At 70.1% G+C, this 57,553-nt stretch carries 50 protein-coding genes and 2 pseudogenes (1 of these 52 running past the window's edge); 37 read left to right on the top strand and 15 right to left on the bottom strand.

The window, feature by feature from the left end:
- Positions 1-140: 140 nt before the first annotated feature.
- From ACZ7L6_RS10545 to ACZ7L6_RS10420, 26 genes are all read left to right on the top strand, one after another.
- Entirely contained in the window at positions 141-659 is a 519-nt protein-coding gene (locus ACZ7L6_RS10545; protein ID WP_471923357.1) for a response regulator, read from the top strand.
- Between the two features lie 538 nt (positions 660-1,197).
- A complete protein-coding gene (gene nrtL, locus ACZ7L6_RS10540) occupies positions 1,198-2,271 on the top strand; it encodes an ArgS-related anticodon-binding protein NrtL (RefSeq protein ID WP_471922017.1) in 1,074 nt (357 codons plus the stop codon).
- A 20-nt stretch (positions 2,272-2,291) separates the two neighbouring features.
- The gene (lysA, locus tag ACZ7L6_RS10535) at positions 2,292-3,683 is read left to right on the top strand and encodes a diaminopimelate decarboxylase (protein ID WP_471922014.1); all 1,392 of its coding nucleotides are present in this window, start codon (positions 2,292-2,294) and stop codon (positions 3,681-3,683) included.
- Positions 3,684-3,834: 151 nt separating this feature from the next.
- Positions 3,835-5,124, top strand: coding sequence for a homoserine dehydrogenase (locus tag ACZ7L6_RS10530; RefSeq protein ID WP_471923355.1), 1,290 nt, complete (start codon positions 3,835-3,837; stop codon positions 5,122-5,124).
- A 6-nt stretch (positions 5,125-5,130) separates the two neighbouring features.
- Positions 5,131-6,189, top strand: a complete 1,059-nt coding sequence (gene thrC, locus ACZ7L6_RS10525; RefSeq protein ID WP_433047728.1) for a threonine synthase — start codon at positions 5,131-5,133, stop codon at positions 6,187-6,189.
- A 360-nt stretch (positions 6,190-6,549) separates the two neighbouring features.
- Positions 6,550-7,479, top strand: coding sequence for a homoserine kinase (thrB, locus tag ACZ7L6_RS10520; protein WP_471922009.1), 930 nt, complete (start codon positions 6,550-6,552; stop codon positions 7,477-7,479).
- A gap of 410 nt (positions 7,480-7,889) precedes the next feature.
- A complete protein-coding gene (gene rho / locus ACZ7L6_RS10515) occupies positions 7,890-9,905 on the top strand; it encodes a transcription termination factor Rho (RefSeq protein WP_471922006.1) in 2,016 nt (671 codons plus the stop codon).
- A 252-nt stretch (positions 9,906-10,157) separates the two neighbouring features.
- Positions 10,158-11,954 carry a trypsin-like serine protease gene (locus ACZ7L6_RS10510; protein ID WP_471923353.1) on the top strand — a complete coding sequence of 599 codons (1,797 nt, stop codon included), beginning with the start codon at positions 10,158-10,160 and terminating at the stop codon, positions 11,952-11,954.
- A gap of 208 nt (positions 11,955-12,162) precedes the next feature.
- The gene (locus ACZ7L6_RS10505; RefSeq protein WP_471922002.1) at positions 12,163-13,299 is read left to right on the top strand and encodes an LCP family protein; all 1,137 of its coding nucleotides are present in this window, start codon (positions 12,163-12,165) and stop codon (positions 13,297-13,299) included.
- A gap of 251 nt (positions 13,300-13,550) precedes the next feature.
- On the top strand, positions 13,551-13,775 hold the full coding sequence (gene rpmE, locus ACZ7L6_RS10500; RefSeq protein WP_062155333.1) for a 50S ribosomal protein L31: 225 nt from the start codon (positions 13,551-13,553) through the stop codon (positions 13,773-13,775).
- Between the two features lie 103 nt (positions 13,776-13,878).
- Positions 13,879-14,955, top strand: a complete 1,077-nt coding sequence (prfA, locus tag ACZ7L6_RS10495; RefSeq protein ID WP_471922000.1) for a peptide chain release factor 1 — start codon at positions 13,879-13,881, stop codon at positions 14,953-14,955.
- 89 nt (positions 14,956-15,044) lie between these two features.
- The gene (prmC, locus tag ACZ7L6_RS10490; RefSeq protein WP_471921997.1) at positions 15,045-15,884 is read left to right on the top strand and encodes a peptide chain release factor N(5)-glutamine methyltransferase; all 840 of its coding nucleotides are present in this window, start codon (positions 15,045-15,047) and stop codon (positions 15,882-15,884) included.
- A 50-nt stretch (positions 15,885-15,934) separates the two neighbouring features.
- Positions 15,935-16,582 carry an L-threonylcarbamoyladenylate synthase gene (locus ACZ7L6_RS10485; protein ID WP_471921994.1) on the top strand — a complete coding sequence of 216 codons (648 nt, stop codon included), beginning with the start codon at positions 15,935-15,937 and terminating at the stop codon, positions 16,580-16,582.
- Positions 16,579-17,259 (top strand): arsenate reductase/protein-tyrosine-phosphatase family protein, encoded by a 681-nt coding sequence (locus ACZ7L6_RS10480; RefSeq protein ID WP_471921992.1) that lies wholly within the window; start codon positions 16,579-16,581, stop codon positions 17,257-17,259. The genes ACZ7L6_RS10485 and ACZ7L6_RS10480 overlap by 4 nt, the downstream gene beginning before the upstream one ends.
- Positions 17,260-17,331: 72 nt before the next feature.
- On the top strand, positions 17,332-18,570 hold the full coding sequence (locus ACZ7L6_RS10475; protein WP_471921990.1) for a serine hydroxymethyltransferase: 1,239 nt from the start codon (positions 17,332-17,334) through the stop codon (positions 18,568-18,570).
- A gap of 140 nt (positions 18,571-18,710) precedes the next feature.
- Positions 18,711-20,063 (top strand): MraY family glycosyltransferase, encoded by a 1,353-nt coding sequence (locus ACZ7L6_RS10470; RefSeq protein ID WP_471921988.1) that lies wholly within the window; start codon positions 18,711-18,713, stop codon positions 20,061-20,063.
- Between the two features lie 298 nt (positions 20,064-20,361).
- Complete coding sequence (locus ACZ7L6_RS10465) at positions 20,362-20,799, top strand: hypothetical protein (RefSeq protein ID WP_471921986.1); 438 nt, start codon at positions 20,362-20,364, stop codon at positions 20,797-20,799.
- A gap of 210 nt (positions 20,800-21,009) precedes the next feature.
- The gene (gene atpB / locus ACZ7L6_RS10460; RefSeq protein ID WP_471923351.1) at positions 21,010-21,846 is read left to right on the top strand and encodes a F0F1 ATP synthase subunit A; all 837 of its coding nucleotides are present in this window, start codon (positions 21,010-21,012) and stop codon (positions 21,844-21,846) included.
- Between the two features lie 77 nt (positions 21,847-21,923).
- Positions 21,924-22,163 (top strand): ATP synthase subunit c family protein, encoded by a 240-nt coding sequence (locus ACZ7L6_RS10455; protein WP_383783703.1) that lies wholly within the window; start codon positions 21,924-21,926, stop codon positions 22,161-22,163.
- Positions 22,164-22,207: 44 nt separating this feature from the next.
- Positions 22,208-22,756 carry a F0F1 ATP synthase subunit B gene (locus ACZ7L6_RS10450; RefSeq protein WP_471921984.1) on the top strand — a complete coding sequence of 183 codons (549 nt, stop codon included), beginning with the start codon at positions 22,208-22,210 and terminating at the stop codon, positions 22,754-22,756.
- The gene (locus ACZ7L6_RS10445) at positions 22,753-23,568 is read left to right on the top strand and encodes a F0F1 ATP synthase subunit delta (RefSeq protein ID WP_471921982.1); all 816 of its coding nucleotides are present in this window, start codon (positions 22,753-22,755) and stop codon (positions 23,566-23,568) included. Before ACZ7L6_RS10450 ends, ACZ7L6_RS10445 begins: the two co-directional genes overlap by 4 nt.
- Before the next feature lie 124 nt (positions 23,569-23,692).
- Complete coding sequence (atpA, locus tag ACZ7L6_RS10440) at positions 23,693-25,294, top strand: F0F1 ATP synthase subunit alpha (protein WP_471921980.1); 1,602 nt, start codon at positions 23,693-23,695, stop codon at positions 25,292-25,294.
- A 21-nt stretch (positions 25,295-25,315) separates the two neighbouring features.
- A complete protein-coding gene (locus ACZ7L6_RS10435) occupies positions 25,316-26,233 on the top strand; it encodes a F0F1 ATP synthase subunit gamma (protein ID WP_471921978.1) in 918 nt (305 codons plus the stop codon).
- The gene (gene atpD, locus ACZ7L6_RS10430) at positions 26,234-27,670 is read left to right on the top strand and encodes a F0F1 ATP synthase subunit beta (protein ID WP_394726319.1); all 1,437 of its coding nucleotides are present in this window, start codon (positions 26,234-26,236) and stop codon (positions 27,668-27,670) included.
- A gap of 130 nt (positions 27,671-27,800) precedes the next feature.
- Positions 27,801-28,175: a F0F1 ATP synthase subunit epsilon gene (locus ACZ7L6_RS10425; RefSeq protein ID WP_433047777.1), complete on the top strand. Its 375-nt coding sequence runs from the start codon at positions 27,801-27,803 to the stop codon at positions 28,173-28,175.
- Positions 28,176-28,337: 162 nt separating this feature from the next.
- A complete protein-coding gene (locus ACZ7L6_RS10420; RefSeq protein ID WP_398815302.1) occupies positions 28,338-28,784 on the top strand; it encodes a DUF2550 domain-containing protein in 447 nt (148 codons plus the stop codon).
- Between the two features lie 28 nt (positions 28,785-28,812).
- Here ACZ7L6_RS10420 and ACZ7L6_RS10415 read toward each other — a convergent pair whose 3' ends face one another.
- From ACZ7L6_RS10415 to ACZ7L6_RS10405, 3 genes are all read right to left on the bottom strand, one after another.
- Positions 28,813-30,636, bottom strand: coding sequence for a glycosyl hydrolase family 18 protein (locus ACZ7L6_RS10415; protein ID WP_471921975.1), 1,824 nt, complete (start codon positions 30,634-30,636; stop codon positions 28,813-28,815).
- Positions 30,637-30,768: 132 nt separating this feature from the next.
- Entirely contained in the window at positions 30,769-31,419 is a 651-nt protein-coding gene (locus ACZ7L6_RS10410; RefSeq protein WP_471921973.1) for a response regulator, read from the bottom strand.
- Entirely contained in the window at positions 31,416-32,594 is a 1,179-nt protein-coding gene (locus tag ACZ7L6_RS10405) for a sensor histidine kinase (protein ID WP_471923349.1), read from the bottom strand. Before ACZ7L6_RS10405 ends, ACZ7L6_RS10410 begins: the two co-directional genes overlap by 4 nt.
- Positions 32,595-32,746: 152 nt before the next feature.
- Between ACZ7L6_RS10405 and ACZ7L6_RS10400 the strand changes: the two genes are divergently transcribed.
- Entirely contained in the window at positions 32,747-33,292 is a 546-nt protein-coding gene (locus tag ACZ7L6_RS10400) for a hypothetical protein (RefSeq protein WP_471921971.1), read from the top strand.
- On the opposite strand, the gene ACZ7L6_RS10395 is transcribed toward ACZ7L6_RS10400, so the two are convergent.
- Positions 33,289-33,861, bottom strand: a complete 573-nt coding sequence (locus ACZ7L6_RS10395) for a cob(I)yrinic acid a,c-diamide adenosyltransferase (RefSeq protein WP_471921969.1) — start codon at positions 33,859-33,861, stop codon at positions 33,289-33,291. The genes ACZ7L6_RS10400 and ACZ7L6_RS10395 overlap by 4 nt on opposite strands.
- 13 nt (positions 33,862-33,874) lie before the next feature.
- Positions 33,875-34,381: pseudogene (locus tag ACZ7L6_RS10390) on the bottom strand (ABC transporter permease); the annotation flags it as partial.
- 4 nt (positions 34,382-34,385) lie between these two features.
- Between ACZ7L6_RS10390 and ACZ7L6_RS10385 the strand changes: the two are divergent.
- The 4 genes and pseudogenes from ACZ7L6_RS10385 to ACZ7L6_RS10370 form a co-directional block, all read left to right on the top strand.
- Positions 34,386-34,820 (top strand): annotated as a pseudogene (locus ACZ7L6_RS10385) (TetR/AcrR family transcriptional regulator); the annotation flags it as partial.
- Positions 34,821-34,957: 137 nt separating this feature from the next.
- Positions 34,958-35,806 carry a 3-hydroxyacyl-CoA dehydrogenase family protein gene (locus tag ACZ7L6_RS10380; protein WP_471921967.1) on the top strand — a complete coding sequence of 283 codons (849 nt, stop codon included), beginning with the start codon at positions 34,958-34,960 and terminating at the stop codon, positions 35,804-35,806.
- Positions 35,807-35,999: 193 nt separating this feature from the next.
- Positions 36,000-36,323 (top strand): STAS domain-containing protein, encoded by a 324-nt coding sequence (locus ACZ7L6_RS10375; protein WP_030046661.1) that lies wholly within the window; start codon positions 36,000-36,002, stop codon positions 36,321-36,323.
- Between the two features lie 281 nt (positions 36,324-36,604).
- Positions 36,605-39,151 (top strand): ATP-binding protein, encoded by a 2,547-nt coding sequence (locus tag ACZ7L6_RS10370; protein WP_471921965.1) that lies wholly within the window; start codon positions 36,605-36,607, stop codon positions 39,149-39,151.
- Between the two features lie 111 nt (positions 39,152-39,262).
- On the opposite strand, the gene nucS is transcribed toward ACZ7L6_RS10370, so the two are convergent.
- Positions 39,263-39,934 carry an endonuclease NucS gene (gene nucS / locus ACZ7L6_RS10365; protein WP_055625192.1) on the bottom strand — a complete coding sequence of 224 codons (672 nt, stop codon included), beginning with the start codon at positions 39,932-39,934 and terminating at the stop codon, positions 39,263-39,265.
- Between the two features lie 264 nt (positions 39,935-40,198).
- Between nucS and ACZ7L6_RS10360 the strand changes: the two genes are divergently transcribed.
- On the top strand, positions 40,199-40,591 hold the full coding sequence (locus tag ACZ7L6_RS10360; RefSeq protein WP_020942287.1) for an SCO5389 family protein: 393 nt from the start codon (positions 40,199-40,201) through the stop codon (positions 40,589-40,591).
- A 113-nt stretch (positions 40,592-40,704) separates the two neighbouring features.
- Here ACZ7L6_RS10360 and ACZ7L6_RS10355 read toward each other — a convergent pair whose 3' ends face one another.
- Entirely contained in the window at positions 40,705-41,733 is a 1,029-nt protein-coding gene (locus ACZ7L6_RS10355) for an LLM class flavin-dependent oxidoreductase (RefSeq protein ID WP_471921962.1), read from the bottom strand.
- Positions 41,734-41,956: 223 nt separating this feature from the next.
- On the opposite strand from ACZ7L6_RS10355, the gene ACZ7L6_RS10350 reads away from it, so the two are divergent.
- Complete coding sequence (locus ACZ7L6_RS10350; RefSeq protein WP_471921961.1) at positions 41,957-42,298, top strand: ATP/GTP-binding protein; 342 nt, start codon at positions 41,957-41,959, stop codon at positions 42,296-42,298.
- A gap of 22 nt (positions 42,299-42,320) precedes the next feature.
- On the opposite strand, the gene ACZ7L6_RS10345 is transcribed toward ACZ7L6_RS10350, so the two are convergent.
- The 7 genes from ACZ7L6_RS10345 to mce all read right to left on the bottom strand — a co-directional run bounded on the left by ACZ7L6_RS10345 (position 42,321) and on the right by mce (position 52,344).
- Complete coding sequence (locus ACZ7L6_RS10345; protein WP_471921959.1) at positions 42,321-43,199, bottom strand: ABC transporter permease; 879 nt, start codon at positions 43,197-43,199, stop codon at positions 42,321-42,323.
- Complete coding sequence (locus ACZ7L6_RS10340) at positions 43,196-44,509, bottom strand: ABC transporter ATP-binding protein (protein ID WP_471921957.1); 1,314 nt, start codon at positions 44,507-44,509, stop codon at positions 43,196-43,198. Before ACZ7L6_RS10340 ends, ACZ7L6_RS10345 begins: the two co-directional genes overlap by 4 nt.
- Positions 44,510-44,654: 145 nt before the next feature.
- Positions 44,655-45,425: an ABC transporter permease gene (locus tag ACZ7L6_RS10335; protein ID WP_471921955.1), complete on the bottom strand. Its 771-nt coding sequence runs from the start codon at positions 45,423-45,425 to the stop codon at positions 44,655-44,657.
- Positions 45,426-45,427: 2 nt separating this feature from the next.
- The gene (locus ACZ7L6_RS10330; protein WP_471921953.1) at positions 45,428-46,387 is read right to left on the bottom strand and encodes an ABC transporter ATP-binding protein; all 960 of its coding nucleotides are present in this window, start codon (positions 46,385-46,387) and stop codon (positions 45,428-45,430) included.
- 164 nt (positions 46,388-46,551) lie between these two features.
- Positions 46,552-47,487, bottom strand: a complete 936-nt coding sequence (locus tag ACZ7L6_RS10325; protein ID WP_003997840.1) for a coiled-coil domain-containing protein — start codon at positions 47,485-47,487, stop codon at positions 46,552-46,554.
- Between the two features lie 183 nt (positions 47,488-47,670).
- Positions 47,671-51,519 (bottom strand): polarized growth protein Scy, encoded by a 3,849-nt coding sequence (gene scy, locus ACZ7L6_RS10320; protein WP_471921951.1) that lies wholly within the window; start codon positions 51,517-51,519, stop codon positions 47,671-47,673.
- 384 nt (positions 51,520-51,903) lie between these two features.
- Entirely contained in the window at positions 51,904-52,344 is a 441-nt protein-coding gene (gene mce / locus ACZ7L6_RS10315; protein ID WP_030950042.1) for a methylmalonyl-CoA epimerase, read from the bottom strand.
- A gap of 149 nt (positions 52,345-52,493) precedes the next feature.
- Between mce and ACZ7L6_RS10310 the strand changes: the two genes are divergently transcribed.
- Positions 52,494-53,696 carry an acetyl-CoA C-acetyltransferase gene (locus ACZ7L6_RS10310; RefSeq protein ID WP_471921949.1) on the top strand — a complete coding sequence of 401 codons (1,203 nt, stop codon included), beginning with the start codon at positions 52,494-52,496 and terminating at the stop codon, positions 53,694-53,696.
- 54 nt (positions 53,697-53,750) lie between these two features.
- Positions 53,751-54,707: a methylmalonyl Co-A mutase-associated GTPase MeaB gene (gene meaB / locus ACZ7L6_RS10305; RefSeq protein ID WP_471923347.1), complete on the top strand. Its 957-nt coding sequence runs from the start codon at positions 53,751-53,753 to the stop codon at positions 54,705-54,707.
- A gap of 351 nt (positions 54,708-55,058) precedes the next feature.
- Here meaB and ACZ7L6_RS10300 read toward each other — a convergent pair whose 3' ends face one another.
- The gene (locus ACZ7L6_RS10300; protein ID WP_471921947.1) at positions 55,059-55,667 is read right to left on the bottom strand and encodes a PepSY domain-containing protein; all 609 of its coding nucleotides are present in this window, start codon (positions 55,665-55,667) and stop codon (positions 55,059-55,061) included.
- 116 nt (positions 55,668-55,783) lie between these two features.
- Here ACZ7L6_RS10300 and ACZ7L6_RS10295 point away from each other — a divergent pair, with 116 nt between their 5' ends.
- Together ACZ7L6_RS10295 and ACZ7L6_RS10290 are read left to right on the top strand one after the other, a co-directional pair.
- Positions 55,784-56,461: a response regulator transcription factor gene (locus tag ACZ7L6_RS10295; protein ID WP_471921945.1), complete on the top strand. Its 678-nt coding sequence runs from the start codon at positions 55,784-55,786 to the stop codon at positions 56,459-56,461.
- Positions 56,458-57,553 carry the 5' portion of a sensor histidine kinase gene (locus ACZ7L6_RS10290; RefSeq protein WP_471921943.1) on the top strand. It continues 365 nt past the right edge of the window, so 1,096 of the gene's 1,461 nt are visible here — the first part of the coding sequence; the start codon lies at positions 56,458-56,460; its stop codon lies off the right edge, out of view. Before ACZ7L6_RS10295 ends, ACZ7L6_RS10290 begins: the two co-directional genes overlap by 4 nt.

Genomic DNA, 57,553 nt, shown 5'->3' with positions numbered 1-57,553 from the left:
GTGTTCATGAACGGGTTTCCGGGTGGTGGCACCGGGTGCTACCTGGGGTGGCTCGCCCGCAGGGGGTGGAAGTGGGGAAAACCCGGACGCGGTGGCCGGTCCGGACCTACTCTCGAGTTGTGCCAGGCGCGTCGGGCCGGGTGCTTGTTGTGGACGACAACAAGGTCATCCGGCAGCTGATCAGGGTCAATCTCGAGCTCGAGGGGCTTGAGGTCGTGACCGCAGCCGATGGTGCCGAGTGTCTGGATGTCGTTCATCAGGTGCGGCCCGATGTGATCACCCTGGATGTGGTCATGCCCCGGCTGGACGGGCTCCGCACTGCCGCCCGGCTGCGCTCCGACCCCCGTACCCGCGATCTTCCCCTCGCCATCGTCAGCGCCTGCACCCAGTACGAGATCGACAGCGGCCTCGACGTCGGCGTCGACGCCTTCCTCGCCAAGCCCTTCGAACCCGCCGAACTCGTCGGCCTCGTACGGCGGTTGCTCGAGGGGAAGAGGAGTGGCGAGAGGGCGAGCGAAAGGGCCCTGGCGCGGAGTGGGGAACTGGGCAGAGACCGCGACCGGGAGGGTGACAGCCGGGGCGATGGTCGGGGCGACGGCCAGGCCGTTCTCGGGAGCGTCGTCGGGGCCGAAGAGGCCGCCGGGCGCACCGGCGGCTGACACGACCGTGGCTTCCATGGCCGGCACCCAGACGTGCCGACGGCAGACACCCCGGTGACTTACGCGGCCGGCACCCAGGCTCGCCAGCGACTGACACCTCGGTGATTCCCGCAGTCGGCACCCAGGCTCGCCAGCGACTGACACCTCGGTGATTCCTGCAGTCGGCACCCAGGCTCGCCAGCGACTGACACCTCGGTGATTCCCGCGGCCGGCGCCCATGCCTGCCAACGACCGACACCTTGGTGACTCCCGCGGCCGGCACTGAGGCGGACCCTCCGCTGACGCCCAGCCAAGGTCCCGGCAACGCCCAACCAAACACCCCGGTCGCACTCAGAGGACAACGAGCGAAAGCCAGGCAGCACCCAGCCTCAATCCGGACGCCCCCGGTGACACCCCGCCCACCCCCCAGCTCCGCAACCCACCCCTCCGCCGCACTCGACACCACCCCCGCGACCGTCAACCGCCCACGCCGTCCACATCGCGGGACCCCGCCAAACCCGTTCGCATACCCACCCCCCTCCTCCCATACGCTTGTCCCGTGACCCCCGTCGAGCTCTCCCGTACCGTGCTGCGCGCGGTGCGTCGTGCTGTCGACGAGGGGGAGCTGTGCGTCGCCGTGCCGGAGCGTGTCGTCGTCAGCGCTCCCGGGCCCGGTGGCTGTGGGGACTACGCCACCAACGTCGCCCTCCAGCTCGCCCGCCCGGCCGGACGGCCGTCGCGCGACGTCGCCGGGATTCTCCAGGCCCACCTGCTCGGCACCGACGGCGTCGCCGATGTCGTCATCACGGGGCCCGGCTTCCTCAACATCAGCCTCGGTGACACCGCCACCGCCGCCCTCGTCGAGGAGATCCTGCGGCGCGGCCCCCGGTACGGGCACGCCCGGGGTCCCTCCGGGGACCTCGTGCCGCTGGCCTGTCCAGCGGAGGTACGGGCCGTCGTCGTGATGGACGCCCTCGCGCGGATCCTGCGGTCACAGGGGGCCTACGTCCACACCCGCTGTGAGGCCCCGCCGGCGCCGGAGTGGGTCGACATCCTGGGCCTGCGTGTCGAGGCGCAGCCCACGCAGTCCAAGGGGAAGCGGCCCGCCCTGCCCCACTACACCGTGCGTCCGGTCCCCGCCCCCGTCGACCCCCTCCCTCTCGGCCGCGACGCCGCCCGCTGGGCCCTTCTCCACCCCGCCGCCCACGACCGGCCCCGTATCACCGACGAGCACCTCGTCCAGCGCGAGAGCAACCCTCTCTTCCGCGTCCGTTACGCGCACGCCCGCACCCGGGCCCTCAGCCGTAACGCCGCCGACCTGGGCTTCGCCGCGGAAGCCGGGGACGTACGACACGACGTTCGACACGACGTGCGACACGAAGTCACCGCCCTGCTCGCCGACCACCCGCGAGTCCTCGCGCAGGCCGCAGCCGACCGCGCCCCCGACCGTCTCGCCCGGCACCTCGTCAGCGTCGCCGATGCCGTCCTGCCCCTCCTGCCCGCCGTTCTCCCACGCGGTGCGGAGAAACCCTCGGCCGCCCACCGTGCCCGGCTCGCCCTTGCCGAAGCCGCCGGGACGGTGCTGGCCGGTGGCCTGTCCCTGCTCGGCATCGACGCACCCGACCACCTCTGAGAGAGCCGAAGAGAAGACCGATGAGCCGTTCCGCACACCCCGCCGGGCCCCGTCACGCCGACGTCCTCCCCGAGGGCCACTACTCGGCCCCGCCCGCCGACCTCAACGACCTCGACCCCAAGGTGTGGGCCCAGACCGTCGGCCGGAACACCGACGGTGTCGTCACCGTCGGCGGTATCGATGTGAAGACGCTCGCCGAGCAGCACGGCACCCCCGCCTACATCCTCGACGAGACCGACTTCCGCGCCCGGGCCCGCGCCTGGCGCAGCGCGTTCGGGACCGACGCCGACGTCTTCTACGCCGGCAAGGCGTTCCTGTCCCGCGCCGTCGTGCGGTGGCTGCACGAAGAGGGGCTCAATCTCGACGTGTGCTCCGGTGGCGAGCTCGCCACCGCCCTCTCCGCCGGTATGCCCGCCGACCGCATCGCCTTCCACGGCAACAACAAGTCCGTCGACGAGATCACCCGGGCCGTCGACGCCGGCGTCGGGCGGATCGTCCTCGACTCCTTCCAGGAGATCGTGCGCGTAGCTCACATTGCGCAGTCCCTGGGCAGGCGGCAGCGCGTGCAGATCCGTATCACCGTTGGCGTGGAAGCCCACACGCACGAGTTCATCGCCACCGCCCACGAGGACCAGAAGTTCGGTATCCCGCTTGCCGGCGGGCAGGCCGCCGAGGCCGTACGGCGTGCGCTGAAGCTCGACGGGCTGGAGCTCATCGGGATCCACTCCCACATCGGGTCGCAGATCTTCGACATGTCCGGGTTCGAGGTCGCCGCCCACCGGGTGGTGGGGCTGCTCAAGGACATCCGTGACGAGCACGGCGTCGAGCTGCCCGAGATCGACCTCGGGGGTGGGCTCGGCATCGCGTACACCAGTGACGACGATCCCCGTGAGCCGCACGAGATCGCCAAGGCGCTGACCGAGATCGTCACGCGTGAGTGCGAGGCCGCCAAGCTGCGGACTCCGCGGATCTCCGTCGAGCCCGGGCGGGCCATCGTCGGGCCGACCGCCTTCACGCTCTACGAGGTCGGCACCATCAAGCCGCTCGACGGGCTGCGGACGTACGTCTCCGTCGACGGCGGCATGTCCGACAACATCCGTACGGCGCTCTACGACGCGGAGTACAGCGTCGCCCTCGTGTCCCGGACGAGCGACGCCGCGCCCATGCTCGCGCGCGTCGTCGGCAAGCACTGCGAGAGCGGCGACATCGTCGTGAAGGACGCGTTCCTGCCCGCCGACCTGGCACCGGGGGACCTCATCGCCGTACCGGCCACGGGTGCCTACTGCCGGTCCATGGCCAGCAACTACAACCATGTGCTCCGGCCGCCCGTCGTCGCCGTGAACGACGGGGAGGCCCGGGTGATCGTCCGCCGGGAGACGGAGGAGGACCTCCTGCGTCTCGACGTCGGGTAGTTCCGAAGAGAGCCGGGGGCGGAAGATCTCCTGTCTTCCACCCCCGTACAAATGAAATAGATGTCTCACGATCCGGACGAAGGGCAGAAACTCCCGTCCGGTGAGTGAGACTGGTGCAACCGTAGACGGTATGAGGAAACGAGGTCGCATGATGCGTACGCGTCCGCTGAAGGTGGCGCTGCTGGGCTGTGGAGTGGTCGGCTCAGAGGTGGCGCGCATCATGACGACGCACGCCGACGACCTCGCCGCAAGGATCGGCGCTCCCGTGGAGCTCGCGGGGGTGGCCGTACGGCGGCCGTCCAAGGTCCGTGAGGGCATCGACCCCGCACTCATCACCACCGACGCCACCGCCCTCGTCAAACGCGGCGACATCGACGTCGTGGTGGAGGTCATCGGCGGCATCGAGCCCGCCCGCGCCCTCATCACCACCGCCTTCGAGCACGGCGCCTCCGTCGTGTCGGCCAACAAGGCACTCCTCGCCCAGGACGGCGCCGCCCTTCACGCCGCCGCGGAAGCGAACGATAAGGACCTCTACTACGAGGCCGCCGTCGCCGGCGCCATCCCGCTGATCCGCCCGCTGCGCGAGTCCCTCGCCGGCGACAAGGTCAACCGGGTGCTCGGCATCGTCAACGGGACGACCAACTTCATCCTCGACAAGATGGACTCCACGGGGGCGGGTTATCAGGAGGCCCTCGACGAGGCCACCGCCCTGGGCTACGCGGAAGCCGACCCGACCGCAGACGTCGAAGGGTTCGACGCCGCCGCCAAGGCCGCCATCCTCGCCGGTATCGCCTTCCACACGCGCGTGCGCCTCGACGACGTCTACCGCGAGGGCATGACCGAGGTGACCGCGGCCGACTTCGCCTCCGCGAAGGAGATGGGCTGCACCATCAAGCTGCTCGCCATCTGCGAGCGGGCCGAGGACGGGGCCTCCGTCACCGCGCGCGTGCATCCCGCCATGATTCCGCTGACCCACCCGCTCGCCTCCGTGCGCGGCGCGTACAACGCCGTGTTCGTGGAGTCCGACGCCTCCGGGCAGCTCATGTTCTACGGCCCCGGCGCGGGCGGTTCCCCGACCGCGTCCGCCGTGCTCGGCGACCTCGTCGCCGTCTGCCGCAACCGGCTCAGCGGGGCAACGGGGCCCGGCGAGTCGGCGTACGCCGCCCTGCCCGTCTCGCCCATGGGCGAGGTCGTCACGCGCTACCACATCAGCCTCGACGTCGCCGACAAACCGGGTGTTCTCGCCCAGGTGGCGACCGTGTTCGCGGAGCACGGAGTCTCGATCGATACGGTGCGCCAGCAGGGCAAGGACGGCGAGGCCTCCCTCGTCGTCGTCACCCACCGTGCGTCCGACGCGGCCCTCGGCGGGACCGTCGAGGCGTTGCGCAAGCTCGACACCGTGCGGGGTGTCGCCAGCATCATGCGGGTTGAAGGAGAGTAACCAGCAATGACCCACCAGTGGCGCGGAATCATCGAGGAGTACCGGGACCGGCTGCCCGTCTCCGACACCACGCCGGTCGTGACGCTCCGTGAGGGCGGCACGCCCCTCGTGCCCGCGCAGGTGCTCTCCGAGCGCACGGGCTGCGAGGTCCACCTCAAGGTGGAAGGCGCCAACCCCACCGGGTCCTTCAAGGACCGCGGCATGACCATGGCCATCAGCAAGGCCAAGGAGGAGGGCGCGAAGGCCGTCATCTGCGCCTCCACCGGCAACACCTCCGCCTCCGCCGCCGCCTACGCCGTGCGCGCGGGCATGGTTTCGGCCGTTCTCGTCCCGCAGGGAAAGATCGCGCTCGGCAAGATGGGCCAGGCGCTCGTGCACGGCGCGAAGATCCTCCAGGTCGACGGCAACTTCGACGACTGCCTCACGCTCGCCCGTGACCTGAGCGACAACTACCCCGTGGCGCTGGTCAATTCGGTCAATCCGGTGCGTATCGAGGGCCAGAAGACGGCCGCCTTCGAGATCGTGGACATGCTGGGCGACGCCCCCGACATCCACGTCCTGCCGGTCGGCAACGCAGGCAACATCACCGCGTACTGGAAGGGCTACAAGGAGTACGCCGCCGACGGTGTCTCGAAGCAGACCCCGCGGATGTGGGGTTTCCAGGCCTCCGGCTCCGCGCCCATCGTGCGCGGCGAGGTCGTCAAGGACCCGTCGACCATCGCCACCGCCATCCGCATCGGCAACCCGGCCTCGTGGCAGTACGCGCTTGCCGCGCGGGACGAGTCCGGCGGGTTCATCGACGAGGTGACGGACCGTGAAATCCTGCGCGCCTACCGGCTGTTGGCCGCGCAGGAGGGCGTCTTCGTGGAGCCCGCGTCCGCCGCGTCCGTGGCCGGTCTGCTGAAGGCGGCCGAGCAGGGCAAGGTCGACCCGGGCCAGCGGATCGTGTGCACCGTCACCGGCAACGGCCTCAAGGACCCCGACTGGGCCGTCGCAGGCGCCCCGCAGCCCGTCACCGTCCCGGTCGACGCGGCGACGGCGGCCGAGCGGCTCGGGCTGGCGTAGGGGCCCACACCCCGCCGCCGGGGCGCCGCACGCCGCGTAGCGGTGCCACACCCCGTCGTACGGGGCTCGCGTACGCGAGTAAGACGGCGCTTACCTGGGGAACTTCCCTACGGGGGGTGCACAGGGGGCTTACGACACGCATCGTGCGCCTCCTGTGCGCCCTATGTCGCCACAGAACCTACCTTCGATAGGCTGTACTGAACCCGCCCGCCGCATATGCCTCCGCATGGGGCTCGGTGCCGCGCCGTCTCCGTGGCCCGGAAGCGGCCGGTCCCTCCGGCCGTCAGGCGGAACCCAGGGTTCCTCGTACGTCATCGAATGTCTTCGACAATCACGCAGCTCAAGGAGAGTCATCGAGCGATGGCCGGTCCAGCCTTCCGCGCCGCCGCCGTCCGGGTGCGCGTCCCCGCCACCAGCGCCAACCTCGGCCCGGGCTTCGACGCCCTCGGCCTGTCGCTGGGGCTCTACGACGACGTCGTCGTTCGGGTGGCCGACTCCGGGCTGCACATCGACATCGCGGGTGAGGGCAGCGAGACGCTGCCGCGTGACGAAAAGCACCTTCTCGTACGGTCCCTGCGCACCGCCTTCGATCTGCTGGGCGGCCAGCCGCGCGGCCTGGAGATCGTCTGCGCCAACCGCATCCCGCACGGCCGGGGCCTGGGCTCCTCCTCGGCCGCCATCTGCGCCGGCATCGTCGCCGCGCGCGCCGTGACCATAGGCGGCGAGGCCAGGCTCGACGACGCGGCCCTCCTGGAGCTCGCCACCGAGATCGAGGGCCATCCCGACAACGTGGCGGCCTGTCTGCTCGGCGGATTCACCCTCTCCTGGATGGAGGGCGGCGCCGCCCGCGCGATCAGGATGGATCCCGCCGATTCCATCGTTCCGGTGGTTTTCGTGCCCGGAAAGCCGGTCCTCACCGAGACCGCGCGCGGCCTGCTCCCGCGCACCGTGCCGCATGTCGACGCCGCCACCAACGCGGGCCGTGCCGCCCTGCTCGTCGAGGCCCTGACCAGGCGTCCCGAGCTGCTGCTGCCCGCCACCGAGGACCGTCTCCACCAGGAGTACCGCGCACCGGCGATGCCCGAGAGCGCGGCGCTCGTGGAGCGGCTGCGGGCCGACGGGGTCCCGGCAGTCATCTCCGGCGCGGGCCCCACGGTGCTGGCACTGGCCGACGAGGAAAGCGCCGACAAGGTGGCCCATCTGGCAGGCGAAGGGTGGGCCGCGAACCGGCTCGATCTCGACGCCCAGGGAGCGAGCGTGCTCCCGCTTGCGCCCTCCGGTGACATTTAAAAGCGCACGGTTGCCGGATTTCGAGAGGGGGAATGTTTGTTGGATCCGGTAGTGTTAACCTCAAGTCTGCACCCGACCCCACCATGGCGAGGTGCTTCGTGTCCCCGTCCGGGACAGACATTCTTCCGGGAGCCTCCCAAGCCGCACTGTGTTTCGTACGACGTACGCGGGCAGTACCTCGTACGCGGGCACTGAGCGACTTGCCGGGCACGCTCCGGAACCGGCGCGACCGAGCCGAGTGACACAGACACTGAGTGCCACGGCTCTGGGAAGCGCCATCACCAGATATTCCTCCGCCGCATTGGCGGACCACCGCCCCGGCACGGTCCACACACCAGGGACCGAAGTCGGACAGCACAACCGGTCGCCGAGCCAGACAGGCCGACGTCCGCTCCAGGGAAGGACCCTTCGTGAGCGACACCACCGATCTGATGGGCGCACGTGTCGAGGAGACCGCTGCCGCGCCCGCCACGGACGCCTCCGCGCCTGCCACCGGTGCCGGCTCCCGGCGGCGCCGCGGTACCGGCCTCGAGGGCATGGTGCTGGCCGAGCTGCAGCAGGTCGCCTCGGGCCTCGGAATCAGGGGCACCGCGCGTATGCGCAAGAGCCAGCTGATCGAGGTCATCAAGGAGGCGCAGGCGGGTGGAGGTGCCCCGGCCGCGAAGGCCGACGCCGCCACCGAGACCAAGCCGAAGCGCCGCGCCACCTCCCGGGCCCGTACGGGCGACGAGGCCGCCGCCGACAAGAAGGCGGAGAAGGCGGCTGAGGCCCCCGCCGAGAAGGCCGTGGCCCAGCAGCAGATCGAGATCCCCGGCCAGCCGGCCTCCGACGACGCGCCGGCCGAGCGCCGCCGTCGCCGCGCCTCCGCCGAGGCGGGCGCCCCCGCGGCCGCCCCCGAGACGGTCGCCGCCGAGGCCAAGAGCGAGCCGAAGGCCGAGACGCCCGCGCAGTCGCAGGCCCAGCAGGGCGACGCCAAGGGCGAAGCCGGTGAGGGCGGCGAGGGCCGCCGTCGTGACCGTCGCGAGCGCGGCCGGGACCGTGACCGCGGCGACCGCGGTGACCGTGGCGACCGTGGCGACCGCCGCAAGGGTGACGACCAGCAGGGCGGCCAGCGCGGCCAGCAGCAGGGTCAGCAGCAGGGCGGCAGCCGTCAGGACCGTGACCGCCAGCAGCAGGACGACGACGACTTCGAGGGCGGCCGCCGTGGCCGTCGCGGGCGTTACCGCGACCGCCGTGGCCGTCGCGGCCGTGACGACATCGCCTCCGAGCCGCAGATCGCCGAGGACGACGTCCTGATCCCCGTCGCGGGCATCCTGGACATCCTCGACAACTACGCCTTCATCCGTACGTCGGGCTACCTGCCCGGGCCGAACGACGTGTACGTCTCCCTCGCCCAGGTCCGCAAGAACGGCCTGCGCAAGGGCGACCACATCACGGGCGCGGTCCGTCAGCCCAAGGAAGGCGAGCGGCGTGAGAAGTTCAACGCGCTGGTGCGTCTGGACTCCGTCAACGGCATGGCGCCCGAACACGGCCGCGGCCGCCCGGAGTTCAACAAGCTCACCCCGCTGTACCCGCAGGACCGGCTCCGTCTGGAGACCGACCCGGGCGTGCTGACCACCCGCATCATCGACCTCGTGTCGCCCATCGGTAAGGGCCAGCGCGGTCTGATCGTGGCCCCGCCGAAGACCGGCAAGACCATGATCATGCAGGCGATCGCCAACGCGATCACGCACAACAACCCCGAGTGCCACCTGATGGTCGTCCTTGTCGACGAGCGTCCGGAAGAGGTCACCGACATGCAGCGGTCGGTCAAGGGCGAGGTCATCTCCTCGACCTTCGACCGCCCGGCCGAGGACCACACGACGGTCGCCGAGCTCGCCATCGAGCGCGCCAAGCGGCTCGTCGAGCTCGGGCACGACGTGGTCGTCCTGCTGGACTCCATCACGCGTCTGGGCCGTGCGTACAACCTGGCCGCCCCGGCCTCCGGCCGCATCCTGTCCGGTGGTGTCGACTCGACCGCGCTGTACCCGCCGAAGCGCTTCTTCGGTGCGGCCCGCAACATCGAGGACGGCGGCTCGCTGACCATCCTCGCCACCGCGCTGGTGGACACCGGGTCCCGCATGGACGAGGTGATCTTCGAGGAGTTCAAGGGCACCGGCAACATGGAGCTCAAGCTCGACCGGAAGCTCGCCGACAAGCGCATCTTCCCGGCGGTGGACGTGGACGCGTCCGGTACCCGTAAGGAAGAGATCCTGCTCGGCAACGAGGAGCTCGCGGTCGTCTGGAAGCTGCGCCGGGTGCTGCACGCGCTCGACCAGCAGCAGGCGATCGAGCTGCTGCTCGACAAGATGAAGCAGACCAAGTCGAACGTCGAGTTCCTGATGCAGATTCAGAAGACGACGCCGACGCCCGGGAATGGTGACTAATCGCCGTTGAGCTGTCGGCTGGTTGTCGGCTGCGGGTAGTTCGCGGCTGATTGCGCCCACGCGGCGGAGAATTGAATACAGCCCCGCGCCCCTTGGGGCGCGTTGAGGCCGCCCTACGTCATTCAGTGACGTAGGGCGGCCTTTTGGCGCTGATAGGGACGGGTGTATTCGTGCGCCCCTTCCTACTCCTGTGCCTCTGGGGGGACTTTCTTGACCACCACCACGTCCGGCAGCGGTCGTCACAGACGCCGGATTCGTTTCGGGCTGCCCGTTGCCGCCGCCGGCGTCGCCGCGGCCGTTGCCGCCGCGCTGCTGACCTCGTCCGCGGGGGCCGCCACCGCGCTGCCGAAGCCGACCGTGAAGCCTGCCACCAGTTCGGCCTCGCTCGCCGAGCTGGAGCGGCGCGTCGCGGGTGCCGTCGAGGGTGACGACACCGCGGGGGAGACGGCCCAGAAGTCGTCGTACAGCGCGAGCACCAGCAGCTCCTCCGGGGACTCCCCGGTGAGCCCCATGGTCATCGGTGGCACCGAGACCACCATCACCTCGGCGCCCTGGATGGCGCAGCTCTGGTACTACGACGACCAGGGCACCACCGACGAGGCCGACGACATCGGGTTCTTCTGCGGAGGCGCCGTCGTCGCGCCGACGAAGATCCTCACCGCCGCGCACTGCGTCAAGGGTTACGACTGGTACAACTACGGCGCCGTCGTCACCGGCACCGCCCAGCTGCCCACCACCGACGACGCCGGCAACACCGACCTGCACGGCGGCACGGTCACCCTGCCGCACCGGCAGTGGAACCACCCGTCGTACAACGCGACGACGATCGACAACGACATCGCCGTCATCACGCTGGCCAACGCGGTCAAGGCGACGCCGATCCGCATGACGACGTCCGGCGACACCGCCTCGTACGCCGCCGGGACGAGCGCCAAGGTCTACGGGTGGGGCCGTACCAGCTCCACCAACCAGGACATCTCGCAGACGCTGAAGACGGCCACGCTGCCCATCCAGTCCGACACCACCTGCACCGGCTACTACGGCACCGAGTTCATCAAGGGCCACATGGTCTGCGCGGGCAACCCGGCGAGCGGCAGCGACGACGGCACCACCTCCGCCTGCAACGGTGACTCCGGCGGGCCGCTCGTCGTGAACGGCCGGATCGTCGGTGTCGTGTCCTGGGGTGTGCAGGACTGCGTCGCCGAGGGCGCCTACAGCGTCTTCTCCAAGGTCAGCACGTACGTCGGCGCCGCCTACCCGCGCGTCGACGACACCAACATCAGCGGTGACCACCGGGCCGACCTGTGGCTGCGCAACGCCTCCACGAAGACCGGCTACTCGAAGGACTCCAACGGCACCTCGTTCGCCGCGCGCGAGTCGTGGGACGACTGGAGCGGCGTCAACCTCGTCCTGCAGACCGACCTGGACCGGGACGGCTACCAGGACCTGCTGTTCCGGCGCAGCTCCGACGGCGATGTGTTCTGGGCCCACTTCGTGCAGTCCAGCAGCAGCTGCCCGTCCGGTTGCTGGGCCACCAAGCAGATCGCCGACAACTGGGCGAGCCGCACCCGCATCGTCGTCCCCGGTGATGTCACCGGCGACTACAAGCCCGACCTGCTCTCGGTCGACTCCGCCGGCTACCTGTGGATCTACCCGGGCAACGGCAACGGCACGTTCGGGACCCGCGTGAAGGTCGGCTCCGGCTGGAACCAGTACAACTCCCTGCGCGGCCACGGCGACTTCACCGGCGACGGCAAGACCGACCTGATCGCCCGCAGCAAGACAGGCGGCTACATCTACCTGTACAAGGGCACCGGCAAGGCCGGCACGGGAGCCTTCTCCACCCGTATCAAGGTCCGCACCTGGGCGAGCTACACCGGCTTCGACGCCGTCGGTGACGTCACCGGCGACGGCAAGGCCGACTTCCTGGCCCGCAACTCCTCCGGCACGCTCTACCTGTACCCGGGCACCGGAAAGGCCACCAGCGAGATCTTTGCCACACCGAAGTCCGTCGGCACCGATTACAACCAGTACGACATCTTCGGCTGAAACAGCAGGTGAGCGGGGTACACCCGATTTCACCGACTACGCACGGTGCCCATCGCCCCCAGGCGGTGGGCACCGTCCGTTGTGCAACCCTTTCCCGGGTTTCCCCGTCTGACCGGACGGGGTGACGATGGTGCGGTACGGGTCGTAATCGACCAGGCCTGACCGTGAAAGCAGGGGGTAACCGACCGGACGAGAACCGAGGAGCACAGTGTCCGCCGAGAGCACGCCGGAGCCCGGCATACCGGGTGGGACCGGCACCGCCGGCCCGCGCCACCGCGCCAAGGGCCGCCGCCGCAAGCCCCGCGACAAGCGCAAGGGCATGTTGATCATGGCCTGGACGGCCGCGGGCATCGTGGTCCTGGGCGGCACCGGAGCCGGCTACCTCTACTTCAAGCTCAACGGCAACATCAAGAGCGTCGACATCGACCAGGCCCTCGGCACCGACCGGCCGGAGAAGGTCGACAACGGCTCGGAGAACATCCTCGTCCTCGGCTCCGACACCCGCTCCGGCAGCAACAAGAAGCTCGGCGGCGGCACCGACGACGGCAGCGCCCGCTCGGACACGGCGATGATCGTGCACGTCTACGAGGGGCACAAGAAGGCCAGCGTGGTCTCCATCCCGCGCGACACCCTCGTCGACCGCCCCGAGTGCACCGACACCAACGGCGACACCCACGACGCCGTGTCCGGCAAGATGTTCAACGAGGCGTACTCCACGGGCGGTGCCGCCTGCACGGTGAAGACCGTCGAGTCCCTCACCGGCATCCGCATGGACCACTACCTCGAGGTCGACTTCTCCGGCTTCCAGAAGCTCATCGACGAGCTCGGCGGTGTCACGGTCAAGACCACCCAGGACATCAACGACCCCGAGAGCCACCTCAACCTCAAGGCCGGCACCCACGACCTCACCGGCAAGCAGGCCCTCGGCCTGGTCCGCACCCGCCACGGCGTCGGCGACGGCTCCGACCTCGGCCGCATCCAGCTCCAGCAGGCCTTCATCAAGGCGCTGATCAACCAGGTCAAGGACATCAACCTCTTCGGCAACCCGAAGAAGCTCTACGACCTCGCCGACACCGCGACCAACGCCGTCACCACCGACTCCGACCTCGGCACGGTCAACAAGCTCATGTCCTTCGCCAGCGGCCTGAAGGGCATCAGCTCCAAGAACATGACCATGATCACGATGCCGGTCCAGTACGACCCGGCGGACCAGAACCGGGTGCTGGTGGAGAAGGCGAAGGCCCAGCTGGTGTGGGATGCCTTGAAGAACGACAAGGCGATCCCGAAGTCGGCAACAGAAGGCACCGCGACGGGCGATGCCAAGGGTGTCGTGAACGCCACCTAGGGGCGCGGGGCTGTATCGATATGCGGCTCCGCCGCGTGGGCGCGACAAGCCACGAACCACCCGCAGACGACCACGGCGATCAAGAGTCAATCTCTTCCGCGAACCCACCCCCGGCCCGCGGGGAATACTCGACAGCAACCCCCGGTTTTGGGGGATGGCCCCAGTCCTGGCAGACTGGTACGTCGGCTCCGGTTCACGCTCCCGCACCCCGCGGCAGCGACCCGGCGCCCTCCCGAAACATAGGAGACACCTTGAAGCGCGACATCCACCCCGAGTACGTCGAGACGCAGGTCAGCTGCACCTGTGGCGCGTCGTTCACCACCCGTAGCACGATCACCAGCGGCACCATCCGTGCCGAGGTCTGCTCCGAGTGCCACCCGTTCTACACGGGCAAGCAGAAGATCCTCGACACCGGTGGCCGTGTGGCCCGCTTCGAGGCCCGCTTCGGCAAGGCTGCTGCCGGCTCCAAGAAGTAGCGAGCTCCAATTCGCCGGTCCACGGCCGCGCCCTGTCCAGGCGCGCCGGGACCGGCGTTTTTGGTCGCCGCCCACTTCACCCCCGTACACACAGGAGCCCAAGATGTTCGAGGCCGTCGAGGAACTCGTCGCCGAGCACGCCGACCTGGAGAAGAAGCTCGCCGACCCGTCGGTCCACTCCGACCAGGCCAACGCGCGCAAGCTGAACAAGCGCTACGCCGAGCTCACCCCGATCGTCGCCACGTACCGCTCCTGGAAGCAGACCGGCGACGACATCGAGACCGCGCGTGAACTCGGCGCCGACGACCCGGAGTTCGCCGCCGAGGTCAAGGAGCTGGAGAAGCAGCGCGAGGAGCTGACCGAGAAGCTGCGCCTGCTGCTCGTCCCGCGCGACCCGAGTGACGACAAGGACGTCATTCTGGAGATCAAGGCGGGCGCCGGTGGCGACGAGTCCGCGCTCTTCGCGGGCGACCTGCTGCGCATGTACCTGCGCTACGCCGAGCGCGTCGGCTGGAAGACCGAGATCATCGACGCCACCGAGTCCGAGCTCGGCGGCTACAAGGACGTCCAGGTCGCGGTGAAGACCAAGGGCGGCCAGGGCGCGACCGAGCCCGGACAGGGCGTGTGGGCGCGGCTGAAGTACGAGGGTGGTGTGCACCGCGTGCAGCGCGTGCCCGCGACCGAGTCCCAGGGCCGCATCCACACCTCCGCGGCCGGTGTGCTGGTCACGCCGGAGGCCGAGGAGATCGACGTCGAGATCAACCCGAACGACCTGCGCATCGACGTGTACCGGTCGTCCGGCCCGGGCGGTCAGTCCGTCAACACCACCGACTCCGCCGTGCGCATCACGCACATTCCGACCGGAGTCGTCGCCTCCTGCCAGAACGAGAAGAGCCAGCTGCAGAACAAGGAGCAGGCGATGCGTATCCTGCGCTCCAGGCTGCTCGCCGCGGCGCAGGAGGAGGCGGAGAAGGAGGCCGCGGACGCCCGCCGCAGCCAGGTCCGCACCGTCGACCGCTCCGAGAAGATCCGCACCTACAACTTCCCGGAGAATCGCATCTCGGACCACCGCGTGGGCTTCAAGGCGTACAACCTGGACCAGGTCCTGGACGGCGACCTCGACGCGGTGATCCAGGCCTGCGTCGACGCGGACTCGGCGGCGAAGCTGGCGGCCGCGTAACGACGTAAGGGACGTACGCACGGACGAGTACGACACGGAGGACTTGCGTGCAGCAATCTTTTGGGGGGCGACCCCAAAGCCCCCGCAGCGTGCTGCTCGCGGAGGTGGCACAGGCCACCCAGCGGCTGGCCGATGCCGGCGTGCCCTCACCGCGCACCGACGCGGAGGAGCTCGCCGCGTTCGTGCACGGCGTGAAGCGGGGCGAGCTGCACTCCGTGAAGGACGCGGACTTCGACGCCCGGTACTGGGAGGTCATCGCCCGGCGTGAACAGCGCGAGCCGCTGCAGCACATCACCGGGCGGGCCTACTTCCGCTATCTCGAACTCCAAGTCGGGCCCGGCGTCTTCGTGCCCCGCCCCGAGACCGAGTCGGTCGTCGGGTGGGCCATAGACGCCGTGCGCGCGATGGACGTCGTCGAGCCCTGCATCGTCGACCTGTGCACCGGCTCCGGCGCCATCGCGCTCGCCCTCGCCCAGGAGGTCCCGCGCTCCCGCGTGCACGCCGTGGAGCTGTCCGAGGACGCCCTGGCGTGGACGCGGAAGAACGTGGCGGGGTCGCGGGTGGACCTGCGTCAGGGCAACGCCCTCGACGCGTTCCCCGACCTCGACGGCCAGGTCGACCTGGTCATCTCCAACCCGCCCTACATCCCGCTCACCGAATGGGAGTACGTCGCTCCCGAGGCGCGGGACTACGACCCCGAACTCGCCCTGTTCTCGGGCGAGGACGGCCTCGACCTCATCCGCGGTCTGGAACGGACCGCACACCGCCTGCTGCGCCCCGGCGGCGTCGTCGTCATCGAGCACGCCGACACCCAGGGCGGCCAGGTGCCGTGGATCTTCACCGAGGAGCGGGGCTGGGCCGACGCGGCAGACCACCCCGACCTCAACAACCGCCCCCGGTTCGCGACCGCCCGCAAGGCGCTGCCGTGACCAGCCGCAGAACTTCATCCCCGCAGTACGTGTACGAGGAGGCCCGCTAGATGGCACGGCGATACGACACCAACGACGCGACCGACCGCACGACGGGTCTGCGCGAAGCCGCGTCCGCCGTCCGCCGGGGTGAGCTCGTGGTCCTCCCGACCGACACGGTGTACGGCATCGGCGCCGACGCGTTCTCCAAGGAGGCCGTCGGCGACCTGCTGGAGGCCAAGGGGCGGGGCCGCAACATGCCGACCCCAGTGCTGATCGGGTCCCCGAACACGCTCCATGGTCTCGTCACCGACTTCTCCGAGCTGGCCTGGGAGCTGGTGGACGCGTTCTGGCCGGGCGCCCTGACGCTCGTCGCCAAGCACCAGCCGTCCCTGCAGTGGGACCTGGGCGACACCCGGGGCACGGTTGCCGTGCGCATGCCACTGCACCCGGTCGCCATCGAGCTGCTCACCGAGGTCGGCCCGATGGCCGTGTCCTCGGCGAACCTGACCGGGCACCCGGCGCCGGAGGACTGTGACGCCGCGCAGGAGATGCTCGGCGACTCGGTGTCCGTCTACCTCGACGGCGGCCCGACCCCGGGGAACGTGCCGTCCTCGATCGTCGACGTCACCCGCGAGGTCCCGCTGCTGCTGCGTGAGGGCGCCCTCTCCGCGGACGAGCTGCGGAAGGTCGTACCCGACCTCGAGGTGGCGAATTGACAGCCCCTGAGGCGGGGCGTGGCATAGGCAACGCGGAACATGCCGCGGAGATCACGACCACCTTCGTCGGGCTCCCGCGCGACAGCTTCCGCATCCTCCACGTCAGCACCGGCAATGTGTGCCGCTCACCCATCACCGAGCGGCTGACCCGTCATTTCGTGGCCCAGCGGCTCGGTGTGCTCGGCGGCGGGCTGATCGTGGAGAGCGCGGGCACCTGGGGCCACGAGGGCGCGCCCATGGAGGCCAACGCGGAGACCGTCCTCGCCGACTTCGGCGCGGACGCCTCCGGCTTCGTCGGCCGGGAGCTCCTCGACGAGCACGTCATCCGCGCCGACCTGGTCCTGACGGCCACCCGCGACCACCGCGCCCAGGTCATCTCGATGGGGCACTCGGCGGGCCTGCGCACCTTCACCCTCAAGGAGTTCACCCGCCTGGTGAAGGCGATAGACCCCGCGACGCTGCCGCCCCTGGACGACGGAGTGGTCACACGCGCGCGTGCGCTGGTGCGCGCTGCGGCGGCTCTACGCGGGTGGCTGCTCGCGCCGACGGCGGAGGCGGACGAGGTGTACGACCCGTACGGGGCGCCGCTGACGTTCTTCCGGTCGGTGGGGGACGAGATACACGAGGCGCTGGATCCTGTGGTCACCGCGCTCACAGGGGTACCTGCAAAGGCGTAACAACCGGGCGCCCCTGACGTACCGGGCCTACATTGGACGTACGTCACCGTCGACGCACGCCCGGAGCCCACCATGACGGTCACCCCTGCCATCGAGGCCGACGTCCTGCGCCGCCAGGACCCGCAGCTCGCCGACATCCTGCTCGGGGAGCTCGACCGGCAGTCGACGACGCTCCAGCTCATCGCCGCCGAGAACTTCACGTCACCGGCCGTGCTCGCGGCTCTCGGGTCGCCGCTCGCCAACAAGTACGCGGAGGGCTATCCGGGCGCCCGGTACCACGGCGGATGCGAGATGGTCGACGTCGCCGAGCGGCTCGCCGTGGAGCGGGCCAAGCTGCTGTTCGGGGCCGAGCACGCCAACGTGCAGTCCCACTCCGGTTCCTCGGCCGTGCTCGCCGCGTACGCCGCCCTGCTGCGGCCCGGCGACACCGTGCTCGCCCTCGGGCTGCCGTACGGCGGACACCTCACGCACGGCTCGCCCACCAACTTCTCCGGCCGCTGGTTCGACTTCGTCCCCTACGGCGTCGACGCGGAGACCGGCCTCATCGACCACGACCAGGTGCGCACCCTCGCCCACACGCACCGGCCCAAGGCGATCGTGTGCGGGTCCATCGCCTACCCCCGCCACATCGACTACGCATTCTTCCGTGAGGTCGCCGACGAGGTCGGCGCGTACCTCATCGCGGACGCCGCCCACCCGATGGGGCTCGTCGCCGGGGGAGCGGCGCCGAGTCCGGTGCCGTACGCCGACGTCGTCTGCGCGACCACGCACAAGGTGCTGCGGGGACCGCGCGGCGGCATGATCCTGTGCGGCGCGGACCTCGCCGAGCGCGTCGACCGTGCCGTCTTCCCGTTCACCCAGGGCGGCGCGCAGATGCACACCATCGCCGCCAAGGCCGTCGCGTTCGGCGAGGCGGCAACACCGGCGTTCACCGCGTACGCCCATCAGGTGGTCGCCAATGCGAGGGTCCTGGCCGCCGGGCTGGCCGCGGAGGGGCTGGTCGTCACCACGGGCGGCACCGACACCCACCTCATCACCGCCGACCCGGCACCGCTCGGCGTCGACGGCCGGGACGCGCGCGGCCGGCTCGCGGCGGCAGGGATCGTGCTGGACTGCTGCGCGCTGCCGCACGGCGACGCCCGCGGCCTGCGCCTCGGCACGGCGGCCGTGACCACCCAGGGCATGCGGGAGGAGGAGATGGCCTGGCTGGCCGGCCTGCTGGCGCGGGTACTGCGAGCGGATACCGAAAGCCAGAAGGCGCGTGAAGAAGTGCGGGAGCTGGCCGGTAGATTTCCGCCGTATCCCGGCTGAGGCGGGGTAGGCGCACTCGCATGCACAGCCACGCGTGCAACCATCGTCGCTACCCGGAAGTCCCCACACATATGCGTCGCGTATGTGTCCGTCGCTAGGGTGTGGGGCTGAGATGGCCGGCGAGACTTGTGGGGAAGCCCGTGCGTGAATACCTGCTGACGCTCTGCATCACGGCCGCGGTGACGTATCTGCTGACAGGGCCGGTACGGAAATTCGCGATCGTGGCGGGAGCGATGCCGGAGATCCGGGCACGCGACGTGCACCGGGAGCCCACTCCGCGGCTCGGCGGGATCGCGATGTTCTTCGGCCTGTGCGCGGGCCTGCTGGTCGCCGACCATCTCACCAACCTCAGTGCGGTCTTCGAGAACTCCAACGAACCGCGGGCGCTGCTCTCCGGAGCGGCGCTCATCTGGCTGATCGGCGTCCTGGACGACAAGTTCGAGATCGACGCCCTGATCAAGCTGGGCGGCCAGATGATCGCCGCCGGCGTCATGGTCATGCAGGGGCTGACGATCCTGTGGCTGCCCATCCCGGGCGTCGGCAACGTGGCGCTGACCCAGTGGCAGGGCACCCTGCTGACGGTTGCGCTGGTCGTCATCACCATCAACGCGGTCAACTTCGTCGACGGCCTGGACGGGCTCGCGGCCGGCATGGTGTGCATCGCGTCGGCCGCGTTCTTCCTCTACGCCTACCGCGTTTGGGTCTCGTACGGCATCGAGGCCGCCGCCCCGGCCACGTTGTTCGCGGCGATCCTGATGGGCATGTGCCTGGGCTTCCTGCCGCACAACATGCACCCGGCGCGGATCTTCATGGGCGACTCGGGCTCGATGCTGATCGGCCTGGTGCTGGCGGCGGGCGCCATCTCCATCACCGGCCAGGTCGACCCGGATGCGTTGAAGGTGTTCGCCCAGTCCGAGAGGGAGGCCGTGCACCAGACGGTGCCGGTCTACATCCCGCTCCTGCTGCCCCTGACGATCATCGCGATCCCGGCCGCCGACCTGGTGCTGGCGATCGTGCGCCGCACCTGGCGCGGGCAGTCCCCGTTCGCCGCCGACCGCGGCCACCTGCACCACCGCCTCCTGGAGATCGGCCACTCCCACAGCCGTGCGGTGCTGATCATGTACTTCTGGTCGGCCCTGATCGCCTTCGGTGCGCTCGCCTACTCGGTCAACTCGGCATCGATGTGGATCGTGCTCGGCGTGGTCTTCCTCAGCGCGATCGGCCTGGTCCTGCTCCTGCTCCCGCGCTTCACACCGCGCGCCCCGCGCTGGGCCGAGGCCTTCGTACCGCCGCGCTACCGCCGCGGCCGGGTCGTCGCCGAGCCCGCGGCCACGACGCCGCAGACGGCGTCCGCCGAGACACCGGCGGACGCCCCGGCCGGGACCTGCTCCGAGGAGGAGGTGCGCACGCCGGTCGCCGCCGGGGTCCCGCATGTCAACGGAGCGACCGCGATCGGGGCCCGTTCGCGGCTGGTAAGGACACGGTCAAGGTAAGAATCTGACTAGAGCATTGCCAAACCGTGGCAGTGCGATGGGGGTGCGAAGCGCCCCAATACCAGACAAGTCGACCGCGGAACTGCACAGACGCGCACTGTCACTCTCATGTGTGACGGCTGGCACACCCGACAGGTAAAGACCTCATCAAATAGTTTGTGATACGGTTCACGAGAACCCCCCGGATAGAGCCGAAGGGCCGCAGTGCGACGGTCCATTGGCGTGAGGTTCTCTCTCAGCCCGGGACTACGCTCGTCCATGACGACACCCTGCCCCCTGTGAAAGCGGAGTTGCCGCCATGCCGTCCAATGACGCCCGGATCCTGCTTCAGGCCGCTGTGCCCACAGCCGCCGTCGGCGCGATTGCCGCCGTCGTCAGTGGCGTGGTTGCCGGCGGCGAGGGGGCGATCGGGGCCGTCGTGGCCGCCGTGGTGACGATCCTGTTCATGGGCATCGGCCTTCTTGTGCTCCAGCGCACTGCCAAATCGCTTCCGCACCTGTTCCAGGCGATGGGCCTGATGCTCTACGCGGCGCAGATCCTGCTGCTGTTCGTTTTCCTCGCCGCTTTCAAGAACACGTCGCTGTTCAACCCGAAGGCATTCGCGATCACGCTCGTCGCCACCACCCTCGCGTGGATCGGCTCGCAGACGGTCGCCCATATGAAATCCAAGATCCTGTACGTCGAACCGGACTCCGCTCAGGGCAGCAAGCCCGAGAAAACGGGCCCGTCGTCGTGAGGGGTAGGGCCGGGATAAAGACGCGTTCGGCAAGCTGCTATCGTCCGGTGCCAACTGCGGCACTGCGGGCGCGGGCATCCGAGCTGACGCCTGTTCCATCGCGAGGCTCGACGCCGAACCGCCGCCCCCACATTCGAAACACCAGTCCAGTGCCGAACCGCGGCTGCACGCCGCGCCGACACAACGAGGTTGCCGTACCCATGCGCCACGCTGAAGGAGCCCGCGGTGAGTGCTGACCCGACGCAGGTGCTCGCCTTCGAGACCGACTGCCACATCTTCGACGGCTGTGGCTTCCCGGCTCCCGGCCTGCACTCGTTCCTGTTCGAGCCCATCTGGGGCCACCAGGACGACGCCGTCTACTTCAACAAGACGATGCTGCTGGCGCTGCTCGGCTCGATCATCGTCATCGGCTTCTTCTGGGCCGCCTTCCGCAAGCCGAAGGTCGTCCCGGGCAAGTTCCAGATGGTCGCGGAGGCGGGTTACGACTTCATCCGCCGTGGCGTCGTCTACGAGACCATCGGCAAGAAGGAAGGCGAGAAGTACGTACCGCTCGTCGTCTCGCTCTTCTTCTTCATCTGGATGATGAACCTCTGGTCGATCGTTCCGGTCGCTCAGTTCCCGGTCACGTCGATCATTGCCTACCCGGCAGTGCTCGCAGGGATCGTCTACATCCTGTGGGTGTCCCTGACCTTCAAGCGGCACGGTTTCGTCGGTGCGTTCAAGAACTTCACGGGCTACAACAAGGAGCTCGGCCCGGTTCTTCCGCTGGCGATGGTCATCGAGTTCTTCTCGAACCTGATCGTCCGTCCCTTCACGCACGCGGTGCGACTCTTCGCGAACATGTTCGCCGGTCACACCCTGCTCCTCCTCTTCACGATCGCCAGCTGGTACCTGCTCAACGGCATCGGGATCGCCTACGCGGGTGTCTCGTTCATCATGGTCATCGTGATGACGGCCTTCGAGCTCTTCGTCCAGGCCCTTCAGGCGTACGTCTTCGTACTCCTGACCTGCACCTTCATCCAGGGCGCGCTCGCCGAGCACCACTGAGCACCCGCCACTCACAACCCCCTCAGACGTCCGGTGGCCAACCCCCACCGGTCCTTGAAAGAGAAGGAAGAACTGGCATGTCCCAGACTCTCGCCGCTGTCTCCGGTGACCTGAAGGCCCTCGGCTCCATCGGCTACGGTCTCGCCGCCATCGGCCCCGGCGTCGGCGTCGGCATCATCTTCGGTAACGGCACCCAGGCCCTGGCCCGTCAGCCCGAGGCCGCCGGTCTGATCCGCGCCAACCAGATCCTCGGCTTCGCCTTCTGTGAGGCGCTCGCCCTGATCGGTCTGGTTATGCCGTTCGTCTACGGCTCCTGATCACTTCAGGCTGACGACAAGCAACCCAGACGAAAGGCAACGACATGAGCCAGCTGCTCATCCTGGCGGCTGAGGGGGAGGCCGAGAACCCTCTCATCCCGCCGATTCCTGAGCTCGTCATTGGCCTGCTCGCCTTCGTCATCGTCTTCGGCTTCCTCGCCAAGAAGCTGCTCCCGAACATCAACAAGGTTCTGGACGAGCGTCGCGAGGCCATCGAGGGCGGTATCGAGAAGGCCGAGGCCGCTCAGACCGAGGCCCAGAGCGTTCTGGAGCAGTACAAGGCCCAGCTCGCCGAGGCCCGGCACGAGGCCGCGCGTCTGCGCCAGGAGGCGCAGGAGCAGGGCGCCGCGCTCATCGCCGAGATGCGTGCGGAAGGCCAGCGGCAGCGTGAGGAGATCGTCGCCGCCGGTCACGCCCAGATCGAGGCCGACCGCAAGGCCGCCGCGTCCGCGCTGCGCCAGGACGTCGGCAAGCTCGCCACCGACCTGGCCGGCAAGCTCGTCGGCGAGTCCCTCGAGGACCACGCCCGGCAGAGCCGCGTCATCGACCGCTTCCTCGACGAGCTCGAGGAGAAGGCCGAGGCCGGACGATGAACGGAGCGAGCCGCGAGGCCCTGGCAGCCGCACGTGAGCGTCTCGACGCGCTGACGGACAACACGTCCGTCGACGCGGCCAAGCTCGCCGACGAGCTGGCCGCCGTCACCGCGCTGCTCGACCGCGAGGTGTCGCTGCGTCGGGTCCTGACCGACCCGGCGCAGGCCGGTGAGGCCAAGGCCGAGCTGGCCCAGCGCCTGCTCGGTGGCCAGGTCGGCGGGGAGACCGCCGATCTGCTGGCCGGCATGGTGCGCTCCCGCTGGTCGCAGTCGCGCGACCTGGTGGACGCGCTGGAGGAGCTGGCGGACACCGCCGACCTCACCGCCGCGCAGAAGGCGGGCACGCTCGACGACGTCGAGGACGAGCTGTTCCGGTTCGGCCGGATCGTCTCTTCGAGCACCGAGCTGCGCTCCGCGCTGACCAACCGCGCCGCGTCCAAGGCGGCCAAGAGCGAGCTGCTGGGCAGCCTGCTCGGCGGCCGGGCCAAGGCGACCACCGAGCGTCTGGTGACGCGTCTTGTGACCGCGCCGCGTGGACGTAGCCTGGAGTCGGGACTGGAGTCCCTGTCCAAGCTCGCCGCCGAGCGCCGGGACCGCATGGTCGCCGTCGTCACCTCGGCGGTGCCGCTGAGCGACGTACAGAAGCAGCGCCTGGGCGCCGCCCTCGCGAAGCTCTACGGCCGCAAGATGCACCTCAACCTGGACGTGGACCCCGAGGTCGTCGGCGGTATCCGGGTGCAGGTCGGCGACGAGGTCATCAACGGCTCCCTCGCGGACCGTATCGAGGACGCCGGCCGCCGACTGGCGAGCTAGCGGCAACTTAATAGCAGTACGTACTTACGACGGCCCATGTTGGGCCGTGCAGAGGATTCCTGGGGGTCGCCCCCAGACCCCCAAAGTGAAACTTCGGGCCCAACAAGGAGAGCAGGGAACCCAGATGGCGGAGCTCACGATCCGGCCGGAGGAGATCCGGGACGCACTGGAGACCTTCGTCCAGTCGTACAAGCCGGACGCGGCCTCGCGCGAGGAGGTCGGTACGGTCACCCTTGCCGGCGACGGCATCGCGAAGGTCGAGGGTCTGCCCTCGGCCATGGCCAACGAACTGCTGAAGTTCGAGGACGGCACCCTCGGCCTCGCCCTCAACCTCGAGGAGCGCGAGATCGGTGCCATCGTCCTCGGTGAGTTCAGCGGCATCGAGGAGGGTCAGCCGGTGCAGCGCACCGGTGAGGTTCTCTCCGTCGCGGTGGGCGAGGGCTACCTCGGCCGCGTCGTCGACCCGCTCGGCAACCCGATCGACGGCCTCGGCGAGATCGAGACGTCCGGCCGCCGCGCCCTCGAGCTGCAGGCCCCCACGGTCATGCAGCGCAAGTCGGTGCACGAGCCGATGGAGACCGGCTACAAGGCCGTCGACGCGATGACCCCGATCGGCCGTGGCCAGCGTCAGCTGATCATCGGTGACCGCCAGACCGGCAAGACCGCCCTGGCCGTCGACACGATCATCAACCAGCGCGACAACTGGCGCACCGGCGACCCGAACAAGCAGGTCCGCTGCATCTACGTCGCCATCGGCCAGAAGGGCTCCACCATCGCGTCGGTCCGCCGCGCGCTGGAGGAGAACGGCGCGCTGGAGTACACGACCATCGTCGCCGCCCCGGCGTCCGACCCGGCCGGCTTCAAGTACCTGGCGCCGTACACCGGTTCGGCCATCGGTCAGCAGTGGATGTACGAGGGCAAGCACGTCCTCATCATCTTCGACGACCTCTCGAAGCAGGCCGACGCCTACCGCGCCGTGTCCCTGCTGCTGCGCCGCCCGCCGGGCCGTGAGGCCTACCCGGGTGACGTCTTCTACCTGCACTCCCGCCTGCTGGAGCGCTGCGCCAAGCTCTCCGACGACATGGGCGCCGGCTCGATGACCGGTCTGCCGATCGTCGAGACCAAGGCCAACGACGTCTCGGCGTTCATCCCGACCAACGTCATCTCCATCACCGACGGCCAGTGCTTCCTGGAGTCGGACCTGTTCAACGCCGGTCAGCGCCCCGCGCTGAACGTCGGTATCTCCGTCTCCCGAGTCGGTGGTTCCGCGCAGCACAAGGCGATGAAGCAGGTCTCGGGTCGTCTCCGCGTGGACCTCGCCCAGTTCCGTGAGCTGGAGGCGTTCGCCGCCTTCGGTTCCGACCTGGACGCCGCGTCGAAGGCGCAGCTGGAGCGCGGTCAGCGCATGGTCGAACTGCTGAAGCAGGCGCAGTACGAGCCGATGTCCACCGAGGACCAGGTCGTCTCCGTCTGGGCCGGCACCACCGGCAAGATGGACGACGTGCCGGTCGCCGACATCCGCCGCTTCGAGAAGGAGCTGCTTGAGTACCTGCACCGCAAGGAGCAGGGCCTCATGACCTCCATCAAGGAGGGCGGCAAGATGTCGGACGACACGCTCACCGCCGTCGCCGACGCCATCGCCGAGTTCAAGAAGCAGTTCGAGACCTCGGACGGCAAGCTGCTCGGCGAAGAGGCCGGCCCGAAGGCGACCAGCGCCTCCAAGTGACGTAAGGAAGGGACCTGACTCATGGGAGCCCAGCTCCGGGTCTACAAGCGTCGCATCCGATCCGTCACCGCGACCAAGAAGATCACGAAGGCGATGGAGATGATCGCCGCCTCGCGCGTCGTCAAGGCGCAGCGCAAGGTGGCGGCCTCCACGCCGTACGCGACCGAGCTCACCCGCGCGGTCACGGCGGTCGGCACCGGCTCGAACACCAAGCACCCGCTGACCACGCAGGCCGACACGGTCACGCGGTCCGCGGTGCTGCTCCTCACGAGCGACCGTGGCCTTGCCGGCGCCTTCAACTCCAACGCCATCAAGGCGGCGGAGCAGCTGACCGAGCGCCTGGAGCGCGAGGGCAAGCAGGTCGACGTCTACATCGTCGGCCGGCGCGGTGTCGCCCACTACAACTTCCGTGAGCGCAAGATCGCGGAGTCGTGGAGCGGCTTCACCGACGAGCCCACGTACGCGGACGCCAAGAAGGTCGCGGCCCCGCTGATCGAGGCCATCGAGACGGCGACGGCCGAGGGCGGCGTGGACGAGCTCCACATCGTCTACACCGAGTTCGTGTCGATGATGACCCAGCAGGCGCTGGATGCACGTCTGCTGCCGCTCAGCCTCGAAGAGGTCGCGGAGGAGTCGCACACCAAGGGCGAGATCCTTCCGCTGTACGACTTCGAGCCGTCGGCGGAGGACGTCCTCGACGCCCTGCTGCCGCGCTACGTGGAAAGCCGTATCTACAACGCGCTGCTCCAGTCGGCCGCCTCCAAGCACGCCGCCACGCGGCGCGCGATGAAGTCGGCCACCGACAACGCGGGCGAGCTGATCAACACGCTCTCCCGTCTTGCCAACGCGGCCCGCCAGGCCGAAATCACCCAGGAAATCAGCGAGATCGTCGGTGGCGCCAGCGCCCTGGCCGACGCGACCGCGGGGAGTGACCGATAAATGACCACCACTGTTGAGACCGCGACGGCTACGGGCCGCGTCGCCCGGGTCATCGGCCCGGTCGTCGACGTGGAGTTCCCCGTCGACGCGATGCCGGACATCTACAACGCCCTTCACGTCGAGGTGGCCGACCCGGCCAACGCCGGCGAGAAGAAGACGCTGACCCTGGAGGTCGCCCAGCACCTGGGTGACGGCCTGGTCCGCACCATCTCCATGCAGCCCACCGACGGTCTGGTCCGCCAGGCCCCGGTCACCGACACCGGCGACGGCATCACCGTCCCGGTCGGCGACTTCACCAAGGGCAAGGTGTTCAACACCCTCGGTGAGGTGCTGAACGTCGACGAGCAGTACGAGGGCGAGCGCTGGTCCATCCACCGCAAGGCCCCGAACTTCGACGAGCTCGAGTCGAAGACCGAGATGTTCGAGACCGGCGTCAAGGTCATCGACCTGCTGACCCCGTACGTCAAGGGCGGCAAGATCGGTCTGTTCGGCGGCGCCGGCGTCGGCAAGACGGTGCTCATCCAGGAGATGATCTACCGCGTCGCCAACAACCACGACGGTGTGTCGGTGTTCGCCGGTGTCGGTGAGCGCACCCGTGAGGGCAACGACCTCATCGACGAGATGAGCGAGTCGGGCGTCATCGACAAGACCGCGCTGGTCTTCGGTCAGATGGACGAGCCCCCGGGCACCCGTCTGCGCGTGGCCCTCGCCGGTCTGACCATGGCGGAGTACTTCCGCGATGTGCAGAAGCAGGACGTGCTGTTCTTCATCGACAACATCTTCCGCTTCACGCAGGCCGGTTCCGAGGTGTCGACCCTGCTCGGCCGTATGCCCTCCGCGGTGGGTTACCAGCCGAACCTGGCCGACGAGATGGGTCTCCTCCAGGAGCGCATCACCTCGACCCGTGGTCACTCGATCACCTCGATGCAGGCGATCTACGTCCCCGCGGACGACCTGACCGACCCGGCCCCGGCCACCACCTTCGCCCACCTCGACGCGACGACGGTTCTGTCCCGTCCGATCTCCGAGAAGGGCATCTACCCGGCCGTGGACCCGCTGGACTCCACGTCCCGGATCCTGGACCCGCGCTACATCGCGCAGGACCACTACAACACCGCGATGCGCGTCAAGGGGATCCTGCAGAAGTACAAGGACCTCCAGGACATCATCGCGATCCTCGGTATCGACGAGCTCAGCGAGGAGGACAAGCTGGTCGTCCAGCGTGCCCGCCGCGTCGAGCGCTTCCTGTCCCAGAACACGCACGTCGCCAAGCAGTTCACCGGTGTGGACGGCTCGGACGTGCCGCTGGACGAGTCGATCACCGCGTTCAACGCGATCTGCGACGGTGAGTTCGACCACTTCCCGGAGCAGGCGTTCTTCATGTGCGGTGGTCTCGAGGACCTCAAGAAGAACGCGAAGGAGCTGGGCGTCTCCTGACGCACCGGTCTTCGTGAGCCATTGAGCTCTTGATGAGGGGGGCGGGGCACGTCCCGCCCCCCTCGTCACGCCTACTAGACTTGTAACCAACACCCGGCACAACCGCCGGGTGGTGACCCGAGGAGCCACCTTGGCTGCTGAGCTGCACGTCGCGCTGGTCGCCGCCGACCGTGAGGTCTGGTCGGGCCAGGCCACCCTGGTCGTCGCGCGCACCACGTCCGGCGACATCGGCGTCATGCCCGGTCACCAGCCGCTGCTCGGTGTGCTGGAGTCGGGCCCGGTGACCATCCGTACGAGTGACGGTGGGACCGTCATCGCCGCGGTGCACGGCGGTTTCATCTCGTTCGCCGACAACAAGCTGTCGCTGCTGGCCGAGATCGCCGAGCTGTCGGACGAGATCGACGTCCAGCGCGCGGAGCGCGAGCTCGAGCGCGCGAAGGCGGAGGGCGACGCCGCCGCCGAGCGTCGCGCGGACGTACGACTGCGGGCGGCGACGGCGCGCTGACCCCTGGGGGTACCGCCCGGGCCCTTTAGGCTCGGGGGGAGCGCACGCGATGACGTCACTCAGCCGCGGCTGGGACCGGAGCAATCCGGTGCCGGTCGCGGCTGAGGCAGATATGGAAGTTTTTTCCGTTCCGTTACCTAGGAGACGAGGAGGTCGGTGTCGATGGTCCTCGCTCTGACTGTGTGCGGAATCGTTGTCGCCCTCGTGGTGCTGGGGCTGTTCGTCTTCGGCCTGCGCCGCAGGCTCATCCAGCGCTCCGGCGGCACCTTCGACTGTTCCCTGCGCTGGGACGTGCCGGAGAAACCCGACCCCAGCGGCAAGGGCTGGAGCTACGGCGTCGCCCGTTACAACGGCGACCGCATCGAGTGGTACCGCGTCTTCTCCTACGCCTACCGCCCGCGCCGCATCCTGGAGCGCGCGTCGATCGAGGTGGCCGGCCGCCGTGTCCCGGACGGCGAGGAGGAGCTGGCGCTGCTCTCCGACGCCGTCATCCTCGTCTGTCTGCACCGGGGCACGCGCCTGGAACTCGCCATGAGCGAAGACGCGCTGACCGGTTTCCTCGCGTGGCTGGAAGCAGCCCCGCCCGGTCAGCGCGTCAACGTTGCCTAGGGGCCAGTGACCCCTTTCGGGTAACTCCTTACGACAGCCCGCTGTTGATGGCGCTCACCAGCTCGCCGTTGCTGCTGTCACCGCTGAACTCCCAGAAGAACGCGCCGCCGAGCCCCTGGTTCTTGGCCCAGCTCATCTTCCCGGCGATCGTCGAGGGAGTGTCGTACGACCACCAGTTGCTGCCGCAGTGCGCGTACGCGGTGCCCGCGACCGTGCCGGTGGCCGGGCAGGACGTCTTGAGGACCTTGTAGTCCTCGATGCCCGCCTCGTAGGTGCCGGTCGCCGGACCCGTGGCGGTGCCGCCGGGGGCGGACTGGGTGACGCCGGTCCAGCCGCGGCCGTAGAAGCCGATGCCGAGCAGCAGCTTGCTCGCTGGGACGCCCTTGGCCTTGAGCTTGGCGATCGCGGCCGCCGAGTTGAAGCCCTCCTTCGGGATGCCGGTGTACGACGTGAGCGGCGAGTGCGGGGCGGTCGGGCCGGTCTTGTCCCAGGCGCCGAAGTAGTCGTAGGTCATCACGTTGTACCAGTCGAGGTACTGCGCGGCGCCGCCGTAGTCGGCCGCGTCGATCTTGCCGCCGGACGAGGCGTCGGCGGTGATGGCGGCGGTGATCAGGTAGTTCGAGCCGAACTCGGCACGCAGTGCCTGGGAGAGGTTCTTGAAGGCCGCCGCGCCGGAGGTGTCACAGGTCAGGCCGCAGGCGTTCGGGTACTCCCAGTCGATGTCGATGCCGTCGAAGACGTCGGCCCAGCGCGGGTCCTCCACGACGGCCTTGCAGGACTTGGCGAAGGCTGCGGCGTTGGCCGCGGCCTGGCCGAAGCCGCCGGAGTAGGTCCAGCCGCCGAACGAGTACAGCACCTTGATGTGCGGGTACTTGGCCTTCAGCTGGCGCAGCTGGTTGAAGTTGCCGCGCAGCGGCTGGTCCCAGGTGTCGGCGGTGCCGCTGACGGACTGGTCGGCGGTGTAGGCCTTGTCGTAGGCGGCGTAGGTGTCGTCGACGGTGCACTGACCGTTCTTGACGTTGCCGAACGCGTAGTTGATGTGCGTGATCTTCGAGGCGGAGCCCGAGGTCACCAGGTTCTTTACGTGGTAGTTGCGGCCGTAGACGCCCCACTCGGTGAAGTAGCCGAGCTTGACCTTGTCGCCGGTCGGCGGCGGTTCCGTGGTGCCGCCGGTGGTGCGCACCGCGCGGGCGCCGCTGACCGGGCCGGTCTGGTCGGCGGTGTCACGGGCCTGGACGGTGTAGGAGTAGTCGGTGCCGGCGGTCAGGCCGGTGTCGTTGTACGACGTGGTCGTCACCGTGGCTACCTTGGTGCCGTCGCGCAGGACGTCGTAGTTCTTGACGCCCTTGTCGTCGGTGGCGGCCGACCAGGTCAGCTTCACCGAGGTGTTGGTGATGTCGGAGGCGCTGGGCGTGCCGGGGGCGGAGGGCGGGTTGTCGCCGGGGACGCTGCCGCCGTCGCAGCTGCCGCCGTTGAGCTTGCAGTTCGCGGGGGAGCCGGAGCCGGTGCCGTTGAAGCCGAAGGTGACGGAGGCGCCGGGGGCGAGGGTGCCGTTCCAGGACTTGTTCCTGGCGGTCCAGTGGGTGCCCGACGAGGTGACGTCGGCGTCCCAGGCGGAGGTGACGGACGTGCCGGAGGGGAAGTCCCACTCGACGGTCCAGGAGCCGATGCTCGTGGTGCCGGTGTTCTTCACCGTCCACTTGCCCTCGAAGCCGGAGCCCCAGTCCTGGGTCTTGGTGTAGGTCGCGGTGGCGGACGTCGCGGCCTCGGCGGGGCTCGCCAGGCCGACGAGACCGGCCAGCGGGAGCAACAGGGTCGCGAACCCTGCCGCGGCTCTGTGTCTGAAGCGCATGCTGCGCCTCCTTGTTGGGGAGTCAGGGGCAGGCATGACTGAGCCTCATGCCGCACTCATGGTGCGGTGAGAATAGAAAGGTCTGGACCACGGGTCAATAGGTCTGGACCACTAGCCCTTTTGAGGGTTCTGTCATGCCCCCTGGATCCCCAACTCCTGCGCCAGAACCGCCGCTTGGACCCGGCTGCGCAGCTCCAGCTTCCCCAGCAACCGGCTGACGTGCGTCTTCACCGTCGCCTCGGCCATGTCGAGCCGGGTCGCGATGTCGGCGTTGGACAGGCCTTCGCCGAGGCAGGACAGCACCTCGCGCTCGCGGCGCGTGAGGGCGTCCAGCACGGACGGGTCGGCCGTCGGCTCCCGCACGGGCTTCGCGGCGAACTCGGCGATCAGGCGCCGGGTGACGGCCGGGGCGATCAGGCCCTCCCCGCGTGCCACCGTCCGCACGGCCTCGATCAGGTCCTTCGCCTCCGTGTTCTTCAGCAGGAACCCCGCGGCCCCGGCCCGCAGCGCCCCGAACACGTACTCGTCGAGGTCGAAGGTGGTGAGCACGAGGACGTCGGCCAGCCGCTCGGCGACCACCTGCCGGGTCGCCGAGACCCCGTCCAGGCGCGGCATCTGAATGTCCATCAGCACCAGGTCGGGCCGCAGCTCGCGGGCCATGGCGACCGCCTGCTCGCCGTCCGCCGCCTCGCCGACCACCTCGATGTCGGGCGCGCTGCGCAGGATGAGGACCAGCCCGGCGCGGACGGCGGACTGGTCCTCGGCGACCAGGACGCGGATCATTCTCTGTCTCCTTCGGTCACGGGGAGCGTGGCGCGTACGACCCAGATCTTGCCGTCGCCCGAGTCCGGGTCCTGGGCGGGGCCGGCCTCGAAGTCGCCGCCCAGCAGCGCGACGCGCTCCCGCATCCCGACCAGCCCGGCGCCCGAGCCGGGGGCGCGCGGCCCGTCGCGGTCGCCGAAGGGGCTGGTCACGGCGACGGTGAGGGAGCCGTCCCGCTGGGCGAGGGCCACGGTGACCCGGCCGGGGCAGGCGTGCTTGAGGGCGTTGGTGAGGCACTCCTGGACGATGCGGTAGGCGGCGAGCTCGACGGGGGCGGGCAGCCTGCCGTACTCGCTGTCGAGGGTGACGTCCAGGCCGTTGTTGCGGGCGCCCTCGACCAGGGAACCGAGCCCTTCGAGCGTCGGGGCGGCGGCAGGTTCCAGGTCACCGCTGCTGTCGCGCAGGATGCCGATCAGGCGGCGCATCTCGGACAGTCCCTCGACGCTGTTCTCCCGAATGACGGTAAGGGCGTCCCGGGAGGTCTGCGGGTCGTCGAGGGAGAGCGCGGCGGTGGAGTGGATGGCGATGGCGGAGAGATGGTTGGCGACCATGTCGTGCAGCTCGCGGGCCATCCGGGCCCGCTCGGCGCCGACGGCCTGCGTGCGGTCCATCTCGGCGAGCAGCGCGGTCTGCTCGGCCCGTAGCCGGGCCGTCTCGGCGGCATCGCGGTGGTAGCGGACGAGCGCGCCGGTCGCTGCCGGGGCGAAGGAGACCACACCGGTCAGGAATCCGATCAGCAGCGCCTCGGGCGCCCGCCACCAGACGAGGAACCCGATCGTCACACCCGCGGTGACCAGGCCCGTGCTGATGGGCAGGCGGCGGGCGGCGGCGGGGGTGCCGTACAGGGCGGCCGCGTACATGAGATCCGTGTACATCGTGATCGTGGCGATGCTGCTGACCGTGAACTGGTCGAGGACCAGCATGACGGTGCCGAGGACGACAGCGGGCTGGGGTCTGGTCCTGCGCAGCAGTTCCAGCGAGGCCATCACGACGAGGGGCAGCAGCACCCAGGCCCCCGGCAGAACCCGGCCCGGGTTCAGATTCAGTCCGAGCGCCCAGAACAGGATGCCGCAGAGCAGCCCGGCGACGGCGACGCAGACGTCGAAGCGGTGCGGGCGGGGCAGTCGTACGGCCATGTCCCCATCCAACACGGGCCGGACGCTCACCGCTTGATGCTCGCGAAGGGTCCTGGACTGCATCTTTCGATGTACCGCCACTTCGTCACCGCCGACGACGAAACCCGCCGGTCCCGACGAGAGCCTGGAAGGAGGATCGAGAGGAGCGAGTTGTGATCGTCGGACTGATCGTCGCGTGCGAGGTGGCCTTCTGGGTGCTGCTCGCGGCGGGACTGGCCTTCCGGTACGTGTTCCGGATGCCGCGGGTGGGTCTCGCGCTGCTGCTGTGCGAACCGCTGCTGGAGGTCGTGCTGTTCACCGTCACGGCGATCGATCTCAAGAACGGCGCGGAGCCCGACTGGAAGCACGGCCTCGCCGCCGTCTACATCGGCTTCACCGTGGGCCTGGGCCACTCCACGATCAAGTGGGCCGACGCCCGTGTCGCCCACCGTTTCGCGGGCGGTCCGCCGCCGGTCCGGCCGCCGAAGTACGGCACGGCCCGCGCCGTCCACGAATGGAGGGTCGCGGGCCGCTGGATCCTCGCGGCGGTGGTCGCCATGGCCCTGCTCCAGGCCGCGGTCTGGTACGTCGGCGGCGACGGCGAGACCGACTCGCTGCGGGCGTGGCAGCAGCGCATGCTGTGGGTGATCGGCATCAACGTGGTCATCGCCGGGAGCTACACGCTGTTCCCGAAGCGGGAGCCCGCCAAGCTGCCCTAACGCTCCCCGCCGGGCACCCAGAGCACATCGCCGACGTCCTTGTTGGCCGTGCGGGCCAGGATGAACAGCAGGTCCGACAGCCGGTTGAGGTAGGTCGCGGTCAGCGGGTTCATCACCTCGCCGTGGACCTCAAGGGCCGCCCACGTGGAGCGCTCGGCGCGGCGTACGACCGTGCAGGCCTGGTGGAGGAGGGCCGCTCCCGGTGTGCCGCCCGGCAGGATGAAGGACCGCAGCTTCTCCAGCTGCTCGTTGAAGCGGTCGCAGTCCGCCTCCAGCTTGTCGATGTAGAACTGCTCGACCCTCAGCGGCGGGAACTCCGGGTTCTCCACCACTGGCGTCGACAGGTCCGCACCCACGTCGAACAGGTCGTTCTGCACGCGGGTGAGGACCTTGACGATCTCCTTGTCCAGGTTCCCCAGCGCGATCGCCGTGCCGATCACGGCGTTCGCCTCGTTGGCGTCCGCGTACGCGGAGATCCGCAGATCGGTCTTGGCGACCCGGCTCATGTCGCCGAGGGCGGTGGTGCCCTGGTCGCCGGTCCTGGTGTAGATGCGCGTCAGATTGACCATGTGGCCAGCGTAGTTACGCTCCGGCCGTCCGGAAGACCCGTGTGCCCACCGTCACGGCCAGTGCGGTGAGAGCGACGGCGACCAGGACGCCGTACAGCATGGGGGCCGAGCCGTACGAGCCCACGTACGCGTCCCGCATCGCGTCCACCAGATAGCGGAACGGCATGAAGTGGGAGAGGACGTCCAGCCAGGCCGGCCCGAGGGTCATCGGGAGCATCAGGCCCGACAGCAGCATGGACGGCATGCTCACGGCGTTGATCAGGGGCCCGAACTCCTGCGGGGTGCGGACCTTCATCGCCACCGCGTACGACAGCGAGGCCAGCGACACGGTGAGCAGACCGACGAACCCGAAGCCGATCAGTACCCCGGTGAGCGGGGCGCGCAGCCCCATCACCACCGCCGCCAGCACCAGCAGCACCGCCTGGAAGACGAACACCGTGGCGTCGCGCAGCACCCGGCCGAGCAGCAGGGCGAGGCGGCTGACGGGAGTGACCCGCATCCGCTCCACCACTCCCTGCCCCTTCAAGTTGTCGCGCTGGGTGCGCGCCCGGGACGAGGGCGAGTCGGCCGCCCGGGCCGTGCTGCGCGAACTGCGCGCGGAGGTGGAGGCGGTCTCGCCCCGGCTCGGTCTCATGGAGGGCTACGACCGCTTCATGCGCGTCATCCACGAGGCGCCGCCCCTGCGCTCCCGGCTGTGGAGCCTCCAGCAGGAGATCCACGACCACCTCGAAGCCACCCTGCGCGAGGAGACCGGAGCGCCCGACGGCGACCCGCTGCCGGGTCTGATCGCCGGTCAGATCTCCTGGACCCATCAGACGGTCTTCGTCACCGTCGGCCGCGAGATGCTCAAGGGGCGCAATCCGGGCGAAGTGTCACGAGAGGTGCTGGTGCTTCTCGACGACATCGAGGAGCTGTTGAGCGAGAAGGTGCTCAACTACGCCGTCCGAGGCGCGGAATGACCCGTGCCGGTGTGATGTCCGTCAGATGAGACGTGACTCGCGTTACTAACCGGTCACACCGTCCCTCACGAGCGCTAAGGTCCGCCGAAGAGGCAACCTAAACAGGGTGTAAGGCGTTTCAAAGGGGAGTCGCAACAGTGGCACGGAAGCTTGCCGTCATCGGCGCCGGCTTGATGGGTTCCGGGATCGCCCAGGTCTCCGCGCAGGCGGGCTGGGACGTGGTCCTGCGTGACGTCACCGACGAAGCGCTCAAGCGTGGCACCGACGGCATCAAGGCGTCGTACGACAAGTTCGTCAGCAAGGGCAAGCTGGAGGCGCACGACGCCGACGCCGCTCTCGCCCGTATCACCGCGACCACCGACCTGGACGCCGCCGCCGACGCGGACGTCGTCGTCGAGGCCGTCTTCGAGAAGCTCGAGGTCAAGCACGAGATCTTCCGCACGCTCGACAAGATCGTGCGCGAGGACACCGTGCTCGCCTCCAACACCTCCGCGATCCCGATCACCAAGATCGCGGCGGCGACGGAGCACCCCGAGCGGGTCGTCGGCGTCCACTTCTTCTCGCCGGTGCCCATGATGCAGCTCGTCGAGCTGGTCCGCGGGTACAAGACGAGCGACGAAACCCTCGCCACCGCGCGGGAGTTCGCCGAGTCCGTCGGCAAGACCTGCATCGTCGTCAACCGGGACGTGGCCGGCTTCGTCACCACCCGGCTGATCTCGGCGCTCGTCGTCGAGGCCACCAAGCTTTACGAGTCGGGCGTCGCCACCGCCGAGGACATCGACCTCGCCTGCAAGCTGGGCTTCGGTCACGCCATGGGCCCGCTCGCGACGGCCGACCTCACGGGCGTCGACATCCTGCTGCACGCCACCAGCAACATCTACACCGAGTCCCAGGACGAGAAGTTCGCCCCGCCGGAGCTGATGCGCCGGATGGTGGACGCGGGTGACATCGGCCGCAAGAGCGGGCAAGGCTTTTACAGCTACTGAGCATCCGTAAAACCGCACAGTCCCCGGGCGTGTCACGCGATGGGGTGAATTCGGTATCGGTTCGCTTACAGACGGCAACCTCTGACCGCTCAACGCAGTCAGAGGTTGCATCACCGGCCACAGCGAAGACTCATAGCAAGCACAGGCACTGACAAAGCATCGCGGAGCACGAACGCACGCTTGGGGAGCGCATATGCACATCAGGGGCGACCACGCCGAACTGGTCGTCGGGGGCGTCCTCGACGTCCGCAGCGCGGCGGACGCCCGTACGGTCCTGCACTCGGCCGTCGACGACGGAGTCGGCGATCTGGTGCTGGACCTGTCCGAGCTGGACTCCTGGGACGCCACCGGACTCGGGGTGATCATGGGGGCCCACCGGCGGGCCGGCCGCTGCGGCCGGCGCCTGGTGCTGCGCGGCGTACCGCCGCAGATGCAGCGCCTGCTGGTGGCCACCCGGCTGCACCGGATCCTGGCGATCGAAGGCGGCATCGGGGTGGAGTCACTGCCCCGGGTGTGACACCCGGCACGGGTGGGGCGGGACAGTCGGGCGTTCCGGCTGCGAAGCGCACGTCGCACGCAATCCTCATGAGACTGTGACGTCTCGGGCGGCGCGGTACCCCGACCTGTCGTAGATACTGTGCGAAGGTTTAGGGTTCGGCTGCCCGCCGACTAGTCACACCCCTTCGAGCGGGCCCGGACCAGAAGCGACAGCGCGGTGTGCAAAGGCCGGGAGGGGCCCGGGTCCTGTCACCGGAGACAGGAACCTCAGCACACGACGCTTTTGGGGGGCTAGAACCTATGGACCCGAACAACCGGGGACCCGAGGAGTACGGCCATGACGCCGGCGGCCAGTCGTCGCGCCAGCGCCCGCCCAGGGATCCCCTCACACCCGACTTCGGACAGCACTCGCCCGCACTCGCCCGCACGGTGCAACTGGTCTCGGGCGACCACCTGCTCACCGTCAACCCCGTCGACGGCAGCGAGATCGAGGTCTGCCCGCCGGGGGAGCGTCCCGCGCGGCCGCAGAAGCTGAGCCCGGCCGAGCGTGCCGAGGCCGACCGCGCCGCCAGGCCGCCGGTCCCGCCCGGCCCGACCCGCCCCGCGCAGCCCCTGCTGGCCCGCCAGGAGGAGCGCGAGCAACTGGTACGGATGCTCGCCCGCGGCCGCTCCGTACGCCTGGTCGGCTCCCCGGGCGCCGGCCGCACCAGCCTCCTCGACCTCGTCGCCGAGGACTGCACCGACCTGGCCCCCGACGGCGTGGTCCGCCTCACCGGCTTCCACCGCACGCCCGAGGACCTGCTGTACGACCTCTTCTACGCCGTCCACAGCGCGCCCCTGCACCGCCCGGATCAGGACGAACTGCTCTCCTTCGTCCGGGAGATCGGCGCCGTCGTCGTCCTGGACGACATCGAGTTCGGCGGCGCCGCGCTCGACGAACTGCTGGACGCGACCCCCGAGTGCGCCTTCCTGATCGGCGCCACCCCCGACGTACCCGCGCCGTCCGCCGATTCCGGCATCGAGGACGTCGTCCTCGCCGGTCTCGACCGCGCCGACAGCGTGGAGCTCCTGGAGCGTCAGGTCGGCCGCGTCCTCACCGAGGACGAGTCGAACTGGGCGGGCGACCTGTGGTTCGAGTCGGAGGGCCTGCCCCTGCGGTTCGTCCAGGCCGGGGCGCTGCTGCGGCAGCGGGACCGGCTGCGGGCCGGGGCGGACGCCGTCGACGAGTACGGGGTCTTCGAGGACGCGCCGCCGGCCGACGAGTCCTTCGACGTACCGGCCGGTAGCGAGTCCGGCGGCGAGGAGGTGCCTCTGCCGTCGCTCGGCGAGGCCGCCGGGCCCGCCCCGCTGCTCGCCTCACGGCTCAGCGCCTCGGCCCGCGCCACCCTGAAGTTCGCCGTCGCGCTCGGCGGCGAGGTGCCGCACCAGGCGCATCTGCCCGCGCTGGTCGGCGACACCCACGCGGACGCCGCGCTGGGCGAGCTCGCCGACTGCGGGCTCGTCTCACCCGTCGGCTCCCGCTACCGGCTCGCCGCCGGCGTCCAGGCCCAGCTGGAGGCCGCCGGATACGCCGAGGACGTGCAGGACAGCGCCCTCAGCGCCGCCCGGCACTACACCTGGTGGGCCGGGCACCCCTCGGTCACACCGGAGCGCGTGTGCGCCGAGGCGGACGCCGTGCTCGCCGCGCTGGGCGTGCTCGTGCCGGGTACGACGCCGCCCGCCGAGGGCGAGGAGAGCCCGACCGTGCAGCTGGCCCGTACGGCCGCGCCCGCGTTCGCCGCGGGGCTGCACTGGAGCGCCTGGGAGCGGGCGCTGCGGGCGGGCGCCGAGGCCGCCCGGCTGGCCGGTGACGTCACCGAGCAGGCCTACTTCCACCACGAGTTGGGCGTCCTCGCGCTCTGCGGCGGCCGGCTGGACCGGGCCCGTACCGAGCTGGAGACCTCCATCGGGCTGCGCGGCGCCCTCGCCGACAAGCGCGGCACGGTGGCGGGACGCCGTGCCCTCGCGCTCGTCTCGGACCGCTCCGGTACGACGCCCGGGGTGGCCGCCTCCCCCGCCACGGCGGGGGAGGAGGTGTCCGGCGCGCGGTACGAGGAGTCGCAGTCGCCGCCCGGAGGTGTGCCGACCGCCTTCCCGCCGGGCGGGGACAACACGACGCTGGTCACCCACCAAGCATCCTCGTCGTCGTCCACGGCGGCCTCGCACAAGGGCCGCGGCGGCGTCCGGAACTTCGCGCGGCGCAACCTGGTCGCGGCCGGCGCGGGCGCGCTGCTCGTCGCCGTGCTCGGCACGGTGGTGACCCTCGGGGCGACCTCCGACAACGATCCGGGCGACCCGTCCACCCAGGTCGGCGTCAACCCGTCCGCGAGCCAGGGCATCGGCGACGACAGCCTCGGCGCCGACAAGGCGGAGGGCGACGACGGGAAGAACTCCGGCGACACGGGTACGGCCACGAGCCGGCCCACGGATCCGGGGCCCGACGGCACCCTGGGCACGTCGGACGACCCGACGCCCACGGAGTCGGCGAGGCCGTCGGACGACCCCAGTGGCACGCAGGGTTCCGGTGGCGGTACGACGACTTCTCCGACGAAGCCGCCGTCGTCGACGACGAGGCCGCCGACCACGTCCAGGCCGCCGACGAGTCCGACGACTCGACCGACCTCGCCGTCGCCCACGCCCACGCCGACCGAGAGCACGCCGCCCACGCCGACGGAGCCGCCGACAACGGAACCGACGACCTCGGACTCGGCCAGCGGCCCCGCCTCCAGCGCCCCCGCGAGCACCTCGGCCAGCGCACCGGAGACGAGCGGGGCAGGCTCACCGAGCAGCTCGGACGCCGTGATCTGACGCACCGCTCCGCACACCGCTCCACACAAGAGGGCCGGGTCCACCCTTCGGACCCGGCCCTCACTGTCGTAGAACCGCGTACAACCGCCCAGACGTGCTGACAACCGCAGGTCAGAACAACCGCAGCTTGTCGTCCTCGATACCGCGCATCGCGTCGTAGTCCAGCACCTGGCACCCGATACCCCGGTCCGTGGCGAGGACCCGCGCCTGCGGCTTGATCTCCTGGGCCGCGAAGATGCCGCGGACCGGCGCGAGATGGGGATCGCGGTTCAACAGCTCCAGGTAGCGCGTGAGTTGCTCCACGCCGTCGATCTCGCCCCGGCGCTTGATCTCGACCGCGACCGTCCGGCCCTCGGCGTCCCGGCACAGGATGTCCACCGGCCCGATCGCCGTCATGTACTCGCGGCGGATGAGCGTGTAGCCCTCGCCGAGCGTTTCGATGCGGTCGGCGAGGAGTTCCTGGAGGTGCGCTTCCACGCCGTCCTTGATCAGGCCGGGGTCCACGCCGAGTTCGTGCGAGGAGTCGTGGAGGATCTCCTCCATCGTGATGATCAGCTTCTCGCCCGCTTTGTTGGTGACCGTCCAGACGTCCTTCTGCTCGCCGTCCCCCTCCTTCAGGGTGCACGGCGGCGACATCCAGTTCAGGGGCTTGTAGGCCCGGTCGTCCGCGTGGATCGAGACGCTGCCGTCCGCCTTGACCAGGATCAGACGGGGCGCCGAGGGCAGGTGGGCGGTGAGCCGGCCCGCGTAGTCGACGGAGCATCGGGCAATGACGAGACGCATGGTCGGCAACGCTACTCGACGGGCCCGGGTGGACGCGATTCGCCCCGGGGGAGTCCGTATGACCCCGGACTGCCCCTGTTCATTTCTGGCCGATTGTGGGCCTAACGGGGACCTCCCATGTACGCAATCTCCTGGTGCCGTCACCGTCTGTTGCCTACCGTATTAAACGGGAGGTCGCGAGGCGTGTACGCAGAGTGTTCGATATCGCGAACTCCCTTATCTGTCAGGCAACCCCTGCTCTTCGGGGGTGCGAGAGGAGAACCCATGTCGCTCGACGTCTCACCGGCCCTACTCGAACAGGCCGAGCGAGGCGAGGTCGACGAAGCAGCCTTCGTCGACTGCGTCCGGACCTCCCTGCCCTACGCATGGGAGATGATCAGCTCCCTGGTGGCCCAGCTGAAGGTCGACGGCGGCTCGTTCGCCGACAACCAGACGCCCCCGCCGGACGAGCAGGCACGTGGCCAGCTGCTGCGTGCGCTTGCGAGTGACGCGATACGCGGCGCGCTGCAGCGGCACTTCGGGGTGCGACTGGCCTTCCAGAACTGCCACCGGGTGGCGGTGTTCCCGCTCGACGCCTCGGTCGACGAGACGCTTGCCCGCTTCACCTCGGTCCGCAGCCAGCTGCTGAACCAGTCTCCGGAATTCAGGGACTGCTGACGCAGGCAGCCGCTTGCTTGCCGCTCCGTACGCGGGAGGTGCATTCAGTACCGGGGCGGCAAGCCCCCTGGCGGACCGGTCCGTTCGGTACGCACAGGCACAGCAGGGGACCTTCAGCCGAGGTGCGGCAGCACTTCGGCGCCCAGCCGTCGTACGTTCTCCTCGGTCGCCGCCAGGTCGCCCGAGCCCTCGACGAGCAGGGCGAAGCGGGAGATGCCGGTCCGTTCGCTGGTCGCCGCCAGGCGGTCGGCGCACAGGCGCGGGGTGCCCACCGGGTGCAGTCCGCAGAGCAGTTCGGTGTAGGCCAGCGGGTCGCGCATCACGCGATGGCGGCCGTCCACCGTCACATGGGCCTCCAGGCCCTGCCGGAGCCAGCCCGGCATCGCCTTCGTCAGGGTCTCCACCGCGTCCGTGCGCCGGTCCGCGATCTGGCAGACGCCGGCCGAGACATGGGCCGCGTCGAGAATCTCCTCGGCGGGCCGCCCGGCCGCGCGGGCGTACTCCCGCCACAGGGCGACCATCTCGGCCTTCTCCTCGTCGCCCACGTGCATCCCCAGCAGCATCGGCAGCCCGCGCTCGGCCGCGAGGCGCACGCTCCGGGGCGATGTGCACGCGACGACGACCTCGGGCCCCTCGACGTCCGTGAGGCACTCCGAGGGCCTCGGTACGACGGGGACCTCGCGGAAGCCGAACCGCTCGCCGGCGGCCGCGACGGAGGGTTCCCGCAGCCAGCGCAGCAGCAGATCGAGTGATTCCGGGAACCCCTCCTCGTACGCCTTCAGACCCGAGCCGAACACCTCCAGGTCGACCCAGGGGCCGCCGCGGCCCACACCCAGCGAGAACCGCCCGCCCGAGGTGATGTGCAGCAGCGCGGCCTGCTCGCCGAGGGCCACCGGGTGGGCGGTGGGCAGCACGCTGACCGCCGTGCCGACCCTCAGTCGCCGGGTGCGGCCGAGCAGTAACGCGGCCAGGGTGACCGCGGACGGACAGGTGCCGTACGGCACGAAGTGGTGCTCGGCCAGCCAGACCGTGTCGAGCCCCGCTTCCTCGGCGACCTCGGCGGAGCGGACCGCGCGGTGCAGCGCCTCCCCGTCGCCCTGACCCGGGAACCGGGCCGCCAACACGAAACTTCCTACGCGCATCGCTATTTCCTGCTTCCTTGGCTCCGACGCGGAGCTCCCCCACCCGGCATAACCGTCTGACACGTGCCGAGGACACGGCTTGGCGAAGGGATTTGCGGATTGTCTGCAGAATGGATCCGCGGGGTGAGGGACTTGTGGGGGTTGGTCCCGTACGAATACCCCGGTCCGCGCCGCGTAGGCTGGGCATGACCCGTGCATCCTGTATAGCCCCGTGAGGTGTTCCGTGTCCCCGCGTCGCAACCGGCCCAACGGCCCCAAAGGAGCTGCCTCGTTCGGACGCGGCGCCGATGACGACCGTTCCGGTCGCTACGGCGGCTGGCAGTCCTCGGAGAGCTGGCGGGGCGAGGACTGGAACGTACGGCATGTGGCGGGGGCCAGCACGCAGGGCAAGGCGTACCGCTGCCCGGGCTGCGACCAGCTGATCCCGGACGGCGTCCCGCACGTCGTCGCCTGGCCGGACCACGCGGGCGTCGACGACCGCCGCCACTGGCACAAGGCGTGCTGGAACGCGAAGGACCGCCGCACCACGCGGGTGCAGCGGTCCCGGAACGCGCCGAAGTTCTAGCCGCGGTCACGCGGCGGACGGCTCACACGTCCCGCTTCTCCAGCAGCGCGTACGCCCCGGCGAACGCGGCGGCCGTCACGCCGAGCATGATCCACAGCGGGTCCCATCCGGACGGGCCGGATTCGGAGAGGGAGTTGTCGTAGAAGACGCCGAGCTGGTTCGGGATCGAGTACTCGACCAGGGCCTGGCGCAGGTCGTTCAGCGACTCCGAGAACATGAACAGCGCGATGACCAGCGGGGCCAGCACGACACCGATCATGATGGTGATGGCGCCCGCCGAGTGCCGCAGCATCGAGCCGACGACGAGCGAGAGCAGTCCGAGCAGCGCCATGTAGAGCGAGATGCCGACGGTGCCCTTGAGCCACTCCGAGCCGGACGGCTCCCGGGCTCCGGCGCTGTCCAGCATGGCCACATCGGCGAGGGCGACGACGAGGACCGATGCCAGCGTGATCACGAACGCGACCGTGAAGAACACGATCGCCTTCGCCGCCAGCACCCGGCCGCGGGTCGGGCAGGCGGTCATCGTGGTGCGGATCATGCCGGTGCCGTACTCCGAGGCGGTCGTCAGCACGCCGAGCGTGATGATGGCCATGCTGCCCAGGAGCAGTCCGAAGAAGCCGAGGCCCAGGGGGTTCTCGCCGGCCAGGCTGCCCTCGGACGAGTTGGCGGAGACCAGCGCGGCGGCCGCCAGGCCGATGCCGACGACGAGCAGCACGAACACGCCGAGCGTCCACATCGTGGAGCGCACCGAGCGGATCTTCGTCCACTCCGAGGCGAGCGCGTGCCCGAGGTGCGTGCGCACGACGGGGATCGGCGAGGTGTAGGTGGAGTACGACGAGCCGGGCGCCGCCTGCCAGTTCGGTGCGGCGGTCTGCGGCATCGGGGGCTGGGGCGTGCTCATCGGGCGTCCTCGGGCTTGGTCAGGGCGGCAGGGGTGGAGGGTGCGTCGGTCTGCGTGGGGGCGGACACGGGCGGCTGTGCGGGCGCCTGCTGGGGCGCGGGCGGGGCGGCGGCCTGCTGACCGGCGGGCTGCCCCGGGGCCGGGCCGGGCGGCGCCTGAGGCGGCTGGGGCGCCTGCTGGGCGTACGGGTTGGCCGTATCCGCACCGGGTGCCCCGGGAGCGCCGTACGGCCCGGCGGGCGCCTGGCCCGGCGCGCCCTGCGGCGGGGCGAAGGGCTGCCCGCCCTGCTGGGGCGGCGGCGGGGCGTACCAGCCCGGCTGGCCCTGGCCCGGAACCGGCATGGGCGGCTGCGCGCCCGGGGGCAGCGGCTGCTGGAGCCCTGCCTTCTGGTCGATGGTCGAGCGGTAGTCGACCGCGCCCTGCGTCATCCGCATGTACGCCTCCTCCAACGAGGCCTGGTGCGGCGACAGCTCCCACAGCCGTACGTCGGTGTCGTGCGCGATGTCGCTGATGCGGGGGAGCGGCAGCCCGGTCACCCGCAGCGCGCCGTCCTGCTCGGGCAGCACATGGCCGCCCGCCTCGGTGAGCGCGCCGGCCAGCTTCTCGCGCAGCTGCGGCTCGGTGTCGGGCGTACGCACCCGGGCGAAGCCGGCCGAGTTCGCCGCGATGAAGTCCTTGACGCTCATGTCGGCGAGCAGCTGCCCGCGCCCGATGACGATCAGGTGGTCGGCGGTCAGCGCCATCTCGCTCATGAGGTGCGAGGAGACGAAGACGGTCCGGCCCTCGGCCGCCAGCGACTTCATCAGGTTGCGCACCCAGAGGATGCCCTCGGGGTCGAGGCCGTTGACCGGCTCGTCGAACAGCAGCACCTGGGGGTCGCCGAGCAGCGCGGCGGCGATGCCGAGGCGCTGGCCCATGCCGAGCGAGAAGCCCTTGGAGCGCTTCCCGGCCACGTCCTGGAGACCGACCACGCCCAGCACCTCGTCCACCCGGCGGGCCGGGATGCCGGACAGCTGGGCGAGGCTCAGCAGGTGGTTGCGTGCCGCCCGGCCGCCGTGCACGGCCTTGGCGTCCAGCAGGGCGCCGACCTGGCGGGGGGCGTTGGGCAGCTTGCGGTACGGGTAGCCGCCGATGGTGACGTTCCCCGCGGTCGGGTTGTCCAGGCCGAGGATCATGCGCATCGTCGTCGACTTGCCCGAGCCGTTGGGCCCCAGGAAGCCGGTGACAGCACCGGGCCGCACCTGGAAGGACAGGTTGTACACAGCGGTCTTGTCGCCGTAGCGCTTGGTCAGGCCGACTGCTTCGATCATGCTCCGCACCCATCGAAAGGATCAGGACAGCGGGGCACACGCCCCCGTAAGGGTTAGGAGGATATCGAGGCGCTGACGGTTCCACTCAAGGGCCGGTAAAACCTCGTACCGCCGACCCCGCGCTGCTCGCACGCCCCGCCCCTCGCTACGCGTCCCGTTTCCTGAGCGTGGCGTAGCCGCCGGCGATCGCCGCGAGCACCCACAGAGCCATGATGCCGAGCCCGCCCCAGGGACCGTACGGTGTGTCGTCGTCGACCGGCGTGACCACCTGCATGATCTTGCTGCCGGCCTGGTCGGGCAGATAGCGGCCGATCTTCTCGGTGGCCGAGACATTGCCGAGGATGTTGGAGACCAGGAAGAAGAACGGCATCAGGATGCCCAGCGACAGCATCGGTGAGCGCAGCATCGCGGCGACGCCCATGGAGAACATCGCGATGAGGGTCATGTAGAGCCCGCCGCCGATCACCGCGCGCAGCACACCCGGGTCGCCGATCTCCGCCTTGTGCTCGCCGAGCATCGCCTGCCCGAGGAAGAACGTGACGAAGCTGGTGGCCAGGCCGACGACCAGCGCGAGGCCGGTCGCCACCGCGATCTTGCTGAACAGGAAGGTGCCGCGCTGCGGTACGGCCGCCAGCGAGCTGCGGATCATGCCGGTGCTGTACTCGTTCGAGACGACGAGCACCCCGAACACGATCATCGCGAGCTGACCGAGGCTCATCCCGGCGAAGCTGATGAAGGTCGGATCGAAGGAGAGCCTGTCCCGCTCGCTCATGTTGTCGAACTCGTTCGCCGACAGGCCCGAGATCAGCATGCCGAGGGCGATGGTGACCACCACGGCGAGGGAGAGCGTCCACACGGTGGAGGCGACGGACCGGATCTTGGTCCATTCGGAGCGGATGACCTGAGCGGCTGCCATGTTCAGCTCCTCCTCCAGTCTTCGCCCCACTGACGCTGAGGCTCCCCGGGCGGCGCCGCCGAGTGCGCGTGGTACTCCACCGACTCGGCGGTCAGCTGCATGAACGCTTCCTCCAGTGAGGCCTGTTGCGGGCTCAGCTCGTGCAGCACGACCCCGTGCCGCGCCGCCAGCTCCCCGATCTGCTCCGCCTTGCCGCCGTCGACCTCGAGCGTGCCGTTGCCCGCCTCCACCGCCGTGATCCCGGCGGTGTGCAGCACGTCGAGCAGCCGCTCCCGCTGCGGGGTGCGGATCCGGACGTACGATTTCGAGTTCCGCTCGATGAAGTCGGCCATGGTCGTGTCGGCGAGCAGCCTGCCCTGTCCGATGACGACGAGGTGATCGGCGGTCAGCGCCATCTCGCTCATCAGGTGCGAGGAGACGAAGACGGTACGGCCCTGTGCGGCAAGGGATTTCATCAGGTTGCGGATCCAGTGGATGCCCTCGGGGTCGAGCCCGTTGACCGGCTCGTCGAACATCAGGATCTGCGGGTCGCCGAGCAGCGCGCCCGCGATGCCGAGCCGCTGTCCCATGCCCATCGAGAAGCCCTTGGTCTTCTTCCGGGCGACCGCGGTGAGCCCGACCGTCTCCAGCACCTCGCGCACCCGGCGCCTCGGAATGCCGTTGCTCTGCGCGAGGCACAGCAGATGGTTGTAGGCACTGCGCCCCCCGTGCCAGGCCTTGGCCTCCAGCAGGGCGCCGATGTACGTCAGCGGGTCCTTGAGCTGGTCGTAGTGCTTGCCGTCGATACGGACGTCGCCGGCGGTGGGGCGGTCGAGCCCGAGGATCATCCGCATCGTGGTCGACTTGCCGGCGCCGTTGGGCCCGAGGAACCCCGTGACCATGCCCGGTCTGACGGTGAAGGTGAGGTTGTTGACCGCCACCTTCTCGCCGTACCGCTTGGTCAGCCCCTCGAGCTCAATCATGCGCCCACGCTAGGGCCGGGTTTCGGCGACTGCCACCCCACCGGGCAAACGGAGGCCGACGAGGGTGGCAACAGCCGTCAACGCCGCCGGGCAGCGAGTACGCCAAAGGCCCGCACCCTCGGGGGAGACGGTGCGGGCCTCTGATGCTGCTCTGCTGCTACCGGTTACCGGGTCTGCTGAGCCGGCACCCCGCGGGAGATCGGCTCGTCCTCGGCCGGCGTGCCCGCGGCGGCAACCGCGGCACCGGTGAGGGTCGCCAGCATCTCGCGGACGTTCGTCAGCTGGGCGTTGATGCTGTCGCGGCGGTTGGTGAGGGCCGCGAGCTCGCGCTCCGATTCCGAACGGATGCGGTCGGCCTTGGCGTTGGCGTCGGCCACGATGTCCTCGGCCTGGCGCTGGGCCGTCTCCACCGTCTGGCGGGCGCGGCGCTCGGCGTCGGTGCGCAGCTTCTCGGCCTCCAGGCGCAGCTGCTCGGCGCGGTGCTCGATCTCGGCGAGGCGCTTCTCGGCCTTGGCCTGACGGGACGCCAGGTCACGCTCGGACTGCTCGCGGCGCTTGGCGAGGTTCGTCTCGAAGTCGGCGGCGGCCTGCGCGGCCTTGGCGCGGGTCTCCTCGAAGAGGGCGTCCGCCTCCTCGCGCTTGGACTGCGCGTCCTTCTGCGCCTCGGCACGCAGCTGAGAGGCGTCGCTCTTGGCCTTCTCGACGATCCGGACGCCTTCGTCCTCGGCCTTGGCCTTGCGCTCCGCAGCGAACGATTCTGCGTCGTTGCGGACCTGCTGGGCCGCCGACTCGGCGAGCTCGCGGTGCTGCTCGGCGGCGCGGCGGGCCTCCTCGCGCAGATCCTTGGCCTCTTCCTCGGCGAGGCGGAGGATCTTCTCGACACGCGCGCCGAGACCCGCGTACGACGGCTCTGCGTCGGTCACGGCGGCCTGGGCGTTCTGCGTCTCGAGGTGGAGCTCCTCGATGCGCTTTTCCAGAGCGGTGATGCGGGCGAGAGCGCTGTCACGGTCGGAGACGAGCTTGGAGATCCGTTCGTCCACCTGAGCGCGGTCGTACCCACGCCGCACAAGCTCGAAGCCGTAGGGGGAAGTGTCGCTCATGGGGTTCCTGTCGAATGAGACCGGTGAGGTGATAGGTGGAATCCTAGGGGCCGAAGCGGTGTGTCATCGAGCGGATGCGTGTTTGATCTGGAGAATGACACCCCTTTTGGGTGGCTAACCTCAGGACTGCTTGCCAAAGATCTGGTCAAAGGCCCCAGAAAACACCGGAGTCCGGTCTCTTGGCTAGCTGTCCGGCGACTTGCCACCCGATCGGGGGGCGCCCACCGTCGCACCGGCCTTGACCCCGCCGTCCTTGCCCGCCGACGGCGCCTCGAAGGACTCCAGCGCCTCCAGGACGTCCTGGACGCGGGAGATCTCGGCGTTGATGTCCTCGCGGCGCCGGACCAGGACCTCCAGCTCGCGCTTGCCCTCCTCGACCGTGCGCTTGGCCTCGCGGATCGCCTCGGCCCTGAGCTCCTCGGCCTCCTTGATCAGCGTGGACCGCTTCTGCTCGGCCTCCTTCAGCAGCCCCTCGGCCTTCTTGACGGCGGCGATACGGACCTTGCCCGCCTCGGAGTTGGCCTCCGAGACGATCTCCTTGGCCTTCGCCTGCGCCTTGGCCAGCTGCTCCTCGGCGGCCTTGATGAGGGCGTCGCAGCGGTCGCCGGTCGACTTCATCGTCTCGGCGGCCTCACGGCGGGCCCGCTCGTGCAGGTTCTCGATCTCGGTCGTGATGCGGTCGCGCAACTCCTCCGCGCGCTCCCTGATCTGGGTGGCGTCCCGCCGGGCGCCGACGAGCAGCTCGTCCGCGTCCGTACGGGCCTTCTCCACCATGGAGTTGCCCTCGACGGTCGCCTCGGAGACCAGGCGGTCGGCCTCCTTGCGGGCGGCGCCCACCATGGTGTCGGCCTGCGCCTCCGCGTCCGCGGTCGTCTTGTGCGCCTGCTGCTGCGCCTCCGTCAGCAGCTTGTCCGCCTCGGCCGTGGTCTCGGTGATGAGCTTGTCGACCTGCTCGGCCGCCTCCGAGCGCCGCTTGTTGGCGTCCTTGCGGGCCTCGTCGAGGGTGCGCTCGGCCTCCTCGCGCGCGGAGGAGACCAGCCGCTCGGCCTCCGACGCGGCCTCGGCCTTGACCCGCTGGGACTCGCTGCGGATCCGCTCCGCGTGCTGCTGTGCGGCACCGATCGTCTCGGCGGCCTCGGCGCGCAGCCGCTCCGCGTCCGACGTGGCGTCGCCGACCAGCTTCTCGGCCTTGGCGAGCGCCTCGGCCCGGACCCGGTCGGCCTCCGCGACCGTCTCCGACTGCAGCCGCTCCGCCTCGTTGCGTGCCTCGGTGATGAGGGTGTCGGCCTGCGTCGCCGCGTCCGAGCGGATCCGGTTGGCGTCCTCGCGGGCGTCCGCACGGGTGCGCGCTGCGGCCTGGTCGGCCTCGGCGATCTTGTCCGACGCCTCGGTACGGATCCGCTGGGCGTGCTCGGCGGCGTCCGACCGCAGCCGCTCCGCCTCGGCGATCGCCTCCGCCATCGTGCGCTCGGCGAGGGACTTGGCGGCCTCGGCCTCCTCGTGGGCCTCGCGCCGGACGCGGCCCGCGTCCTCGCCGGCCCGCTCCCGCTCGGCGTAGGCGTCGGAGCGGACCCGGTCCGCCTCCTCCTGGGCCTCCCGGCGGGTACGGTCCGCCGCGTGCTCGGCGGCGCTGCGCAGCCCGGCGATCTCCTCCTGGGCCTGCTCGTGCAGCCCGGCCACGGAGTCGCGCACCTGCTGGGCGTGCTGCTCGGCGGCGGAGACCATCTCGGTGGCGCGCCGGTCGGCCTCCTCGACCAGCCGCACCGCCTCGGCCTGCGCGTCCTCGACCCGCTTACGGGCGGAGGCCAGCAGCTCCTCGCTCTGCTCGCGGGCCCGCTCCCGCTCCTGGTCGGCCTCCTGCCGCGCGGAACCGAGGAGTTCCTCGGCCTCGCGGCGGCGCCGGGCGGCCTCCTCCTGGGCGGCGGCCAGCGTCTCGGACGCCTCGGTGGCCAGCCGCTCGGCAGCGGCCTGCGCCTCGGCCCGTACCCGGTCGGCGGTGTCCTGCGCCTCCGACTTCAGCCGCTCGGCCTCGGCCGCGGCCTCCGACCTGAGGCGTACGGCGACGGCCTCGCCCTCGGCCCGGGACGCGGACGCGTCCGACGCGGCCTCGGTGCGCAGCCGGTCGGCCTCCTCCTCGGCCTGCTGCCGCAGGGTGCGGATCCGCTCGGCGGCCTCGGTGCGCAGCCGGTCGGTGTCCTCGGCGGCCTCGCGGCGGATGCGCGCGGCCTCCTCGCGGGCGTCGCTGAGCGCCTGCTCGGCGGCGGCGAGCCGCTGCTCGGCCTCGGTCTGAAGCCGGGTCAGCTCCTCGGCGGCCTCCGCGCGGCGGGCCTCGACGGCACGCTCGGTCTCCTCGCGCAGCTCGCGCGCGGCCCGCTCGGCGTCGGCCTTGATGCCCTCGGCCTGCTCGACGACCTCCTCGCGGTGCCGTTCGGCCTCCTGGCGGGTGCGCTGGAGGGTCTCCTCGGCCTGGCGGCGCAGCGTCGTGGCCCGCTCGATGGCCTCGGTGCGGACCTTCTCGCTGTCCGTGGTGGCCTTCTGGCGCAGCTCGTCCGCGTCCTGCTTGGCCTTCGCCAGCAGCTCCTCGGCGGTCTTGGCCGCCTCCTCGATCTGCTGGACGGCTTCCTTGCGGGCCTCCGCGCGGATCTTCTCGCCCTCGGCGACCGCCTCGGAGCGCAGCTGCTCGGCCTCGCCGCGCAGCCGACGGGCCTCCTCCTGCAGCTCGACCGTCTTGGCGCGGTACTCCTTGGTGTCGTCCTTCGCCGCGCCCTTGAGCTGCTCGGCGATGTCGTGCGCCTCGGCGCGCAGCCGGTCCGCCTCGGCCTCGGCCTCCTTGCGGATCCGCTCGGCCTCCTCGGCCGCCGCCTTGGTGGTGTTCTGCGCGTCCTCCTGCGCCTTGTTGAGGACGTCCTCGGCGGTCTTGGCCGCCTTGGACAGCTGGGTCGCGCTCTCCTCGGCGGTGATCGTGCGGGCCTTCTCGGCCGCCTCCGCGAGCAGCTTCTCGGCCTCGGCGCGGGCGTCGGCGATGACCTGCTCGGCGTCGGCCTTGGTGTTCTCGGCCTCCTTGGTGGCCTCTTCGACCAGCCGGGCGACCTGCTCCTTCGCCGTGCGCGTGCGGGTCTCGTTGGCGGCCTCGGCGCTGGCGAGCGCCTTGGCGGCGGCCTCCTTGGCCTCGGCGACGAGCTTGTCGGCCTCGGACTGCGCCTTGCGCAGCGCCTCCTCGGCCTCCGCCATGCGCTGCTCGGCGGCCCGGCTGAGCTCGGTGGCCTGCCGGCGGGCGGCGTCCGACTCGCTCGCGGTGGAGTTGCGCAGCTGCTCGGCGTGGTCGGTGGCCTCCTGGGCCTGGGTGGAGGCGGCGTTCAGCAGCCGCTCGGCGTCCGTGCGCGCGCGACGCAGGATCTGCTCGGCCTCCGCGCGGGCCTCCTCGGCCGCCGTCTGCAGCCGCTGCCGGGCCTCGGTGGTGAGCCGCTCGGCCTCGGCGCGCGCGGCCGCCATGGCCTGCTCGGCCTCGGCCCGGGACTCGTCGAGCAGCCGACGGGCCTGCTGCTCGCTGCGGGCGCGCAGCTGCTCCGCCCACGCCACGTTCTCGTTGACGTGCGACTCGACGGTCTGCCGCCGCTCGGCCAGCTCCTGGTCCAGCTGCTGGCGGCGCGTCACCGCCTCCTGGTGCAGCTCGGCCTGGAGGCGGGCCGCCTGCTCGGCGTGCTCCTGGAGGATGCGCTGGGTCTGCGCGCGGGCCTGGCTCAGCTCCCGCTCGGCGTCCTGGCGCAGCTGGTCGGCCTGGATCTGGGCGTTGCGCAGCAACTGCTCGGCCTGATAGCCGATGTCGCCGCCGGCGAAGTCGGGCCGGGACATGATGGTGCGCCGCGCCTCGTGCAACTTGGCGCGCAGCACCTCGACCTGGTAGCCGAGGTCCTCGGCGTGCTGGATCGCCTTCTCCCGCTCGGTCTTCAGCCGATCCATCTCGGCCTCGAACCGAGAGAGGTGGTCGACGTCAGCCGCCGGCTCTCGCTCCTGGCGTTCGTAGCCCCGCACTGCGCGGTCCCATCCGTCCCCTGGTCGCAAGTCTCTCCATACGAGCACCGTCCATCCGCCGAACGGGGCCCCCGGGGAATGGTGTCAGATCAACGGCGGAGCACGGGCTGTTGCCCCACCCTCGTCCCCCGAAACCCGGACCCCGGACACGGTCCCTCCGTCAAAGAGGGCGTCGTCCGCCCGTAGGGCGGGCCTCGCGGCGTCTGGTGCGTGCGATCGCAAGGCGCCGAAAGGTCCTCGTAGCGGAGCTACTAGGGCCTTTCGGCAACGCGGCGAGCGTGCGTGCCAGGCGTCGCGAGGCAGGCGCCCTCTTTGACGGAGGGACCGGGTCGCCCTGAGGAAGCGGCGACCGCCCCCAACCCTACCGGCCTCTATGTACGAGGGTCAGTGCTCAGGTGACTCAACAGGTGCCGAAGTGACCAGTTCTGTCAGTACGCCATGGCAATCCTTTGGGTGCAGGAAGGTGATTCGTGACCCCATGGAGCCGCGCCGGGGCTCTTCGTACAGAACGCGTACGCCCTTTTCCTTGATGTCGGCGGCGTCGCCGTCCACATCCGCCGTACCGAAAGCGATGTGGTGGACACCCTCGCCGTTCTTGTCGAGCCACTTCGCCACGGTGGAGTCCGGACGTGTGGGCTCGAGAAGCTGCAGGTAGGAGGCGCCTCCGTCGGAGGTGTCGTTGATCTTGAGCATGGCCTCGCGGACGCCCTGCTCCTCGTTGACCTCGGAGTGGAACACCTCGAAGCCATAGGTGGCCCGATAGAACTCGACGGTCTTGTCGAGATCGAAACAGGCGATTCCGATGTGGTCGATTCGCGTCAGCATGGTGTTCAGTGCAGCGCTCCCGAGGTGGTTACGCAACGTGCGCGCGATCACACCGACGGCCCGGTGACGGCACGGAGTGCCACTCAGTACATTCGAAGTAAACCCTCGTTCACTCCTCGGCAGTGCAGCCGGTAAGGGGATCACAGCTCATGTCTGGATCGAACAGCACGACCTCGGTGATCGTCGCGGGCGCCCGTACGCCCATGGGACGGTTGCTGGGCTCGCTGAAGTCCTTCTCCGGAGCCGACCTCGGCGGCTTCGCGATCAAGGCCGCCCTCGACCGTGCGGGGATCGGCGGCGACCAGGTGCAGTACGTGATCATGGGCCAGGTGCTGCAGGCCGGGGCGGGGCAGATCCCGGCGCGCCAGGCCGCGGTCAAGGCCGGCATCCCGATGAACGTCCCGGCGCTCACCATCAACAAGGTGTGTCTGTCCGGCCTCGACGCGATCGCGCTCGCGGACCAGCTGATCCGCGCGGGTGAGTTCGACGTGATCGTGGCGGGCGGCCAGGAGTCGATGACGAACGCCCCGCACCTCCTCCCCAAGTCCCGTGAGGGCTTCAAGTACGGCGCGGTGCAGATGATCGACGCGATGGCGTACGACGGTCTGACCGACTCCTTCGAGAACATCGCCATGGGCGAGTCGACGGAGAAGCACAACACGCGCCTCGGCATCCGGCGCCCCGAGCAGGACGAGATCGCCGCCCTGTCCCACCAGCGCGCCGCCGCCGCGCAGAAGAACGGCATCTTCGAGGCCGAGATCACCCCGGTCGAGATCCCGCAGCGCAAGGGCGACCCGGTTCTCTTCAGCAAGGACGAGGGCATCCGCGGGGACACCACCGCGGAGTCCCTGGGCAAGCTGCGCCCCGCGTTCTCCAAGGACGGCACCATCACCGCCGGCTCGTCCTCGCAGATCTCGGACGGCGCGGCGGCCGTGGTCGTGATGAGCAAGGCCAAGGCGCAGGAGCTCGGCCTGGACTGGATCGCGGAGATCGGCGCCCACGGCAACGTGGCGGGTCCGGACAACAGCCTCCAGTCCCAGCCCTCCAACGCCATCCTCCACGCCCTGAAGAAGGAGGGCCTGGAGGTCTCCGACCTCGACCTGATCGAGATCAACGAGGCCTTCGCCGCCGTCGCGGTGCAGTCAATGAAGGACCTCGGAGTGTCCACGGAAAAGGTGAACGTCAACGGCGGAGCCATCGCCCTGGGTCACCCGATCGGTATGTCCGGTGCGCGTCTCGTCCTGCACCTGGCCCTGGAGCTGAAGCGGCGGGGCGGCGGGGTCGGCGCGGCCGCGCTGTGCGGTGGCGGCGGTCAGGGTGACGCGCTGATCGTGCGGGTACCCAAGGCCTGAGTTCTCCTTTGTAGAACTGCAGGACCGTAGGACCTCTTCGTGAACGGAGCTGTGATGCAGGACGTCTCCACCCTGGTGGCCCAGGCCAGGGAAGGCCGGCCGCGGGCCGTGGCCCGGCTGATCTCCCTGGTGGAGGGGGCGTCCCCGCAACTGCGGGAGGTCATGCGGACGCTCGCGCCACTGACGGGCAACGCGTACGTCGTGGGCCTGACGGGTTCACCGGGCGTGGGCAAGTCGACATCCACGTCCGCCCTCGTGACGGCGTACCGCAAGCAGGGCAAGCGGGTCGGCGTCCTGGCCGTCGACCCGTCCTCGCCGTTCTCGGGCGGTGCCCTGCTCGGCGACCGGGTCCGGATGTCGGAGCACGCCTCCGACCCGGGCGTCTACATCCGCTCGATGGCGACGCGGGGCCACCTGGGCGGCCTCGCGTGGGCGGCCCCGCAGGCGATCCGCGTCCTGGACGCGGCGGGCTGCGACGTGATCCTGGTCGAGACGGTCGGCGTAGGCCAGTCGGAGGTGGAAATCGCCTCCCAGGCAGACACCTCCGTAGTCCTCCTCGCCCCCGGCATGGGCGACGGCATCCAGGCGGCCAAGGCGGGCATCCTGGAGATCGGCGACGTGTACGTCGTCAACAAGGCCGACCGCGACGGCGCCGACGCCACCGCACGCGAGCTCAACCACATGCTCGGCCTCGGCGAGTCCCGCGGCCCCGGCGACTGGCGCCCACCCATCGTCAAGACGGTCGCCGCCCGTGCCGAGGGCGTCGACGAGGTCGTGGAGGCCCTGGAGAAGCACCGCGCCTGGATGGAGGAGCGGGGCGTCCTCACCGAACGCCGCCGCGCCCGCGCCGCCCGCGAGGTGGAGACCATCGCCGTCACGGCCCTCCGCGAACGCATCGCCGACCTCCACGGCGACCGCCGCCTCGGGGCACTGGCAGAGAAGATCGTCGCCGGGGAACTGGACCCGTACCGAGCGGCGGACGAACTGGTGGCGGGCCTGACGAAGGGCTGACGGTCACGGCTTTTCAGCCCGTCCGGCGTTCGAGGACGAGGCTGCAACCATCCCTGGTCCCCACCCCCCGCAGGGGGCGATCACCTCGCGACGCCAGCCAGCTGCACTAAGCCTGTCCGGCGTTCGAGGACGAGGCTGCAACCGTCCCGAGCCCCCACCCACCCGCAAGGGGCTCCGTCTCTCGACGCCGGTCCGCATCATCCAGCCCGTCCGGCGTTTGAGGACGAGGCCCTTTCGGGGCCGACGGGGTTCCAGGGGGCGGAGCCCCCTGGCGGGGTGGAAGGGGCGGAACCCCTTCAGGATGGGGCGGGTAGGGGCGGCGGGGGCGAGAAAACCCGCCCGCACCCGACGTCAGTCGTCGTCGCCCGAGGCGTCACCGTCCCGGTCGCCCTGGTCCTGCGTGACCTTGCCCGTCTTCAGGTCGACCTTCCACTCACCCTTGGTGGTCTCCACGCTCCACGCCGCCGCACCGTCGTCATCCAGGTCCACGTCGGTGACCGTGCCCTTCGCCGCGCCGGCCTGCGCAGCCTCGCGGGCGTCGACGCTCGCGCCCTTCAGCGCGGCGAGGTCCTCGCGGCCGTCGTTGTCGTCATCGTCGTCGCGCTGGGCCCCGAGGACCTTGCCGCTGTCCGCGGCGACCCGGACGTCGTACTCGGCGCCGTCACCCTTGACGACGTTCACCTCCCACACGCCCGAGCCGTCGTCGTCCAGGTCGGCGGAGACGGCCGTGCCCGGCGTGTGCTTCAGCGCGGCCGCGATCGCGTCGGCGGCGGTGACCTCGGCGGTGGGGGCTTCCGTACGGACGTCGGCGGTGTCGTCGTCCCTGTCGTCGGCGACCCGTACGTTCGGCTGACGCGCGGTGGGTGCGCTGTCGTCGTCACCGACGGCGTAGGCCGCGACGGTGCCGCCTCCGATCAGAGCCGCGGCGGCGACGGTGGCGATGACGATGTTGCGCTTCATCCCGGTTCCTCCCGAGTAGTTCTCGTTTCGACGGGAATCAATCTGCCGAACCGACGCTGAGAGGAACCTGAAGCCCCCTGAAGAGATCTTCAGCTTCGCTTTGCCAGGCTGTACGCATGCGCCTGTTGATCGTGGAGGACGAGAAGCGGCTGGCCCTGTCGCTCGCCAAGGGGCTGACGGCCGAGGGATACGGCGTGGACGTCGTCCACGACGGCCGTGAGGGGCTGTACCGGGCCTCGGAGGGGTCGTACGACCTCGTGATCCTCGACATCATGCTGCCCGGCATGAACGGCTACCGCGTCTGCGCCGCCCTGCGCGCCGCCGGCCACGACGTGCCGATCCTGATGCTCACCGCCAAGGACGGCGAGTACGACGAGGCCGAGGGGCTGGACACCGGCGCGGACGACTACCTGACCAAGCCGTTCTCGTACGTCGTCCTCGTCGCCCGCGTCAAGGCGCTGCTGCGGCGCGGCGGCCAGGGCGTCGGCGCCTCTCCCGTGCACGTCAACGGTGACCTCAAGGTCGACACGGCCGCCCGCCGGGTCTTCCTCGGCGAGGATGAAGTCACCCTCACCGCCAAGGAGTTCGCGGTGCTGGAGACGCTCGTCGTGCGGGCCGGCGAGGTGGTGTCCAAGGCGGAGATCCTGGAGCACGTCTGGGACTTCGCGTACGAGGGGGATCCGAACATCGTCGAGGTGTACGTCAGCACCCTGCGGCGCAAGCTGCGTGCCGGGCTCATCCGGACCGTCCGCGGCGCCGGGTACCGGCTGGAGAGAGTGGAGGCGTCGCCATGAGGGGCCGTCTTTTCGGTTCCGTCCGGTCGCGGGCGACGCTGGCCGCCACCCTCGTCGTCGCGGTGGCGCTGGTCGCGGCCGGGACCGCCGTACTGCTGTCGCTGCGGTCGAACCTGATCGGGCAGGCGGCCACGGAGGCGGAACGGACCGCACGCGCCGTCGCCTCGGACATCGCGCTCACCAGGCCGCAGGACCGGCTGCCGGTGGACAAGGACGTGCCGGTCCAGGTCGTCGACGAGGACGGGAAGTTGCTCGCGGCCAACGAGGATCTTGAGCGGATCAGCGGCACGGGCACCGACGCGGTGCGGCCGCAGCCCCAGCCGTCGCCGGGAGGAGCCACGAGCGACTCCGGCGACTCGGGCGACTCCGGTGACTCGGGCGACTCCGACGACGACGCGGACGACGACTCCTCCCTCGCCTCCCTCGAACCGGGCGAGGTCAGCGACCACACCACCTTCACGAACGGCACCGCCACGGTCGACGGCGAGACCGACGAGTACCGCTTCGCCAAGGTCCACGTGGAGGTCGACGGCAGGGGCACACTCGCCGTCTTCGCGGGTGCGCCGCTCTCCGCCGAACAGGGCGCCGTCAAGACCGCGTTGACCGTGATGCTGATCGGCTTCCCGCTGCTGCTCGGCGTCGTCGCGGGCGTCACCTGGCTGGTCACCCGGCGCGCCCTGCGCCCGGTCGAGGGCATCCGCGGCGAGATGGCCGCGATCACCGCCTCCGAGGACCTCGCGCGCCGCGTACCGGTGCCGGACACGCACGACGAGGTCGCCCGCCTCGCCCTGACCACCAACGAGACGCTGGCCGCCCTGCAGACTTCGGTGGAACGCCAGCGCCGCTTCGTCGCCGACGCCTCGCACGAGTTGCGCAGCCCGATCGCGTCCCTGCGCACCCAGCTCGAAGTGGGCGCCGCCCACCCCGAGTTGCTCGACCTCGACGGCGCCGTGGAGGACACCGTACGGCTGCAGGACCTCGCGGCCGACCTGCTGCTGCTCGCCCGCCTGGACGCGGGGGAGCGGCCCGGCGACGGGCGGTTCGACCTCGGCGCGCTGGCCCGGGAGCAGGCCGACGGGCGGGCGAACGTGA

The sequence above is a fragment of the Streptomyces sp. NPDC107522 genome, assembly GCF_055657525.1.
This window is presented reverse-complemented; position numbering and strand designations above follow the sequence as displayed.

What these genes read in the sequence shown, in the direction of transcription:
- lysA (WP_471922014.1), top strand. Translation starts at nt 2,292, where the DNA reads ATGAGCCGTTCCGCACACCCCGCCGGGCCCCGTCACGCCGACGTCCTC.
- ACZ7L6_RS10530 (WP_471923355.1), top strand. Translation starts at nt 3,835, where the DNA reads ATGCGTACGCGTCCGCTGAAGGTGGCGCTGCTGGGCTGTGGAGTGGTC.
- thrC (WP_433047728.1), top strand. Translation starts at nt 5,131, where the DNA reads ATGACCCACCAGTGGCGCGGAATCATCGAGGAGTACCGGGACCGGCTG.
- thrB (WP_471922009.1), top strand. Translation starts at nt 6,550, where the DNA reads ATGGCCGGTCCAGCCTTCCGCGCCGCCGCCGTCCGGGTGCGCGTCCCC.
- prfA (WP_471922000.1), top strand. Translation starts at nt 13,879, where the DNA reads ATGTTCGAGGCCGTCGAGGAACTCGTCGCCGAGCACGCCGACCTGGAG.
- ACZ7L6_RS10485 (WP_471921994.1), top strand. Translation starts at nt 15,935, where the DNA reads ATGGCACGGCGATACGACACCAACGACGCGACCGACCGCACGACGGGT.
- ACZ7L6_RS10475 (WP_471921990.1), top strand. Translation starts at nt 17,332, where the DNA reads ATGACGGTCACCCCTGCCATCGAGGCCGACGTCCTGCGCCGCCAGGAC.
- ACZ7L6_RS10465 (WP_471921986.1), top strand. Translation starts at nt 20,362, where the DNA reads ATGCCGTCCAATGACGCCCGGATCCTGCTTCAGGCCGCTGTGCCCACA.
- ACZ7L6_RS10455 (WP_383783703.1), top strand. Translation starts at nt 21,924, where the DNA reads ATGTCCCAGACTCTCGCCGCTGTCTCCGGTGACCTGAAGGCCCTCGGC.
- ACZ7L6_RS10450 (WP_471921984.1), top strand. Translation starts at nt 22,208, where the DNA reads ATGAGCCAGCTGCTCATCCTGGCGGCTGAGGGGGAGGCCGAGAACCCT.
- ACZ7L6_RS10445 (WP_471921982.1), top strand. Translation starts at nt 22,753, where the DNA reads ATGAACGGAGCGAGCCGCGAGGCCCTGGCAGCCGCACGTGAGCGTCTC.
- atpA (WP_471921980.1), top strand. Translation starts at nt 23,693, where the DNA reads ATGGCGGAGCTCACGATCCGGCCGGAGGAGATCCGGGACGCACTGGAG.
- ACZ7L6_RS10435 (WP_471921978.1), top strand. Translation starts at nt 25,316, where the DNA reads ATGGGAGCCCAGCTCCGGGTCTACAAGCGTCGCATCCGATCCGTCACC.
- atpD (WP_394726319.1), top strand. Translation starts at nt 26,234, where the DNA reads ATGACCACCACTGTTGAGACCGCGACGGCTACGGGCCGCGTCGCCCGG.
- ACZ7L6_RS10420 (WP_398815302.1), top strand. Translation starts at nt 28,338, where the DNA reads ATGGTCCTCGCTCTGACTGTGTGCGGAATCGTTGTCGCCCTCGTGGTG.
- ACZ7L6_RS10415 (WP_471921975.1), bottom strand. Translation starts at nt 30,636, where the DNA reads ATGCGCTTCAGACACAGAGCCGCGGCAGGGTTCGCGACCCTGTTGCTC.
- ACZ7L6_RS10410 (WP_471921973.1), bottom strand. Translation starts at nt 31,419, where the DNA reads ATGATCCGCGTCCTGGTCGCCGAGGACCAGTCCGCCGTCCGCGCCGGG.
- ACZ7L6_RS10405 (WP_471923349.1), bottom strand. Translation starts at nt 32,594, where the DNA reads ATGGCCGTACGACTGCCCCGCCCGCACCGCTTCGACGTCTGCGTCGCC.
- ACZ7L6_RS10395 (WP_471921969.1), bottom strand. Translation starts at nt 33,861, where the DNA reads ATGGTCAATCTGACGCGCATCTACACCAGGACCGGCGACCAGGGCACC.
- ACZ7L6_RS10375 (WP_030046661.1), top strand. Translation starts at nt 36,000, where the DNA reads ATGCACATCAGGGGCGACCACGCCGAACTGGTCGTCGGGGGCGTCCTC.
- ACZ7L6_RS10370 (WP_471921965.1), top strand. Translation starts at nt 36,605, where the DNA reads ATGGACCCGAACAACCGGGGACCCGAGGAGTACGGCCATGACGCCGGC.
- nucS (WP_055625192.1), bottom strand. Translation starts at nt 39,934, where the DNA reads ATGCGTCTCGTCATTGCCCGATGCTCCGTCGACTACGCGGGCCGGCTC.
- ACZ7L6_RS10360 (WP_020942287.1), top strand. Translation starts at nt 40,199, where the DNA reads ATGTCGCTCGACGTCTCACCGGCCCTACTCGAACAGGCCGAGCGAGGC.
- ACZ7L6_RS10355 (WP_471921962.1), bottom strand. Translation starts at nt 41,733, where the DNA reads ATGCGCGTAGGAAGTTTCGTGTTGGCGGCCCGGTTCCCGGGTCAGGGC.
- ACZ7L6_RS10345 (WP_471921959.1), bottom strand. Translation starts at nt 43,199, where the DNA reads ATGAGCACGCCCCAGCCCCCGATGCCGCAGACCGCCGCACCGAACTGG.
- ACZ7L6_RS10340 (WP_471921957.1), bottom strand. Translation starts at nt 44,509, where the DNA reads ATGATCGAAGCAGTCGGCCTGACCAAGCGCTACGGCGACAAGACCGCT.
- ACZ7L6_RS10335 (WP_471921955.1), bottom strand. Translation starts at nt 45,425, where the DNA reads ATGGCAGCCGCTCAGGTCATCCGCTCCGAATGGACCAAGATCCGGTCC.
- ACZ7L6_RS10330 (WP_471921953.1), bottom strand. Translation starts at nt 46,387, where the DNA reads ATGATTGAGCTCGAGGGGCTGACCAAGCGGTACGGCGAGAAGGTGGCG.
- ACZ7L6_RS10325 (WP_003997840.1), bottom strand. Translation starts at nt 47,487, where the DNA reads ATGAGCGACACTTCCCCCTACGGCTTCGAGCTTGTGCGGCGTGGGTAC.
- mce (WP_030950042.1), bottom strand. Translation starts at nt 52,344, where the DNA reads ATGCTGACGCGAATCGACCACATCGGAATCGCCTGTTTCGATCTCGAC.
- ACZ7L6_RS10310 (WP_471921949.1), top strand. Translation starts at nt 52,494, where the DNA reads ATGTCTGGATCGAACAGCACGACCTCGGTGATCGTCGCGGGCGCCCGT.
- meaB (WP_471923347.1), top strand. Translation starts at nt 53,751, where the DNA reads ATGCAGGACGTCTCCACCCTGGTGGCCCAGGCCAGGGAAGGCCGGCCG.
- ACZ7L6_RS10300 (WP_471921947.1), bottom strand. Translation starts at nt 55,667, where the DNA reads ATGAAGCGCAACATCGTCATCGCCACCGTCGCCGCCGCGGCTCTGATC.
- ACZ7L6_RS10295 (WP_471921945.1), top strand. Translation starts at nt 55,784, where the DNA reads ATGCGCCTGTTGATCGTGGAGGACGAGAAGCGGCTGGCCCTGTCGCTC.